The organism is Actinosynnema sp. NPDC059797 (assembly GCF_042732085.1).
Lineage (GTDB): Bacteria > Actinomycetota > Actinomycetes > Mycobacteriales > Pseudonocardiaceae > Actinosynnema.
The window spans coordinates 1-50,157 of the sequence record NZ_JBHWIE010000031.1; the positions used below are offsets into that span (position 1 = coordinate 1).

Sequence of the window (50,157 nt, forward strand, 5' to 3'; positions counted from 1 at the left end):
CTGCCAGGTGGCGAGCGTACCCGGCCTGGTAGATGACGTCGACCAGGGCCGGGGGGGCGCGGCGGCCGCCGCGACCCAGCCGCCCGCCACCGCGCCGGACGACGTCCGGCCGACCGGCCCGGTCACCGGCGCGTGCGGCCGCTTCCAGGCCGACGTGTGCGCCGCCTACACCGAGGTCGCGACCACCGGCCAGGCCGGACCGCAGACCCTGGAGGTGCTGCGCCGCGCGTCGCCGTCGGCCGTCACCGACAAGATCACCCAGCCGACGCTGATCGTGCAGGGCGAGCAGGACACCCTGTTCGGCCTCGACCAGGCCGACGCCAACGCCCGCCAGATCGCCGCCAACGGCGCGAAGGTCAAGGTCGTCTGGTACGCGGGCGGCCACGACGGCGGCTCGCCGGGTCCGGAGCTGCGCGGGCAGATCGCCGACTGGCTGGCGTTCCACCTCGGCGGCGAGGGCGAGGACCCCGGCACCGGCTTCGAGTACACCGTGGTCGGCGCGTTCCGCAGCAGCGGCGCGCCGTCCCTGCGCAACGTCGTCGCGCCCGCCTACCCCGGCCTGGCGGGCTCCGAGCCGGTCCGGCGCGTGGACGTGCCCCTGTCCGGGGGCGAGCAGGTCGTGGTGAACCCGGCGGGCGGCAACCCGGCCGCCGTGTCCAGCCTGCCCGGCCTCGGGTCGGTGGTGTCGCGGTCCAGCTCGCTGTCCTCGCGCCTCTCGCTCGACCTGCCCGGCCAGACCGCCGTGTTCCAGAGCGAGCCGCAGACCGGGCAGACCCTGCTCACCGGCTCGTCCACGGTGCGGCTGCGCGTCGCCGCGGTGCCCGGCCAGCCGGTGCCGCCCGAGGGCGCGGTGCTGTTCGTGAAGCTCTACGACGCCGACGCCAACGGGGTCCGGGTGCTGCCCGGCTCGGCGGTCGCGCCGGTGCGGGTGTCGAACCTGCCCGCCGACGGCACGCCGGTCGAGGTGACCGTGACGCTGCCCGGCGCCGTGCGGCCGGTGGAGACCGACCACCGGTTCCAGCTCGTGGTGTCCACCACCGACCAGGCCTACGCCAACGCCTCCCAGCCGGCCGCGTACCGGGTGTCGCTGGCCTCGCCCGCGCTGTCGGTGCCGGTGGTGCCGGGCGTGAACGCGACCAGCGACGTGCCGACCGGCGCGCTGTGGGGCATCGGGATCGTGCTGATCGCGAGCGGGATCGCGGCCGTGGTGGCGTGGTTCCGGCGGCGGCTGGCCGCGGACGTCGACCCGGAGCTGGCGGGCGTGCCGCTGGTGATCGAGAACCTGACCAAGTCCTATCCCGGCGGGCTGACCGCGGTGCGCGACCTGTCGTTCCGCGTGGAGCACGGCCAGGTGCTGGGCCTGCTCGGCCCGAACGGCGCGGGCAAGACGACCACGCTGCGCATGCTGATGGGCCTGATCCGGCCCACCGAGGGCGGCATCCGGGTGTTCGGGCACAAGGTGCACCCCGGCGCGCCGGTGCTGTCCCGGGTCGGGTCGTTCGTCGAGGGGTCCGGCTTCCTGCCGCACCTGTCCGGCGCGGCCAACCTGAAGCTGTACTGGGCGGCCACCGGCCGGCCGGAGGAGCAGGCGCACGTCGAGGAGGCCCTGGAGATCGCGGGCCTGGGCAACGCGGTGCACCGGCGCGTCCGGACCTACAGCCAGGGCATGAGGCAGCGGCTGGCGATCGCGCAGGCCATGCTCGGCCTGCCGGACCTGCTGGTGCTCGACGAGCCGACCAACGGGCTCGACCCGCCCCAGATCCACCAGATGCGCGAGGTGCTGCGCCGCTACGCGGCGGCGGGGCGCACGGTGCTGGTGTCCTCCCACCTGCTCGCCGAGGTCGAGCAGACGTGCACGCACGTCGTGGTGATGCACAAGGGGACGCTGGTCGCGGCCGGTCCGGTCGAGGAGATCGCGACGGGCGGCGGCGAGGCGAGCTTCCGGGTCGACCGGCCCGAGGAGGCGGCCTCCGTGCTGCGCGGCCTGTCCGGCGTGCACGACGTGCACGTGGACGGCGAGCAGGTCCACGCGAGCCTCAACGGCACGCCGCGGGCGTCCGCGCTGGAAGCCCTGGTGGCAGCGGGCGTGGCGGTGGACCAGGCCGGTCCGCGCCGGCGGCTGGAAGACGCGTTCCTGGAGTTGGTGGGCGAATGAGTACCAATGGAGTGCACACCGACCCGGGCGCCGTCGCGGACCTGACGTCCGCGGCGCGGGTCGAGCAGGCGGAGGTCGCGCCGGACGGCTCCAGGGCCGGTTACCGGGCCGGCCGGACGCTGCGCATCCGGGTCGAGCTGGCGCGGCAGCTGCGGCGCAGGCGGACGCAGATGGTGCTGGGCTTCCTGGTGCTGCTGCCGTTCATCCTGGTGGTCGCGTTCGAGATCGGGCAGTCGCAGCCGAACCGGCGGTCGGGCGGCTTCGTCGACCTGGCCACGGCCAGCGGCGTGAACTTCGTGATCCTGACGCTGTTCGTGTCGGGCAGCTTCCTGCTGCCGATGATCGTGGCCCTGTTCTTCGGCGACACGATCGCGTCCGAGGCGTCGTGGTCGTCGTTGAAGTACCTGCTGGCGGCCCCCGTGCCCCGGCACCGGCTGCTGCGGCAGAAGGCGCTGGCGTCGGGGCTGCTGTCGGTGCTCGCGATGGTGCTGCTGCCCGCGGTGGCGCTGGGCGTGGGCGTGCTCTGGTACGGGGCCGGGGAGACGGTGTCGCCCACGGGCGAGGCCGCGTCGTTCGGGACCGGGGTCTACGGCCTGGCGCTGGCGGTCGTCTACATCTCGATCCACCTGTTCTGGGTGGCCGGGATGGCGCTGTACCTGTCGGTGTCCACGGACGCGCCGCTGGGCGCGGTCGGCGGGGCCGTGCTGGTGTCGATCCTGTCGCAGATCCTGGACCAGATCACGGCGCTGGAGGACCTGCGGGACTACCTGCCGACGCACTACGCGCTGGCGTGGGTGGACCTGCTGTCGACGGACGTGGACTGGTCGCAGCTCGCGCGGGGCACGTTCTCGGCGCTGGCGTTCGGCGCGTTCTTCACGCTGCTGGCGGCGCGGAAGTTCGCGCGCAAGGACATCACCAGCTGAGGTCCGGATCTTGACGGGGGCGTCGGGTTCTCACCCGGCGCCCCCGTCCTTCGTCTCAGGGGCGCGGCCCGCCCCGTGTCCACCGCCCGCTCCCGGGCGCGACCCGCCCCGGACCTCAAGGCCGCTTGCTCTTGGGCAATTTGGCGACCACGGCGTCGTAGGAGGCGTCGAGCAGCTCGCGGACCTCGTCACCCGGGACGGAGCCCTTGAGGTTGACCGAGTTCCACCCGTAGCGGCCGACGTAGGCGCTGGTCGTGATGTCGCCCGGGTGGCGCTCCCGCCACTCGGCGGCCGCCTCGGCGTTCGCGCCGCACTTCACGCCCACGGTGTGGCCGGCGAGCCCGATGAAGGCGAACGCCTTGCCGCCGACCTTGCAGACCAGTTCCTCGTCACCCCAGGGGTAGCTCTCCTCGGCGCCGGGCTTGGCCAGGCAGTGGGCGATCACCTCGTCGAGCGTCATCCGGCCAAGCTAGCGCGAGGGGAGCCGATCGCGGCAGGTCCCTTGTCGCGGGTCGGGCGGTCATCTCTGGGCTTGTGCGGCCAACGCGTCCTGCACCGCGAACAGCGCCTCGGGCCCCACCGGCAGGTCGTGGGCGGCCTTCGCGCGGACGCCGTCGAGGAAGAAGGCGATGTTGCGGCGCCACGCGTCCGGCGCCGCGCCCCTCGTGACACGAACGAGTTGACCATTGCACCACAGGGCGATGGCCAGGTCACCGATGGTGAAGTCGGCGCGCAGCGAGCCGTGGCGCTTGGCGTCCTCGACCAGGCGGGCGCCCTCGGCGAGGGCCTCGTCGCAGACGCGGGTCAGCTCGGTGGCGCTCGGGAAACGGCGGGAGAGGAGGTCGTTGAGCGCGGGTTCCTCCGCCTGGAGGGCGGCCATGCCCTCGACGTAGGCGGCGAACCGCCGCCACGGGTCGGTGTGCTCGCGGACCCGGTCGAGCAGGTGGGTCAGGCGGACGGAGGCCAGTTCCGGCATCACGGCGTCGATCAACGCCTCGCGGCTGCCGAACCGGTTGTAGAGGGTGCCGGTGCTGACGCCGGCACGCGTGGCGATGTCCTCCAGCGGGGTCGACAAGCCGCGCTCGCGGAACACCTCGATCGCGGCCGCCTTCAGCCGCTCGATGTTGCGCTGCGCGTCCCGCCGCAGGCGAGGGGTTCCGCCGGTGGTGCTCATGCGCCCATTCTCCCAGCAAGAACTTGACGCCGCTCTCAACTTCATTGCTACGCTGCCCCAGAACTTGACGAAACCGTCAAGTTAAAGGGGCGCACATGACGTCGAAGACGATCGCGGTGCTGGAGGCGGGCACCGGCCTGGGCGCGTCGGTGGCCGAGCGGTTCGGCCTCGAGGGCTACCGGGTGGCGCTGGTCGCCCGCCGCCGCGAGCCCCTGACGGCGTTGCGCGCGGAACTGCGGGCCGCCGGCGTCGAAGCGGAAGCCTTCCCGGCCGACCTGTCCGACCCGACCGGCGCACCCGGGTTGATCACCACCATCAGGGACCACTTCGGCCGCATCGACGTGCTGCACTACGCACCAGCCCCGTCCCGTGGTTTCACCCCCGCGGCCGAGTTGGGTGCCGACACGCTGCGCGACCTGCTGGCCCTGTTCCTCCTCACACCGGTCGAACTGGTGCGCGCCGCACTGCCGGAAATGCTGGAACGGGGCGACGGCGCCATCCTCGTGGGCCAAGGCACCTCGGCCTCGCAAGGACACCCGGGCATGAGCGGCATCGGCCCGGCGATGGCCGCCATGCGCAACTACGTGCAGTCGCTGCACGCCGAGGTGGCCGACCGAGGGGTCTACGCGGGCATGCTCACCGTCGCCGCGATGGTCGACCGGAGCGCCGCGTACCGCCGCCTGCTCAGCGGCGAGTTCACCTTGCCGAACGGGCTGAAGCTGCCGGAAGGGCCAAAGCCGCCGGAAGGGCTGAAGCTGCCGGAGGGGGCAAGGCAGGGAGGCGCGAGGCCGGAAGGCACCGCCGAAGCCACGCCAGCCGCGGGCGGGACAACGACGGCGGCATCGGTGGGAGCGGTTGGGGCGGCGGGAGCGGCTGGGGCGACTGGTGCTGGGGCGGCTGGCGCTGGGGCCGGGCCAGGGGCTGAGGTCGGGGCCAGTGCTGGGACCGGGGCCGGGACTGGGGCGACTGGCGTTCGGGCCGGGACCGGGGTTGGCGCTGGCGCCAGCGCTGAGGCCGGGGCTGGGACTGGGGCGACTGGCGCTGGGACTGGGGCCGGAACCAGGGTCAGGGCTGAGGGTGGGGCTGGGGCGAGGCTGGGCGTTGTCGATCCCGATGACCTCGCCGAGGTGTGCTGGGCGCTGGTCACCGAGCGGGACCGGGTGGAGGTGGTTTGGCCGGTCCCGCTCGGTGCTTGAGGCTTGCCGGCGGGGATTGCGCTTGCCGGTGGGGTGGGGCGTGTCGGGTTGGTCTCGGGGCTCCGTTCTTCTCAACCGATGAGCGTGACGGCGTTTTCGTACGTGGTGGCCGTCATGATCACTCGATTGAGTTACTTCACCCCCGCCGCGTCCATGCCCCGCAGCTCCTTCTTCAGGTCCTGGATCTCGTCGCGCAGGCGGGCGGCCAGTTCGAACTGCAGCTCCCGTGCCGCGTTCATCATCTGGTCCGTCAGCTGCTGCACCAGGTCCGCCAGCTCGGAACGGGCCATGCCGCTGGTGTTCCGGTCGGCCAGCACGCCCGAGCTGCGGCCCGACGCCCCCGGGTCGCCGGTCGGCTTCTTGCCCCTGCTCGCGTTGCGGCCCGAACCACCCGGCTCGACGGCGTCCTCCGCCTCGGCGTAGACCTGTTCGAGGATGTCGGTGATCTTCTTGCGGAGCGGCTGGGGGTCGATGCCCCGCTCCTCGTTGTACGCGACCTGCTTGGCCCGGCGGCGGTTGGTCTCGTCGATCGCGTGCCGCATCGAGTCGGTGATCCGGTCCGCGTACATGTGGACCTCGCCCGAGACGTTGCGGGCCGCGCGGCCGATGGTCTGGATCAGGCTGGTGCCGGAGCGGAGGAAGCCTTCCTTGTCCGCGTCGAGGATCGCCACCAGGGACACCTCGGGCAGGTCGAGGCCCTCGCGCAGCAGGTTGATGCCGATCAGCACGTCGTACTCGCCGAGGCGCAGTTGGCGCAGCAACTCGACCCGCCGCAGGGTGTCGACCTCCGAGTGCAGGTAGCGGACCCGGATGCCGAGTTCGAGGAGGTAGTCGGTCAGGTCCTCGGCCATCTTCTTGGTCAGCGTGGTGACCAGGACGCGCTCGTCGCGCTCCGTCCGGACGCGGATCTCGTGCACCAGGTCGTCGATCTGGCCCTCGGTCGGCTTGACCACGACCTCCGGGTCGACCAGGCCGGTGGGGCGGATGACCTGCTCGACGAACTCGCCGCCGGCCTGCCCCATCTCGTACGGGCCGGGCGTGGCGGACAGGTAGATGGTCTGGCCGATCCGGTCGGCGAACTCCTCCCACGTCAGCGGGCGGTTGTCCAGCGCGCTGGGCAGGCGGAAGCCGTGCTCGACGAGGTTGCGCTTGCGGGACGCGTCACCTTCGTACATGCCGCCGATCTGCGGCACGGTCACGTGCGACTCGTCGATGACCAGCAGGAAGTCGTCCGGGAAGTAGTCGATGAGGGTGGCGGGCGCGGTGCCGGCGGGCCGGTCGTCGATGTGCCGCGAGTAGTTCTCGATGCCGGAGCAGAAGCCGACCTGGCGCATCATCTCGATGTCGTACGTGGTGCGCATGCGCAACCGCTGCGCCTCCAGCAGCTTGCCCTGGCGCTCCAGCCGGTCCAGCTGCTCGGCCAGCTCCTCCTCGATGTTCCGGATGGCCTTCTCCATCCGCTCGGGCCCGGCCACGTAGTGGGTGGCGGGGAAGATGCGCAGCTCGTCGACCTCCTTGACCACGTCGCCGGTCAGGGGGTGCAGGTAGTACAGCTTGTCGATCTCGTCGCCGAAGAACTCGACCCGGATGGCCAGCTCCTCGTACGCCGGGATGATCTCGACCGTGTCGCCGCGCACGCGGAACGTGCCCCGGTTGAACGCGATGTCGTTGCGCGCGTACTGCACGTCGACCAGGGCGCGGAGCAGCAGGTCGCGCTCGATCTCGCCGCCGACCCGGAGCTGGATCGAGCGGTCGAGGTACGACTGGGGCGTGCCCAGGCCGTAGATGCACGACACCGAGGCCACCACGATCACGTCGCGCCGGGTCAGCAGGCTCATCGTGGCCGAGTGGCGCAGCCGTTCGACGTCCTCGTTGATCGACGAGTCCTTCTCGATGTACGTGTCCGTCTGCGGGATGTACGCCTCGGGCTGGTAGTAGTCGTAGTAGCTGACGAAGTACTCCACCGCGTTGTTGGGGAAGAACTCCTTCAGCTCGTTGGCCAGCTGCGCGGCCAGCGTCTTGTTCGGCGCCATCACCAGCGTGGGCCGCTGGAGCTTCTCCACCAGCCACGCCGTGGTGGCCGACTTGCCGGTGCCGGTGGCGCCGAGCAGGACCACGTCCTTCTCCCCCGCGCGGACGCGCCGTTCGAGCTCCGCGATCGCGGCGGGCTGGTCGCCGGCCGGCTGGTAGTCGCTGACCACGCGGAACTGCCCGTCGGTGCGGGGGATGTCACCGACGGGACGGTGCGACGAGTGCGCCTTGACCGGGATCTCGGTAGGGAATGCCACGCCTAGAAAGGTACGCCCCGGGTCCGACATTTTTCGTCGGCGCAGGTCACGGCCCCGGGAGGGCTGGGTGCGGAGAGCCGGGGGGAAAGCCGGGGGGGCTGGGCGCGGAGAGCGGGGCGGGGAAGCGGAGGGCCGGCAGGTGGGCAGGCCGGGCCGGCGGGCAGGAGCAGACCGGTGGCCGGCCAGGCCGGAGGACAGGAGCAGACCGATAGCCGGCCAGGCCGGGGGGACAGGGCGGCCCTGGGCGGCGGCGGTCAGCAGTCAGCGCGGTCAGCGGTCAGCAGTCGCAGCCGTTGCAGTCGCAGCCCGAGCCGCAGTCGCAGTTGCACCACGCCTCGCGCCACTTGCCGCTCCACGGCCCCGGGTACGGGTCGCGGCAGCAGTACTGGCAGGTGCCGCACTGGTACAGCACCGCCAGGCAGCCCGCGAAGAACCCCCGGCTCACCGGCGGCCGCCGCAGCTTCGGCCAGGACCACAGGCCGCTGCCGGAACCGGCCGGGTCGCCGCCGCCCTTGCGCGGCTTGCGGCCGGTGGGCGGCGTCGGGCCGGTGGGACCGGTGGCCCCGGGCGGCGCGTACCCGGGCGGCGGCACGTGGCCGGGCGGCGGCGAGTAGGTCTCGGGCGGCGCGCCGAACGGCGGCACGTGGTCGCGCCGGTGGTCGCGGGCGTGGGGTTCGCCGAACGCGCGGCGGATCGACTCGCGCACCTCGTGCACCAGCAGCACGTGCACCAGGCGGTCGTCGGTGAACTCGACCTCGCGCAGGGCCAGTTCGACGCCCAGCGCGGCGTCGTCGCACAGCCGGCGCGCCTCGGCGAGGGACGTGCCGGTCGCGAGCAGCGGGTTCCACGCGCCCGACGCCCGGTCCTCCTCCAGGTCCTCGACCGCGTCGAGCAGGTGCGCCAAGCGCCCGAACAGCCGCCCGACCTCGCGCAGCGGCGCCGCGTTCCCGGGCCGCCCGGCCAGCAGCGCCGCCTGCGCGGCGGCCTCGCCGGAGGCGGTCTCGGTCGGTTCGGTGACCGCGAGCAGCGGTGTACCGGGGCCGGCCGCCGCCTCGACCTCGGGCTGCCGCCGCACGGCGTCCACCAGCACGGCGGTGTCGAAGCCGAGGTCGGCGCCGGTCTCGGCGGCCTGGGTCGCCCAGCGGCGCGCCACCCGCCTGCCCGCGCCCCGCAGCGGCGCGCGGGCGAACGCGCCGTCGCCGTCGGACACGTGGTCCTCGACCTTCGCCGACGCCAGCACCAGGGACACCGACGCGGCCAGGCGCGCGCTCGCGCCCACGGCGACGTCGGCCGACTGCATGCCGCGCAGCGCGCACGGCCCGGCCGACCTCCGCGAACGCCCGGTCTGCGCCTCCACCAGCGCGGAGATGACCAGGCCGTCGTAGTTGGTGACCACGCGGGCGAGGTGACCGTGGTCGTCGCGCAACGCCAGGCACAGGCCGCACAGGTGGGCCAGCCACGACTCGCGCAGCTCGGGGCCCAGGCGGTTCCGGCAGGGGCGGATGATGCCGAACATGCGCGAAGACTAAGCGATCATCCTACTTTTGGGTGATAAAGGTGAGTGTTCTACGGGTAAGGCTGCTTAAAGTCGGCCCTGTGACGCCGAGCTCCGCCGGGACCCGCATGCACATCCACCCGCCGAAGATCGAGTACTTCGACATCGACGCCAAGAGCAACACCGACCCGAAGGGGTACCTGCGGGGCGTCGACGAGTACCGGCTGACGCCGCACGGCCTCTACATGGCCCGCCCCATGCCCGGCCACCCGGACATGGCGCACACCGAGTCGTGGCTGCTGCCCGCGCACGGCCTGCGCGTCAGCCGGTGGACGTGGCACCCGGGCCACGAGCGCGACTACGACCTGTACGTGGACGTGGCCGAGATCAGCTCCAGCGGGTCGGTGTGGAAGACCGTCGACCTGTACCTGGACCTGGTGGTGCGCACCGGGCGCAGCGTGACCGTGCTGGACACCGACGAGCTGCTGGCCGCCCTGGACCGGGGCCTGGTCCGGCCCGACCGGGCCCAGTGGGCGCTGGAGACGACCTACCGCGCGGTGGCCGGGATCGCCGCGCACGGTCACGACGTGTGCCGCTGGCTGGCCGCGCAGGGCACGATCACGACCTGGCGTCGCCGGTAATACAGACAGTGACACCCGCAGGTCAATCGCGCCGAAACTCCGTCACCGGATAGAGACCGCATACACCACAGACCGTGATGTAACAAATCGACCCGGACAGTTACCCGGAGCACACCTGCGGCTACCCTCGGATCGCGTGGGAGCGGTCATCACACCTCAGCTCGTCGACGTGGTCGACACCGTCAGCGCAGTTCGCAGCTACTCCAGCGGCACGTCGCGACACCTGACCACGTGCCGGGTCGAGGACTGGGGGCTGAGGCTGGAGTGCCCCACGCCCGAGGACCCGTTCTCCGATTCCGAGGTCACCTGGTTGATGCCGGAGCTGGGCCTGCGGCTGACCCACCAGCGCCCCCGCTCCCGGCACGCCCGCAGCGGCCCGAGCGTGCTCACCGCGGTCCGGGTGCGGCGCGACGGCCGCTCGTGGCGCACCACGGACCTGCTGCTGGGCCTGGCCGTGCCGGGCGGCACGACCGCCCGGATCGTGCGCTCCGAGGAGTTCGCGGCCGCCGTCGCCGGGCGCGTGCTGGGTCCCGACGACGCCGACCAGGCGCTGCGCACCGTGCACCGCACCCTGGAGGAGGTCAGCCTGCACCGCCACGACCTGCAGGTCTGGCTGACCCACCGCGGCATCTACGACACCTGGCCGTCCCTGTAGAACGCCTCGGCGCGGGCCGCGGCGCGCTCCCCCCACAGCTCTTCGGCCTCGGCGCGGTCGAGCCCGTCACGCCGGCACCGCTCGACCAGCGCCTCGTACTCGGCGCGGGCCGCCGCGTCGGCCCTCAGCCAGTCCCGGGAGCGCAGCGCCCACTCCCACGCCGGGCCGCCCTCGACCCGCACGTGCAGGGCGACCCGCCGCCCCGGGTCCGCGCCCAGGTGCAGCCGCTCGCCCCGCGGCTCCGGCGCGTCACCGGGTCGCCCGACCGGGTCCTGGGCGACGCCGAGGCCCGGGAAACCGCCGTCGGACAGCACGTCCTCCAGCTCGGCCGCCTCCTCCGGCGACCGCACGCCGAGCTGGAGATCGAGCACGTCCTCGGCCGCCAGGCCGGGCACGGCGGTGGGGCCGACGTGCTCGACCGGCCGCCCGCCGGCCAGCACCCCGAGGCGGGCCGCGACGCGCGCGGCCTGCGCAGGCCACGTCCCGTCGTGAGGCACCACGACCGGCGAGCCGCCCGCGGGGCGCCGCAGCCGGACGTTCGCCTCGTAGGGCACCAGCCGGTCCGCCCACAGCTCGTCGACCCGCGCGAGCACCACGTCCGGGGTGCCGGAGTTGTCCAGCCACACGTCCGCGACCCGGCGGCGCTCCCCCTCGTCCGCCTGGGCGGCGATGCGCCGGCGGGCGTCGTCCTCGGCCAGGCCGCGGCCGACCAGCCGCCGCACGCGCTCCTCCGCCTCCGCGTGCACGATCACCACCAGGTGGTACAGCGGCGCCAGGCCGTTCTCGACCAGCAGCGGCACGTCGTGCACGACGATCGCCTCGGGCGGCGCGGCGGCGATCAGCTCGGCGGTGCGGGCGGCGATCCTCGGGTGGGTGATGCCGTTGAGGGTGGCGCGGGCCGACTCGTCGCTGAACACCTTCGCGGCCAGGGCCGGGCGGTTGAGCGCGCCGGAGGCCTCCAGGACGTCCGCGCCGAACGCCTCGACGATCTCCGCCAGGCCCTCGGTGCCGGGCTCGACCACCTCCCGGGCGAGCCGGTCGGCGTCGATCACGACCGCCCCGTGCTCGGCGAACCTGCCCGCCACCGTCGACTTGCCCGACCCGATTCCCCCGGAGAGACCCACGCGCAACATGGCGCACAGCCTGCCGGCTGCCGGCGCCTCAGTGCTCTTCGAGAGGGGTCATGGCCTGCTGCGCCACGGCGGCGAGGAAGGCGCCGACCCTGTCGTCCGGGACGACGCCCGCCTTCGCGCGCGCCACGAACGTGGTCTTGCCCAGCGAGCCGATGAGCAGCCGCTCGTCCCGCGCCGTCACCAGGGACGCCTCGTGCCTGCCCACGTCGACCCGGGCCGACGTCGCGCCCTCCCGGCGTTCGGCGTCCACGCTCTCGGTGACGCGGCCGGCGGCGGTGGGCTCGTCCACGTAGGTGGCCAGGCCGACGACCACCGGCGCGGTCGCGATGCCCCGGCCCTCGCCGACGCCGTAGTAGCAGTCGATCTTGGCGGTGCGGCCGATGGACGGCTCGCGGATGCCGATGATCTGCTGGAGCGCGCCGGGCAGTTCGTGGCCGAGGTGGGTGTTGAGGACCTCGGTGGGCACGATCAGCTCGCAGTCGGTGGGCAGCTCGCGGTCCACCATCTGCGGGACCCGAGTGATCGTGGTGGGCGGCAGGATCGTCGGGATCTGCGGCGGCGCCGCGGCCGGCGGCGGTTCGGACGAGCACGCCGAGCACAGCACCGCCAGCACCGCGAGCACCACCATCCGCGCACCCATAGGGCGATCAATTTAGCGCAATGGAGGGGTTTCGCGGCGAAGAGCCAGGTCCCGGTGACTCTGCGTGGAGGTGGAGAGTCCGGAAAAAGGAGGTCGCCCCCCGCCCGTGGTGGGCGAGGGGCGACCGGGGTGGTTCAGCGAACCGGGAGCGATCAGGCGCCGCCCGACAGCTTCTCCCGCAGCGCGGCGAGCTGCTCGTCGCTGGCCAGGGTGCCGCCGGCCTGGGCCGGGGCGCCCGTCGAGGACGCGGCGGCCGGGGCGTCGCCACCGGACGAGTAGTTCGTCTCGCCGGCGGCCTCCTCCTCGGCGGCAGCGGCCTTGGCGACCTGCTTCATGTGGGCCTCGTAGCGCTGGTGGGCCTCGGCGTACTGCCGCTCCCACTCCTCGCGCTGCTTGTCGAAGCCTTCCTGCCACTCCTGGGTCTCCGGGTCGAAGCCCTCGGGGTAGATGTAGTTGCCCTGGTCGTCGTACTCGGCGGCCATGCCGTACTGGGTCGGGTCGAACTCCGAGTCCGGCGTGAAGCCCTCGTTCGCCTGCTTCAGCGAGAGCGAGATGCGGCGGCGGTCCAGGTCGATGTCGATGACCTTGACCATGACGTCGTCGCCGACCTGCACGACCTGCTCCGGGATCTCCACGTGGCGCTCGGCCAGCTCGGAGATGTGGACCAGGCCCTCGATGCCCTCGTCCACGCGGACGAACGCGCCGAACGGAACCAGCTTGGTGACCTTGCCCGGCACGATCTGGCCGATCGCGTGGGTGCGGGCGAACTGGCGCCACGGGTCTTCCTGCGTCGCCTTGAGCGACAGCGACACGCGCTCGCGCTCCATGTCGACGTCGAGGACCTCGACGGTGACCTCCTGGCCGACCTCGACGACCTCGGACGGGTGGTCGATGTGCTTCCAGGACAGCTCGGAGACGTGCACCAGGCCGTCCACGCCACCCAGGTCCACGAAGGCGCCGAAGTTGACGATGGAGGACACGACGCCCTTGCGGACCTGGCCCTTCTGCAGCTGGTTGAGGAACTCGCTGCGGACCTCGGACTGGGTCTGCTCGAGCCACGCGCGGCGGGACAGGACCACGTTGTTGCGGTTCTTGTCCAGCTCGATGATCTTGGCTTCGAGCTCCCGGCCGACGTACGGCTGGAGGTCGCGCACGCGCCGCATCTCCACGAGGGAGGCGGGGAGGAAGCCGCGCAGGCCGATGTCCAGGATCAGGCCGCCCTTGACGACCTCGATGACCGTGCCGCGAACCGGCTCGTCCTTCTCCTTGAGGGCCTCGATGGTGCCCCAGGCGCGCTCGTACTGCGCGCGCTTCTTGGAGAGGATCAGCCGACCTTCCTTGTCCTCCTTCTGGAGGACCAGGGCCTCGACCTCGTCACCGACCTTCACAACCTCGTTGGGGTCGACGTCGTGCTTGATCGACAACTCGCGCGAGGGGATGACGCCCTCGGTCTTGTAGCCGATGTCGAGCAGGACCTCGTCCCGGTCGACCTTGACGATGGTGCCCTCGACGATATCGCCATCGTTGAAGTACTTGATGGTCTTGTCGATGGCGGCGAGGAAGTCCTCCTCCGTCCCGATATCGTTGATAGCGATCTGCTGCTTCGGCGCGGTGGCAGCCGGGACAGTGGTGGTGTCGGTGGACATCAGGTAGGTGGCTCCGGTACGGATTGGTTAGTTGGCCTGCGGGTTTGACGCTGTGCGGCGGGCACGCCCCGACCGCGAAGACCGACTCACCAGGTGATCACCGATCATGAGCAGCGCGAACCCACTACGCAGGCGATATCGTACGCGGCTCGGCGCAGGCCGGGCAAACCGGTCCCCTTGAATGGAGCAGTGTGTCCGACCAGCACGCGAGCGCCGAACTGGCGCTCGGCACCACCGGCATCGCCAAGCGGGGCGCGGACGCGGAGGAGTCGCGGGCGGCCAATCGGCGCTGGTGGGACGCCGACGCCGACGACTACCACGCCGAGCACGGCGGCTTCCTGGGCGCCGCCGACTTCGTGTGGTGCCCGGAGGGGATCCGCGAGGCCGACGCCCGGTTCCTCGGCGACGTGCGCGGGCGGCGGGTGCTGGAGGTCGGCTGCGGCTCGGCGCCGTGCGCGCGCTGGCTGGCCGGTCGGGGCGCGGACGCGGTGGCGCTCGACCTGTCGGCCGGGATGCTGCGGCACGCCCGCGCGGCCAACGCGGAGACCGGGCTCGACGTGCCGCTGGTCCAGGCGAGCGCCGACCAGCTGCCGTTCCGGGCCGGGTCGTTCGACGCGGCGTGCTCGGCGTTCGGCGGGGTGCCGTTCGTGGCGGACGTGGGCGAGGTGTTCCGCGAGGTGGCCCGCGTGCTGCGGCCGGGCGCGCCGTGGGTGTTCTCGGTCACTCACCCGATGAGGTGGATTTTTCCGGACGACCCGGGACCAGGTGGGCTGACCGTGACCCAGTCGTACTTCGACCGGACGCCGTACGTCGAGGTGGACGAGGCGGGCCGGGCCACGTACGTGGAGCACCACCGGACCACCGGGGACTACGTGCGGGCCCTCGTCGGGGCGGGGCTGGAGCTGCTGGACCTGGTGGAACCGGAGTGGCCGGAGGGGCACACCCGCAAGTGGGGCCAGTGGAGCCCGCTGCGCGGCCGGCTGTTCCCGGGCACCGCGATCTTCCGCACGAGGAAGCCGTAGCCTGCCTGGCATGACCGTCGGGAGGGTGCTGGTGGACGCGCAGAGCGCGCGGTTCGCGAGCATCGACCCGCTGCTGCCCGCGGCGGCGGCCCCGGCGGACGGCGACGTGGTCACCGCGGCCCTGCCGGACGGCACGCGGGTCGCGGGCGTGCTGCACCACCAGGTGCACGAGCGCCGCTCCCCCGCCCGGCTGTGGTCGGCGACCGAGGTGTGGGAGCTGGTGCCGCTGCTGGGCGGCACCGGCGGGGCGGGCATGGACGCGCTGCTGCGCGCCTGGCGCAAGCGGCTGGACCTGGTGCGACCGGCCGAGCGCGACTCGGCGTGCGTGCTGACCTGGCCGAGCCGGGACGCGGAGTCGACCAGGGCCCTGCTGGACCACGGGCTGGTGCCGCTGACCGTGATCGCGGTGCGGCAGGCGCCGAGCCCGCCGGTGGCGGGCGCCGCGACGATCCGCCGGGCCACGCCCGCGGACCTGGAGGCCGTGCTCACCCTGGCGCTGGCCGAGCTGCACTACTCGTCGATGGTCGGCTCCACGGTGCGGCGGCCGGACGCGGTGGCGCTCAAGCGGCGGGCGCTGGCCGACCGGCTGGCCGCGGGCGGCCTGGCGTGGCTGGCCGAGCGCGACGGGGTGGCGGTGGGCCTGGCCGAATGCGCGGTGGTGACCGCGGAGCCGGGCAACTGGACCGGTGGCCGCCTGCCGCCGGGCCGCTGGGGCTACGTGAACTGCGTGTCGGTGCTGCCGGGCGCCCGCGGCACCGGCGTGGGCCGGCAGCTGATGGCGTTCGCGCACCGCGAGCTGGCGCGGCTGGGCACGGTCGGCACCTACCTCTACTACAACCCGCCGAACCCGCTGTCCTCGGTGTTCTGGCCCCGGCAGGGTTATCGTCCACTGTGGACGATGTGGGAGGTGCGCCCGGCGGGCGCGTTGCGCTAGCTCACACCCCCGGGAGTTGCGGGCCGCCCCCTCACGGACCACTATTTGAACTGACCGGTCAGTTCAAAAGGAGGGCGAGCAGTGGAGGTCCACGCCAGGCGCGTCGGGGTCGACGGACCGCACGGTCCGCTCCTCGAACCAACGTCCCTGCTGGTCAGGCCCGGTGAGCTGGTCGTGGTGGCGGGTGACCCGAACCGGGGTCACACCGCGCTGGCGCTGGTGCTGTCCGGCCGGATGCGCCCGAGCACCGGCCGGGTCTCCCCCGAGGCGGCCGAGCTGCGCCGGCGGGTCGTGCCGGTGGACTCGCCCGGGGTCAGCGAGCCCGAGGGCGCGCTGCCGCTGGGCGGCGCGGTCGGCGAGGAGCTGGCCCTCAACGGCGCGCGCAGCGGGCGCGCGGCCGTGGCCGACTGGCTGGCCGAGCGGGACGCCGACCGGTACCTCGACACCCGCGTCGAACGGGTCCCGCCGCAGGTCAGGTGCGCGCTGCTGCTGGAGCTGGCCGCCGGCCGGCCGAACGCGGGGGTGCTGGTGCTCGACTCGCCGGACCGCTACCACCCCGACCCGCCCGGCTGGCTGGACCTGGCCCGCGCGCGCGTCGCCGAGGACCGCTCGGTGGTCGTGCTGTGCACCACCGCCTCCGCCGCCCTGCTGGACACCCCCGCCGCGCGGATCGGCGCGGACAACACCCCCGAGGAGGCGCGGTGAGCGCGCTGCGGATGGCGTTCAACGAGCTGCGCCGGGTCACCTCCGGCAAGCTGCCCAAGCTCGCCGTGGTGGCGTTGACGCTGGTCCCGCTGCTGTACGCGGCGCTGTACCTGTACGCCAACAAGGACCCGTACGCCCACCTCGACCAGGTGCCCGCGGCGCTGGTCGTCGAGGACGAGGGCGCCACCGCGAGCGACGGCACGCGCCTGGACGCCGGCGCGGAGGTGGCCCAGGAGCTGGTCGACGGCCACCGGTTCGACTGGCGCCGGGTGGACGCCGAGCAGGCCGAGGCCGGGGTGCGCGACGGGACGTTCACCTTCGGGCTGACCCTGCCCGCGGACTTCTCGAAGGCCCTGCTGTCGTCCGGCGAGTTCACCCCTCGCCAGGGGGTCATCGTGCTGACCACCAACGACGCGAACAACTACCTCGGCTCGACCATCGCCAACCAGGTGGTCGCCGAGGTGCGCCGGTCGGTGTCGGTGAAGGTCGGCGCGGAGGCGGCGGACCGGCTGCTGCTCGGCTTCTCCACGATCCGGCAGCGGACCGCCGAGGCCGCGGAGGGCGCGACCACGCTCGCGAGCGGCCAGCAGGAGGCCCGCGACGGCGCCCAGCGCCTCGCCGACAACACCCCCGCGCTGGCCGACGGCGCGGCGCGGGTCGCGGGCGGGCTCACCCAGCTCCGCGACTCCACCGGCGGCCTGCCCGCCAAGGCGCAGCAGCTCGCCGACGGCGCGAAGCGGGTCGCCGACGGCAACGAGACCGTCGCCGAGACCGCCGAGGACTACGCGGTCAAGGCGCAGGACCTGGTCAACCGGCTGGACACGGCCGGCGGCGACGTGGCCGCGCGGCTGCGCGCGCTCGGGTTCACCGAGGAGCAGGTGCAGCGCGTGCTCGGCGTCCTGGGCGAGGTCCGCCGGCCCGTGGACGACGCCAACGCGAAGGTCCAGGGCACGGCCGGGCAGCTGCGCGCGCTCGCCGACGGGGCCGCGCAGGTCTCGGACGGCGCGGCGCAGCTCGCCGCGAGCACCCCCGCCCTCGCCGACGCGGTCACCCGGCTCACCGACGGCGCGAACCAGGTCGCCTCCGGCACGGCGCAGGTGCGCGACGGCGCGTCCGCTTTGCTCGACGGCGAGCGGCAGCTCGTCGACGGCGCGAACCGGCTGCGCGACGGGCTGAACGCGGGCGTGTCCGAGATCCCCGCGCCCGACGACCCGACCCGCGAGTCCACCGCCAACACCATCGGCGACCCGGTGACCGTGCGCGGGGTGAGCCAGACCTCGGCCGGCACCTACGGCGCGGGCCTGGCCCCCTTCTTCCTCGGCCTGGCCACCTGGATCGGCGCGTACGTGCTGTTCCTGCTGCTCAGGCCCCTGTCGCGGCGGGGCCTGGCGGCGGGCCGGAACCCGCTGCGGGTGGCGGTGGGCGGGTGGCTGCCCGGCGTGCTGCTGGGCGCGGCGCAGGTCGTGGTGATGTTCGCGGCGGTCACCCTGGTGGTGGGCATCCGGCCCGCGCACCCGGTCGCCGCCCTGGCGTTCCTGCTGCTGGTGTCGGCGACGTTCGTGGCGGTGCTGCACGCGCTGAACGCCCTGTTCGGCGCGGTCGGCAAGTTCATCGGCCTGGTGCTGCTGATCCTCCAGCTCGTCAGCGCGGGCGGCACGTTCCCGTGGCAGACGATCCCGGTGCCGCTGTACCCGCTGCACCACGGCCTGCCCATGGGCTACGCCGTGGACGGGCTGCGGCACCTCATGTACGGCGGACCCTCGGGTCGCGCGGGCCAGGACGCCCTGGTCCTGGTCGCCTACCTGCTCGGGGGCCTTGCCTTGGCGACGTTCGCCGCCTATAAGCAGCGGGTGTGGACCCCGTCTCGCCTCCAACCCGAGCTGGCGCTGTGACCGGCGCCCGCACCGGCCGCACCGCGGCGACCAAGCAGAAGCTGTTCGACGCCGCGCTGAGGCTGGTCGGCGAGCGGGGCGCGGCGAGCGTGACCGTGGAGGAGATCGCGGCCGAGGCCGGGGTCGCCAAGGGCACCGTCTACTACAACTTCGCCAGCAAGGACGCGCTGGTCGACGCCCTGCTCCGGCACGGCGTCGAGTTGCTCGCGAGCCGGCTGCGGGTGGCCGAGGGCGAGGCCGGGACCGAGGCGGCGATGTCGTCGCTGGTGGACGGGATGCTCGGGTTCTTCGCCGAGTACCCGGCGTTCGGGCAGCTGCTGGTCTCCGAGCTGTGGCGCACGCCCGGCCAGTGGCACGGCACGCTGAGCCTGCTGCGCGACGACATCGTGTCGATCATCCGCGGCCAGGTGCAGCGGCTGTCCGACGCCGACCTGCTGCCCGAGGGCGTCGAGGTCGGCACGGCCGCCGCGGCGCTGTTCGGGACCCTGCTGGTGATCGCCCTGGACTGGCAGGTGTTCCAGCCCGAGCGCAGCCGCGCGGAGGTGCGCGAATCGGTGTTGCTGCTGGTCCGAGGGCTGCGCCCGGGCTGACGGCTAGTGCCGCACCACCCAGGTGTCGACCTCGCCGACCTGGTGCACCGAGGGCGCCCTGCCCTCCAGCGCGCGGCGCACGGCCTCCAGCACGCCGGCCGAGGTCTCCTCGTGGGTGAGCCACCGGTGGGCGTCGCCCTGCCGGACGATGCCCAGCACCACCTGCTGCGCCGGGTGGCCCTCCAACACCGGGTCCGGCACGCCGAGCACCGGCTGGATCGCGCCGCTGTCGTGCACCTCCACCACGGGCGCGCGGGGCGCGAGCAGCGGCGCGACGGCCCGCAGCACGGGGTCCCGGTAGCTCTCGTGCACCCACGCCACCAGCAGGTCCGCGGGCCGTTCCAGGACCGCCCGCACCCGGTCGGCCAGCTCCTCCGGCCGCGCCCAGTCCGCCACCACCGGGCGCGCCCGCCCGGCCCGCTGCGGCACGTGGCCCCGGGAGCCGAGCGACGCCCGCGCCGCCCGCCCGAGACCCGTGTCCGCCCGGCGGCTGGGCAGCACCACCTGCCAGCCCTGCTCCAGCAGCTCGTCCGCGCAGCCCTTCAGCATCCCCGTGCCGCCGAGCACCAACGCCGTCCGCTCGCTCATCGCACCGACTCCTCGCCCCGCTCCGCGGCCCGGCGCAACGGGCCGGACCGCCATTGGTCGACCTGACGCTGTCCCCTCAAGCGCACCACCACGAGTCTGTGCCCGTACCCGCCCGCCAGCACCTCGCGGACCCGCTCCCCGGTGCGGCGGTGCGACCGCCACGCCCACCGCAACAGGTGCTCGGGGTCGGTGAACACGGTGCGCAGCGGTGGTTCCACGTTGCCGTTCCACAGCTCCTGGCGGCGGAACCGGCGCACCGCCGTGCGCACCGCCACCCGGCGCATCACCACGTGCCGCGGGTGGTCCAACCAGACCAGCGTGTCGGCGCGCTCCAGCAGCAGCGGGCGCGCCGCGGTGTACTGCCACTCGGTGACCCAGGCGTCGCCCCCGGCGAACCGGCGGACGTCGTCGAGGAACTCCGGGCGCGGCGTCCACTGTGGACCGTGAAAGAGGGAGTCCAGTTCCACGCGGGACAGGCCGAGCGCGGCCGCCACGGAACGCGCCAGGGTCGTTTTCCCGGACCCCGAGGTCCCGGTCACGAGAACGCGGCGCGGATTATGCGGCAACTCGTCGGCTGGTCCCAGGAACGGCACCCGATCAGGCTACCTTCGCAATCCTCCCATTGAGGAAGATCCACCCGAACGGGCTCCGCCACGGGGTTGACCGGACCGCCCCGCGCGCGGGGCTCCCGTCAGTCCACAGTGGACGGTTCCGGGCGCGTCAGCAGGCGGGGAACAGGCGGCGCGTCGAGCCCGGCGCGTCGTAGGCGCCCGGATCGGTGAAGCGGCACCCGTAGCGCGGGTCGGCCACCGCGGCCGGGTCGCCGACCACGTCCCCGGCCGGCCTGCGCCCCTCGTCCACCCACGCCACCAGGTCGTCCCAGGCCGCGCCGACCTCGGCGGGGCTGAACCCGCAGTGGTCGGCCGTGCGGATCGCCCGCTGCGCGAGCAGGTGCGAACGGCCGTTGCGCCGGACGTCCCGCTCGTAGAGCTGCTCCATGGAGAACGGCACGAACAGGTCGCCGAGGTCGTGCAGCGACAGCACCGGCGCGGTCGGCCTGCCCGCGATGCGCGGCACCTCGGTGAGCGCGGGCGTGAGGCGCGCCCGGGGGTTCTCCGGCAGCACCCGCCGCACCTCGCGGTCGAGGTCGACCGGGGAGTCGGGCGCGTAGCGGGTCAGCACGTTGGTGGCGAGCTGGAGCGGGTCGGCCGCCAGTCCCTCGCCGCTCGCGGGGGTGGCCAGGCCGAACAGGAAGCCCTCCCACCGGGCGAACGCCCCCTCCACGCCGGGGCGGGGGCCGCCGGTGCGGTTGGCGACCACGGCGGCGAACTGCCTGCCGCGCTCGTTGGGCGTGCCGGTCAGGCCCAGCCCGGCCCGGATGCGCGGGACGACCGCGGCCTGGTAGTCGTCCGGCACGGGCCACGCGCGGATGCCCGTGAGCGCCTGCGCGACGAGGGTGAAGTCCAGGAAGTAGTCGAACAGCTCCTGGTCGCCGAGCACCCCGCACAGCGGCAGCGCGCCCCGGTAGAAGCCGGGGTACTGCTCCAGGGAGCGGCCGACGACGTGGCCGCCCATGGAGACGCCGGCGATGAAGGTGTCCCGGGGCCGGCCGACCAGCGCGGCGAAGTGGCCGGCCAGGTCGCGCGTGCCGCGGACGCCCGCCTCCACGTCGTAGTCGTTGGCGTAGTAGCTGGAGGCGGCCCAGGCGAAGCCCTGGTCGAGCAGCCTCTGGCGCAGGCCGAACGCCGGCGGGTCGACGGTGAGCACGGTGCTCGCGCCGCGGAAGCCGTGGGCCCACATGACGAGCCGGCCGTTCCAGCGCGGCGGCACCTCGATCGTGTAGGCGGCGTGCCGGTGCACGCCCTGGAGCACCCGCGACGGCTCGCCGCCCACCTGCGCGGGCGGCAGCGGCGGGTTGTCCACGGTGTAGCCGGGCAGCGGCCGGTCGGGCGGTGTCGACGCCCCGGCGGGCGGCGCGACCAGCAGCAGGACGAGGACCAACGCGAGGACCCGGCGCACGGGTCCGATTGTGCTCACCACCGCAAGCCGGCCACCAGGTCCTCATGGGTGAGGTCGAACGTCAGGGGGCAGGACACCCGGACCACGTCGTCCTCCTCCCGGGTCAGCCGGGCGCCGGGGAAGACGCGGCGGACCACGCGCAGCATCGCCGCGTTCTCGCCGAGGACGTCGCCGTGCAGCTCGGTGTAGCGCAGGTCGCCGGCCAGCTCGCCGAGGGCGGTGACGAGCCGGGTGCCGACGCCGCGGCGCTGCCACGGGTCGACCACGGCGACCGACACCTCGGCGGTGCCCTCGCCGGTGGCGACCAGGCGGGCGATGCCGACCGGCGTGCGGCGGGACTCCGCGACGACCGCGGCCCGGCGGCGGCCGTCGAGGTCGGTGAGCCGCGCGCGCATGGAGGTGGTGAGGCGGGGCACCGGGGCGTGGAAGCGCAGGTAGCGGCTGTGCGGGGACAGGCCGCGGAACACGGTGTCGACCACCTCGCCCGCCTCGGCTCGGTGCAGTTCGCGGACCTTCATCGACGACCCCCTGAGTTCGGAAATCGAACCCTAGCTGGATCTGTTTTCCGAACGCAAGCGGTATCGTCGGGGGTGTGGCCCACGTGAGAGTCGTCGACGAGCTGTGCACCGTGTCCCTACCCGCCGCGCTGCTGGGTGAGCGGTGGACGCTGCAACTGCTGCGGCAGGCGTTCCTGGGCACGCGGCGGTTCGAGGACTTCCAGTCGGCGCTGGACATCTCCCGCAGCGTGCTCACCGACCGGCTGGGCACGCTGGTGGAGGCGGGCGTGCTGCGGCGCGAGGCGTACAAGGACGTGCGGACGCGGTACGAGTACCGGCTGACCGAGAAGGGGCTGGACCTCTACCCCGTGCTGATGGCGCTGCGCCGGTGGGGCGACCGGTGGATGTCGCCCGAGGAGGGGCCGTCGTTCGACCTGCACCACCGGTCGTGCGGTGGCGGGGTGGGGGTGCACGTGACGTGCGAGGGGTGCGGGGCCGAGCTGACCGCCCGGGACGTCCGGGTCACGCCGCTGCGCTGACCGCCCGGCACACCCGGGCCGCACGGCCCCGACCCCGTCCCGGGCACGCCGCTGCGCCGACCCCCGGCCGCGTCCCGGGTCCAGGGGTCAGCCGGGGTCGCCCCGCCTCGTCGGCCCCGGTGCCCCGCCTCGTCAGTGCGCCGCGTCGTCCCAGGAGCGGCCCACGCCCACCGAGACCTCCAGCGGCACGGACAGCTCGTACGCGCTGCCCATGTGCGAGCGGACCAGCGCCTCCACCTGCTCGCGCTCCCCCTCGGCCACCTCCAGCACCAGCTCGTCGTGCACCTGGAGCAGCATCCGCGACCGCAGCCCGGAGTCCGCCAGCGCCCGGAACACGCCCAGCATCGCCACCTTGATGATGTCCGCCGCGCTGCCCTGGATCGGGGCGTTCAACGCCATCCGCTCCGCCATCTCGCGCCGCTGCCGGTTGTCGCTGTTCAGGTCCGGCAGGTAGCGGCGGCGGCCGAGGATGGTCTCGGTGTAGCCCTTCTTCCGGGCCTCCTCCACCACCGCGTTCAGGTAGTCCCGCACCCCGCCGAACCGGGCGAAGTACGCCTCCTTCTGCTCCCGCGCCTCCGCCGCCGAGATGCGCAGCTGCTGCGCCAGCCCGAACTCGGACAGCCCGTACGCCAGCCCGTAGGACATGGCCTTGACGCGGCGGCGGTGCTCGGGCGTCACCTCGGAGGTCGGCACCGAGAACGCGCGGGACGCCACGAACGTGTGCAGGTCCTCGCCGCTGCGGAACGCCTCGATCAGCCCCTCGTCCTCCGACAGGTGGGCCATGATCCGCATCTCGATCTGGCTGTAGTCCGCCGTCATCAGCTCGGCGTACCCGGGCCCGACCACGAACGCCTGGCGGATGCGCCTGCCCTCGTCCGTCCGGATCGGGATGTTCTGCAGGTTGGGGTCGGTGGACGACAGCCGCCCGGTCGCCGCGATCGTCTGGTGGAACGTGGTGTGGATGCGACCGTCGTCGGCCACCGCCTTGAGCAGGCCGTCGACCGTGGTCTTGAGCCTGGTCACGTCCCGGTGCGCGAGCAGGTGCTGGAGGAACGGGTGCTCGGTGGCCTCGAACAGGTTCTGCAACGCGTCCGCGTCGGTGGTGTAGCCGGTCTTGGTCTTCTTCGTCTTCGGCATGTTCAGCTCGTCGAACAGCACCACCTGGAGCTGCTTGGGCGAGCCGAGGTTGATCTCCCGGCCGATCACCGAGTACGCGTCCTGGGCCGCCTGCTTCACGCCCGCCGCGAAGTGCGCCTCCAGCGCCGCCAGGTGCTCGGCGTCGATCGCGATGCCGACCGCCTCGACTTCGTCGAGCACGTGCTCCAGCGGCAGCTCCAGCTCGGCCAGCAGCGACGCCTGGCCGGTGCGCTCCAGCTCGACGTCCAGCGCGTCGGCCAGCTCCGCCACCGCGAAGGCCCGCACGATCACACCCTGGGCGACCTTCTGCCGCTCCTCCTCCTCGTCGGCCAGCAGCGAGAGCTGGTTGTCGCCCGACTCCTCGGCGCGCAGCTCCCGCTTGAGGTAGCGCAGCGCGAGGTCGTCCAGGTTGAACGACCGCTGGCCCGGCCGCACCAGGTACGCCGCCAGCGCGGTGTCGCTGGTCACGCCGCGCAGCGACCAGCCGCGGGCGCGCAGCGCGCGCAGCGGCAGCTTCAGGTCGTGCGCGGCCTTGGGCGCCGACTCGTCGGCCAGCCACGCGGCCAGCGCGTTCTCGTCCTCCTCGGTCAGCGAGGCGACCTCGACGTACCCGCCCTCGCCGTCGGCCGCGGCCAGGGCCAGGCCCTCCAGCTCACCGCCCGGGGACCGGAACGCGACGCCGACCCGGCCGCCGCGCGCGTGCTCGGCCAGCCAGGACCCCAGCGCGCCGGCCGGCACCGCGCCGCCGCGCACCTCGAAGCCCTCCTCGGCCTCCGGCTCGGCGGTGGACAGCGTGGCGAACAGGCGGTCCCGCAGCACCCGGAACTCCAGCTCGTCGAACAGCCGGTGCACCGCGTCGCGGTCCCACGGCCGGACCTCCAGGTCGGCCGGGCCCGCGGGCAGCTCCACGTCCCGCACCAGCTCGGTGAGCTGCCGGTTCAGCACGATGTTGGACAGGTTGGCCCGCAGCGCGTCGCCCACCTTGCCGGGCACCTCGTCGACGTGGTCGATCAGCCCGTCGAGCGACCCGAACTGGTTGAGCAGCTTCACGATCGTCTTCGGGCCGACGCCGGGGGTGTTGGGCAGGTTGTCCGAGGAGTCGCCGCGCACCGCCGCGTAGTCGGCGTACAGCTGGGGCGGCACGCCCTGCTTCTCCAGCACCAGCTCCGGTGTGTAGCGGGCCAGCTCCGACACGCCCTTGACGGGGTACAGCACCGTCACCTGGTCGTTGACCAGTTGCAGCGCGTCGCGGTCGCCGGTGCTGATGAGGACGTGCCAGCCGAGCGCGGTCGACTGGGTGGTGAGCGTCGCGATGACGTCGTCGGCCTCGAAGCCCTCCTTGGTGAGCACCGGGATCCGGAGCGCGCCCAGCACGTCCTTGATCAGGTCGACCTGGCCGCGGAACTCGTCCGGGGTCTCGCTGCGGCCGGCCTTGTACTCCGCGTACGCCTCGGTGCGGAAGGTCTTGCGCGAGACGTCGAAGGCCACCGCGATGTGGGTGGGCCGCTCGTCGCGCAGCAGGTTGATCAGCATCGAGGTGAAGCCGTACACCGCGTTGGTGGTCTGACCGGTCGCGGTCTGGAAGTTCTCCTTGGGCAGCGCGAAGAACGCCCGGTAGGCCATCGAGTGGCCGTCGACCAGCAGCAGGCGGGAGGCTTCTGGAGTGCTCACGAGGCGAGTCTAGGGTGAGGGTACGACAGTCCCGCACCCCGTGGAGCAGACGCGTGAACACCTGTGGAGACCGCCCGTGACGACATCACCCGAGGACATCCCCGGCGCCGACCAGGCAGCCGCTCACGAGCAGCTGACCGACAAGCTCGGCATCGAGATCACCCGATGGGATGCCGATCGGCTGGTCGGGACGATGCCGGTGAAGGGCAACCGGCAGCCGTACGGGCTGCTGCACGGCGGCGCGAGCGCGGCGCTGGCCGAGACGCTGGGCTCGGTCGCGGCCGCCATGCACGCGGCGCCCGAGCGGATCGCCGTGGGCCTGGAGCTGTCCTGCACGCACCACCGCGGCGTCAAGGAGGGCGTCGTCACCGGTGTGTGCACGCCCGTGCACCGGGGTCGCAGCACCGCCACGTACGAGATCGTCATCACCGACGAGCAGGACCGCCGGGTGTGCACGGCGCGCCTGACGTGCTTCCTGAAGGAAGCCCCGAAGCGCTGAGACCCCCGGGAGGGTGACGTCCGGGGGTCGCGAGTGGTGAACTCGGGGGTCCTGGACGTACGACTCGCCGGTCCTGGACGTACGACTCGCGATGCCTGAGCGGAGGACACGCGATGCCCGGGTGGAGGACACGCGCGGTGGTGGTCGTGGTGGTGGGGGTGGTCGCCGGGTGTGGAGGTGGGGGGACCGAGGAGAACAGGGGGACGGAGCCGGGTGGGGGCGGCGCGGTGGTGACGTACCCGGTGCCGGCGGGGGCGGTGCGGCCCGACGAGGTGGTGCTGCGGGTGCCGACCACCTCGGACGGTGACACGGCGTTCACGCTGCTCGGGTTGACCACCGGGGTGCCCACGCTGATCGGCAGCCACGCCGAGTTCCACGCCGAGGGGCAGTTCGCGCGGGTCCGGATGAGCGTGGTCAACAACGGGCGCAGCAGCGTGTCCTTCGCCGCCCGCAGGCACGTGCTGCTCGACGACGCCGGCGGCGAGCACGCGGTGGACCAGCAGGCCATGCTGGTCAAGCGGCAGCCGGACGTGGTCGACCTGGGCGCGAACGTGCGCCTGGAGTACGACGTGTACTACGACATCCCCGCCGGCGCGGAGCCGCGGGCCCTGCGCGTGTACGGCGGGCCCACGCTGACCGACCTCAAGGACGCGACGGGCACCGAGATCCCGCTGGGCGGGTCGTAGCCGGGCGCCCGCCGGCCCGACCTGGTGGCCGGGCCGGCGGGGCGGCGGTGTTTCAGTGACCGCCGAGGTACGCCGCGCGCACCTGGGGGTCGTCCAGCAGCTCCGGACCGGGGGCGCTCTTGACCACCCGGCCGGTCTCCAGCACGTACGCGCGGTGGGAGAGCTTCAGCGCCTGCTGCGCGTTCTGCTCCACCAGCAGCACGGTCGTGCCGCGGGTGTTGATCTCCTTGATGATCTCGAAGATCTGCGCGATGAGCATGGGCGCGAGGCCCATCGACGGCTCGTCGAGCAGGAGCACCTTCGGCTTGGTCATCAGCGCCCGGCCGATGGCGATCATCTGCTGCTCGCCGCCGGACATGGTGCCGCCGAACTGGTTCTTGCGCTCCGCGAGCCGCGGGAACAGCTCGTACACCTCGGCCAGGTCGGCGCTCAGGTCGTCCGTGCGGGTGTAGGCGCCCATGAGCAGGTTCTCCTGCACCGTCATGCCGGGGAACACGCCCCGGCCCTCCGGCGACTGCCCGATGCCGATCCGCACCCGCTTGTGGCCGGGCATCCGGGAGATGTCCTCGCCGTTGAACAGGACCTTCCCGCTGCTCAGCGGGCGCAACCCGGAGATCGTCTTGAGCGTCGTCGTCTTGCCCGCGCCGTTGGCGCCGATGAGCGAGACGATCTCACCCTCGCTGACCTCCAGGCTGATGCCCTTGATCGCGGCGATCTTGCCGTAGTGGACGTGGATGTCCTTGATCTCAAGAAGCATCTTCGGACACCCCCAGGTACGCCTCGATGACCTTCGGGTCGTTCTGCACCTCGTGCGGCAGCCCTTCTGCGATCAGCTGGCCGAAGTCGAGCACCGCCACGCGGTCGCTGACGCCCATGACCAGGCTCATGTCGTGCTCGATCAGCAGCACGGTGCGGCCGCTGTCGCGGATCTTGCGGATCAGCGCCTGCAGCGACTCCTTCTCCGCCGGGTTCATGCCCGCGGCCGGCTCGTCGAGCAGCAGGAGCTTCGGGTCCGTGGCGAGGGCCCGAGCGATCTCCAGCCTGCGCTGGTCGCCGTAAGGCAGGTTCTTCGCGGTCTCGTGCATCCGCCCGGGGATGCCGACGAAGTCGAGCAGCTCCCGCGCCAGCTCGCGTCCGCGCTTCTCCTCCTTGCGGTGCCACGGCAGGTTCAGCGTCGCGCCGATCGCACCGGTCTTGTGGTGCGCGTCCGCGCCCACCATCACGTTCTCCAGGGCCGACATGTTGTGGAACAGCCGGATGTTCTGGAACGTGCGGGCGACGCCCATCTTGGTGATCTTGAACCGCTTGCTGCCGCTGATCTTGTCGCCCTTGAACAGGACCTGGCCCTCGGTCGGCGAGTACACGCCGGTGACCACGTTGAACACGGTGGTCTTGCCCGCGCCGTTCGGGCCGATCAGGGCGAAGATCTCGCCCTCGTTCACGGTGATCCTCGCCTCGCGCAGCGCGACCACGCCGCCGAAGCGCATCGTCACGTTGTCGAGCTGAAGGACGGGAGTGCTCACTTGGCCGCCTCCGTCGTCGAGACCTCGGTGTCCGGGCCCGGGACCTCGGCGCCCATGGTGCCCATGCCGCCGGTGCCCTCGTGCAGTTCGGCCTTGCGCCGCCGGGAGGGCAGCAGGCCCTCCGGCCGCAGGGCCATCATCAGCACCAGCACCGCGCCGAAGAGCAGGATGCGGTACTCGGCCGGGCTCTCGCCCAGCTTCTCCTCCAGCCACGCGGACTCGCGGAACCGCTCGGGCAGCCAGGCGATGATGAACGCGCCCAGCATCACGCCGGGCAGGTTGCCCGAACCGCCGAGCACGACCGCGGCGAGGATGGTCGCGGAGAGGATGAACGGGAAGGTGTTCGGCTCGATGAACACCGCCTTGCCCGCGTAGAGGCCACCCGCCAGGCCGCCGATCATGGCGCCGATGGCGAAGGCGAGCAGCTTGAACTTGAACGTGGGCACGCCCATCAGCTCGGCCGCGTCCTCGTCCTCGCGGATCGCGGCCCAGGCGCGGCCGACGCGGGACTTCTGCAACCGCACCGAGAAGATGATGACCAGCACGATCGCGATCACCATCAGGTAGTAGTACGGCGCGGGCAGGAGCTTGAACTCCACGACGCCCGGGATGTCGGTCGGGTGCGGGATGTTGGTGATGCCGCGCGCGCCGCCGATCTCGTCGGTGTTGTTCGCGGTGATGCGGACGATCTCACCGAACCCGAGCGTCACGATCGCCAGGTAGTCGCCCCGCAGGCGCAGCGTCGGCGCGCCGAGGATGACGCCGGACACCGCCGCCAGCAGGATGCCGAACACCACCGTGACCCAGTAGTTCCAGCCGTACTGGGTGCCGAAGTAGGCGACCGAGTACCCGCCGATGGCGAAGAACGCCACGAACCCGAGGTCGAGCAGGCCGGCCTGGCCGACCACGACGTTCAGGCCGACGGCCAGCAGGATGTAGGTGCCGATCGGGTAGATCAGCACCGTGGTCCAGTCCGCGCCCGGCGACATGAAGGAGCCGATCCAGGGGGCGGGCAGGACCAGCGCGAACGCGATCGCGCCGAGGTACACCAGGTACCGCTGCCAGGTCTTGGCGTGCTCCCACCAGTCGCGGGCGCCGTCGAACAGGGCGCCAACGCGCCTCAACGGATTCGAGTTGCCGGTCACTCCGTTGCCTTTCATGCGCGCGCTTTCTGAAGGGATTCGCCCAGGATGCCGGTCGGGCGGAACATCAGCACGACCACCAGGATGGTGAAGGCGATGACGTCCTTCCACTCCGAGCCCAGGAAGATCGCGCCCCAGTTCTCGATGAGGCCCAGCGCGATGCCGCCGAGCAGCGCGCCGCGCAGGTTGCCGATGCCGCCGAGGACCGCGGCGGTGAACGCCTTGATGCCGAGCACGAAGCCGATCCGGTAATCGGTGTTCTCGAACTCCATCAGGTACAGCGCGCCGGCCACGCCGGCCATCGCGCCGCCGAGGAGGAACGTGACCCGGACGATGTTGTCGATGCTGACACCCATCAGCACGGCGGACTCGGGGTCCTGCGCCGTGGCGCGGATGCCGCGGCCGATCTTGGTCCGGTTCACCAGGCGGTCCAGCGCGATCATCATGATGACCGCCGCGACGACCACGATGATGTGGTCCATGCGCACCGCCGCGTTGCCGATGCTGAACACCGTGTCGCGGTCCACGATGCGCGGCGCGGACTGCTGGTTGCGGCCGGGCTTGCCGGTCAACCAGGGGATGATGACCAGCGCGAACAGTTCCTGGAGGAACAGCGACGCGCCGATCGCCGAGATCAGGGCGGTGAGCCGGGTCGCGCCCTTCTTGCGCAGCGGCCGGTAGGCCACCAGCTCCAGCAGCATCGCGGCGCCACCGGATACGGCGGCCGAGATCACGATGATCAACAACATCATGCCGAACAGCGCGAACCCGGTCAGCGGCGCCGAGGGGGCGATGGCCGTGATCGTCACGAGCGACGCGAACGTGCCGATCATGAAGATCTCGGAGTGCGCGAAGTTGATCAGACGCAGCACGCCGTAGACCATGGTGTAGCCGAGGGCGATCAGCGCGTAGATGGAGCCGAACACCAGTCCGCCCACCGTACTGGGTAGGAACTGGTTGAAGAAATCATCCATGACAGCTTTGCCTCACGAGACGGGCGGGGGGAGAAACTTCGCCATAGTGGTGGGGAGCGGGAGCCGTCGTTCCCACGACGCTCCCGCTCCCCAGCTCAGCTTGCTTGCCTGATTCCGTCTCGGGGATCAGCCTTCGAGCTTGGCCGACTCGGCCGGGCCGAGCAGCTTGAGGACCCCGTCCTTGACCTGGTAGACGAAGATGGAGTTGTTCTCCGGCTCGCCGTTGGCCTTGAACTTGATGGGCTTGGAGACGCCCTCGAAGCTGACCGTCTTCAGGAACTCGTTGATCTTCTCGGAGGTGGTGTTGCCCGCCTCGACGGCCTTGATGAAGGCGGTCGCGGCGTCGTAGCCCTCGGTCGAGTAGATCGCCGGGTCGGCGTTGGCGGCCTTCTTGTAGTTGTCGAAGAACGTCTTCAGCGGACCGGTCACGTCCGGCGACGGGATGTTGCACGGGCAGGCGAGGACGGCGCCCTCGGCGGCCTGGGTGCCCGCGCCGCTGACCAGCTGCTGGTCGAGCGAGCCGTCACCGGAGGCGAACGTGGCGGTCACGCCGCCGTCGCGCAGCTGCTTGAGCAGGCGGCCGGCCTGGGCGTAGTAGCCGCCGAAGACGATCACGTCGGGGTTCGACGCCGCGACCTTGGTGACGGTCGAGGAGTAGTCGGACGCGTCCTTGGCGAACTTGTCGCGCTCGACGGTCACGCCCTTGCCCTCGAAGGACTTGGCGACCGCGTCCGCCAGGCCGACCGAGTACTCCTGGTCGTCGGACAGGACGAACGCCTTCTTCGGGCTCTTGGCCGTGACCAGGAACTCCGCGATGCCGGGGCCCTGGTCGTCGTCGTTGGCCACGACGCGGTGCCAGTAGGTCCAGCCGTTGGTGGCCAGGCCCGGGTTGGTGGCGGAGGGCGACACGCTGGGGATCTTGTTCTCCTCCAGCTGCGCACCGATGGCCTTCGACTCACCGGAGAACGCGGGGCCGATGAGGCCCACGATCTTGTCCTGGCCGATGGCCTGCGTGATCAGCGAGGTCGCCTGGTCGGGCTTGCCCTGGCTGTCGTACTCCTCCAACTCGATCTTGACCGCGGGGTTCTTGGCGTTGTACTCCGCGATGGCCATCTTCGCCCCGTTGAAGGGCGGGATCACGATCGCGGAGTTCTCACCGGTGAGGTCACCCATGAACCCGATCTTGACCGTCGAGGCGTCACCGCCCGCATCGCCGCCGCCTCCGCCGCCGGCGCAAGCCGCGAGCACCAGCGACGAAGCCGCCGCCAGCGCCAGAACTCGGCCGAGTCGTGCTCCTGACACCGGAATACCTCCCATGACACCAACCAGCCCGCCGGTAGGCGGAGCCCTCACACGAGGGCGTGGGTTAGGGCAGGAACGTAGCTTCAGATGAGTTCCCTGAACAGGTGGTCTTCCTGCTCTGTGTCCACATCGTGACGGTAGTCACCGGAATTGCCACACAGTTAACAATCTTAAATCCAGCTCAAATCGCCGCAGGTCACGGTGCCAATGCGGGCAGTGACCAATCAATCAACCCCGCCACCCGTCCGATATGCGAACGGGTAACGGGGTGCGTAAGAGGTGCGGTGCGGAACTCAGCCGAAGTTTTCGATGACGGCTTCCGCGACGGCCTTCATGGTGGTGCGGCGGTCCATGGCGGTGCGCTGCACCCAGCGGAAGGCCTCGGGCTCGCTCAGGCCCTGCTTGGTCATCAGCAGGCCCTTGGCGCGCTCGACGACCTTGCGGGTCTCCAGCCGCTCGGTGAGCCCGGCGACCTCGTTCTCCAGGGCGGTGAGCTCGGCGAACCGGCTCATGGCCAGCTCGATCGCGGGCACCAGGTCGCGCTTGGCGAACGGCTTGACCAGGTAGGCCATCGCACCGGCGTCACGGGCGCGCTCCACCAGCTCGCGCTGGCTGAAGGCGGTGAGGATGACCACGGGCGCGATGCGCTGGCCGGCGATCGCGGAGGCGGCCTCGATGCCGTCGACCTTCGGCATCTTCACGTCCATGATGACCAGGTCGGGGCGCAGCTCGGTGGCGAGCGTCACGGCCTCGTCGCCGTCCGCGGCCTGACCAGCGACCTCGTAACCCTCCTCGCGCAGCATCTCGACCAGGTCGAGGCGGATGAGGGCTTCGTCCTCGGCCACGAGCACGCGCCGGGGCGTGACCTCGGGCTGGGCCTCGGCAGCCTGCTGGGTCACCGGGGTCCTCCTGACACTCTGGCGGCGGGCCGGCGCGAACGCGCCGGGTGAAAGCGCAGTCTACCGGCGGCCGGTCCCGCGCCGACGACCTCCGGCCGTGATCACGGCCACCGAGCGCGACTGCGTCGGATCGGACGCGCGCCGATCGGCTGAACGCGCCCGGTGGTCGCCCTTCGGGACCCATTCGAGGACGACCACCGGCAACGGTTTACCGCTATCGGCGGACCACCGGTCGGGAAACTCAGCCGACCACGTGGGGCGGTTCCCACCAGCCCGTCACGCCCCGCGGCCACTCCATCGCGGCCAGCGCGGGCTCGTTCGCCGGGTTCGGCGGCTCGACCTCGCGCAGGAACACGTCGTACCACCCGGTGGAGACGCCCAGCTCACCCGGGCCGCCGGGGGTCTCGACCGCCTCGGGCAGGCCGAACACCGGGTGCAGCAGCCGGTCGGCGACCCGCGTCACGCCCAGGCCCTCGGGCCACTCCACCCACCACTGGCCGCCCCGGCCCGCGACCCGGACCCACGGCGCGTCCGCGAACAGGTGGTAGCGGCGGAGCACCAGGCTGCCCGCGCCGGTCGGGTGCGGCGTCTCGTCCAGGTGGTCGCGCTCGGCGGCGGTGAGCGGGCCGTCGACGAAGTCGCCGCGCAGCTCGCGGCCCTCCATCAGGTTGCGCACGTACCGCAGGCCCGCGGCCCACGCCCGGTCGTCCACGCCAGCGAGGCGCGCGACCGCGTCGAGGCCGATCAGCCGCAGCTCCACCGAGCGCGGGTGGCGCGTGACGCGCAGGCCGGGCACGCCCGCCACCCAGTCGCCGTCCCGGCGGGGCAGCAGCTCGTAGAGCAGCGGGCCCAGGGCGTGCTCGGTGAGGTGCAGGCGCGGCTGCGGGAGCGGTTCCACGGTGCGGAACGCGTGCGCCGGGCGCAACATGCTCGCGGGCGGCCGGAGCTGGAGGTGGGAGGCCGCGTCCAGGCCGGCGCGCAGCAGCACGCACTCCAGGGTGCGCTGGTCGTGCCCCTCGGCGTCGGGCAGGAACGGGCCGCGCGCGTCGGCCCGGCCGCGCAGGGCCTCCACCACGCGCTCGCGCCCGTCGCGGGACAGGCCGCGCAGGACGGCCTTGACGGCCGGGGTGGCCTGGGAGGGGTTCTCGCCGGTGTAGGACCGGCGGAGGTCGACGAGCTGTTCGGTCAACGACGTCCGTGCCACGGCAGTCCTCGCTCCCGCCGCCCGGCCCGGCGTGACAAGGACGCGATCGCGCGTCGGTCGACGGTGTGCTGAGGTGTTGCCCCGGGCAGGGGTGCCCGCACCCCGCGGCGGATTCGCGCCACCCTGTTGCCGGGGGGTGGCTCCAGCCTCACGTCTGCCCGTACACGCCGTCGCCGACGATAGCAGGGGGCGGACGGCCGGGGGGACGACCGGAGTGGACGACCGGCGGGTGGACGACCGGCGGGCGCGCCCGCGGGGACCCGCCCCGGCGGGTCGCGCGGCGTGTTCCGCCGAATCCGCCGTGCGGCGTTGCCCGGCCGGCCCGTCGTCCCTAGCGTCTGCCGGGTGGCGAGCGGGGCGGAGCGGTTGCTGGAGGTGTTGGCCGCGCACGGGGTCGAGGTCGTGTTCGGGCTGCCCGGCGCGCACAACCTGGACCTGTGGGAGGCGCTGCGCGGGTCGGGCATCCGGCTGGTCGGCGTGCGCCACGAGCAGACCGCCGTCTACGCCGCCGACGGCTACGCCCGCGCCACCGGCCGGCTCGGCGTCGCCCTGGTCACCACCGGTCCGGGCGCGGCGAACTGCCTGGGCGCGACCGGCGAGGCGTTCGCGTCCGGCACGCCGCTGCTGGTCGTGGCCACCGACATCCCCTCCACCCTGCGCCGCCCCGGCGAGTACCGCGGCGTGCTGCACGAGACGCGCGACCAGCGGGCCATGTTCCTGCCGGTGGTCAAGGGCGGGTGGACGCTGCGCGCGGCCGACTCGATCGGCACGTACGCCGACAGCGCCGCGCTGCTCGCCACCTCCGCCCCGCGCGGACCGGTCTACCTGGGCGTGCCCACCGACTTCCTCTCCGCCGACGCGGGCGGGTGGAGCCGCATCCCGGCCCGCGTGCCCGCGGCGCCCGACGTCACCGCCGGGGTCGACCTGGTCGCCGCCGCCCGGCGCCCGCTGATCTGGGCGGGCGGCGGCGCGGCGCGGGCGGGCGCGGGCGAGGCCGTCGCGGCGCTCTCCGAGCGGATCGGCGCGCCGGTCGTGACCACCTACGGCGCGCGCGGCCTGGTCGACCACCCGCACGTCGTGCACGGCCCCGTGCACCTGCCGGAGGTGGGCGCGCTGTGGGACGAGGCCGACCTGGTCATCGGCGTCGGCAGCGACTTCGACGGCATGATGACCCAGAACTGGCTCCAGCCCGCTCCCCCGGCGCTGGTGAGCGTCAACGTCGAGACCGTCCGCAACTACACCCCCGACGTCACGCTGCGGGGTGACGCCCGCGCGGTGGTGGCCGCGCTGGTGGACGCCGTGCCCGCGCGACCGGACAGCGGCCTGGCCCAGCGCGTCGCCGAGCTGAACGGCCTGGTGCGCAAGGCCGTGGAGGCCGACGAGCCGGGCGCCGTGCCGCTGCTGGACGCCCTGGAGGGCCACCGGGTCGTGGTGGACATGTGCGTGGCGGGCTACTGGGTCGGCGGGTTCGGCCGGTTCACCCGGCCCCGCGAGCTGGCCTACCCGGTCGGCTGGGGCACGCTCGGGTTCGGCTTCCCCGCCTCCCTCGGCGCGGCGCTGGCCGGGCGCGTGGTGGCGGTGTGCGGCGACGGCGGGTTCCTGTTCGCGTGCGGCGACCTGGCCACCGCCGCGCAGGAGCGCCTGCCCGTGACCGTGGTGCTGGTGGACGACGGCGGCTACGGGATGCTGCGCCACGACCAGGTGTCGTGCGGGCGGGAGCCGTTCGGGGTGGACCTCGCCAACCCGGACTTCGTGGCGCTGGCGCGCAGCTTCGGCGTGGAGGCGTCCGCCGTGGACGGTTTCGGCGCGGCGTTCCGCGACCGGCTCGCCGACTACACCCGGCGCGACGGGCCGAACGTGCTCGTGGTCCGTGCGCGGCTCAAGCCGCCCCCGACCACCTCGCCCCGCTGGTACCGTAAGGTTCGAACATGAGTTCGAGCGAACGCACCTGGCCCGCTCCCGACGCGCACGACGAGCTGCGGCTGCTCACCGAGTTCCTCACCTTCCTGCGGCTGACCGCGGTGTCCAAGGTCGAGGGCCTGGGCCTCGAGGACGCCTCCCGCGCGCCGATCCCCACCTCCCCGGTGGTGACGCCGCTGGGCGTGCTGCGCCACCTGACCGCCGTGGAGCGCTGGTGGCTGTCCATCGAGGCGGGCGGCTCCGACGCGCCGTCGCTGTGGGGCGAGGACGCGGACGCGTCCTGGCTGCTGCGCGAGGACGACACGGTCGAGTCCGTGATCGCCGAGTACCGCGCCGAGTGGGAGCGCTCCGCCGAGTCGCTGCGCGGCCTGGGCCCGGACGACCGCACGCGCGCCGACTTCCGGGGCAACGGGCGCACGGTCCGCTGGGTCCTCGCGCACCTCGTGCAGGAGACCGGCAGGCACGTCGGCCACCTCGACCTGCTGCGCGAGCTGGCGGACGGGCGGAAGGGCGAGTAACCCCCCGTCCGGGTGAGACACGGGCGGGTGAAGCTGCCTGCGCCGCCCGCCCGTCGCTGTTTTGATCAAGCCATGCGCCACCTGGTCGCGGTGCTCGCCGCCGCACTCGTGCTGCCCCTGTCCACCGCACCGGCCACCGCCGCGCCCGAGGTCGACTTCACCGGCGTCGTGTCGCTGCGCGGCTGCTCGGGTTCCGTCGTCCGGCCGCCGGCGCACCGGCCGGAGGACCCGGCGCTGGTGCTCACCAACGGGCACTGCGTGCGGCTGCTGGGCTCGGACGAGGTGGTGGTCGAGGAGCCCGCCGACCGCGCGTTCACCCTGCTGGGCAAGGACGGCCAGGGCGAGCTGGGCAGGCTGCGGGCGGCGAGCCTGGCGTACGCGACCATGTCCGGCACCGACGTCGCGCTGTACCGGCTGACCTCGACCTACGCCGAGGTCGAGGCGATGGGCACGAGCGCGCTGGAGCTGTCGCCGGAGCGGGCCGCGCCCGGCGCCGCGATCAGCGTGGTCTCCGGCTACTGGCGCGAGGTCTTCTCGTGCGAGGTGGACGGGTACGTGCACGAGCTGCGCGAGGGCCGGTGGACCTGGACCGGCTCCCTGCGCTACGGGGTGGGCTGCGACACCGGCGGCGGCACGTCCGGCTCCCCGGTGGTCGACGCCGCGACCGGCCGGGTGGTGGCGGTGAACAACACCGGCAACGAGGACGGCGAGCGCTGCACCGTGAACAACCCGTGCGAGGTGGACGAGGACGGCGAGGTGACCGCCCGCCGGGGCGCCAAGTACGCGCAGCGGACCCACTCGCTGGTGCCGTGCCTGACCGGGGGCGGCAAGGTGGACCTGACCGCCCCCGGCTGCGAGCTGCCGCGCCCCCGCGCCTAGAAGCGCGCCGCGGACAGGGCCTGGACCGCCGCCATCGGGTTGCCCAGGTGGTAGTGGTCCACGGCCAGGTAGGTCGGGGTCTTGCGGGCGGCGGGCTCGCAGAACCGCCGGGCGCGGTCGGCGAGCTTGCCGTTGTCGGTGGTCGCGGTGCCGGTGAACGGCACGTCTCGGAAGTGGTTCATCACGAACAGCGGCCGGAAGCCGGGTTCGGTGCGGTTGAGCGGCGTGCCCCAGCGGCTGTAGCAGGACCAGTCCGAGCCGCCCAGCCCCGGGCCCATGGACCAGTAGTTCTCCACGGTCCACTCCTGCTGGTACATCACGCCGAAGCCGTCGCGCGGCAGGGAGTCGCCGGCGCGGGTGCGGTCGGTGAAGATCAGCAGCCGGTCGTTCGCCGCGCGCAGGGCGTTCAGGGTGGGCCAGCCGGTGGCGCGCACGCCCGCCCGGTCGGGCCGGAACAGCACGTCCGCGAGGCCGTCGACCCGGCTCAGCTCGGCGCGCAGCACGTCGGCCGGGACGTAGTCCTCCAGGAAGATCGTGACGAACTCGGTCGGGTTGGCGCGCAGGAAGTCCACCACCCGCTGCACGTCCACCCACAGCGCCACCGGGCGGCTGACCAGCGTGCAGCTGTTGTGGCACAGGATCGCGCCGTCGGGCGTGTGGTGGATGTCCAGCTGGAAGCCGCGCACGCCGTCGGCGAGCTGCTGCGCGATGCCCCGGGCCTGGTTGGGCGCGAGGTTGACGAAGGGCGGTGCGAAGCCGCCGTCCACGCCGTTGGCGTAGGCGTTGTGCGAGGTGAGGAAGGTGACCTGGTCCAGCCGCCGCTCGCCCTCCGGCGGCGCGGGGGTGCGGGCGGGCGAGGTCGGGGTGAGGTACCAGAGGTCGGCGCCGGAGCCGACCCGCACCTGGTCGGAGCCGCTCGCGACGAGGTAGCGGTCGGCGCCGGGGACCTTGAGCCGGTGCCGGTCGCCGTCGGGCAGCACGTCCCACTGGGCGTCGGCGCTGTCGCAGGGCAGCGTGACCGCCTGGTCGCCGCTGCGGCCGAGGCAGCGGTCGCCCTCGCGCAGGGTGCGGCCGGACCACGTCCACTGCTGGTGGTCCTCGTCGCCCTTGGGCCGGCGCTGGAGCACCGAGGTGCCCGAGACGCCGGCGTTGAGGCCGGTCGTCGCGCTCTGCAGGTAGACGGTGGTCTCGGCGGGCTGGGCGGCGGCCTGGCCGGCGGGCGTGACCAGGAGGGCGAGCAGCGTGGCGGCGAGTGCTGTTCGGGTGGCGCGCATCAAGACGTCCTCTCGCAGGGTGCGCGGCGGCTGCGCCGAGAGTAACGCGAATTAAGTTCACGTCGGTCGGACTAGGCTGGAAGGATGAGTGAACCGTGGGGTGACCCCGAGAAGATCCGCCGCGTCCTGGCCTCCGGCGACACCTGGGCCGTCGTCGGCCTGTCCGACGCGCCCGGCCGCGCCGCGCACGGCGTCGCCAGGTTCCTCCAGCAGCGCGGCAAGCGCATCGTGCCCGTGCACCCCTCCGCCGAGACGGTGCACGGCGAGCCCGGCTACGCGTCGCTGGCCGACATCCCGTTCCCGGTGGACGTGGTGGACGTGTTCCGCCGGTCGGAGGCGGCGGGCGAGTTCGCCGACCAGGCCGTGGAGATCGGCGCGAAGGCGGTGTGGTTCCAGCTCGACGTGATCGACGAGGCGGCCTACGAGCGCGCCACCGCGGCGGGCCTCGACGTGGTGATGGACCGCTGCCCCGCGATCGAGTGGGCCGAGCACGGCCCGCGCTGACGCTCAGCCGCCGAGGCGGGCGGTCACCTCGACCTCGATCCGCATCCGCGGGTCGGCCAGGCCGCACTCCAGCATCGTCGCCGCCGGCCGGACCTCGCCGAACACCCGGCGCAGGACCGGCCAGCACGGCTCGAAGTCCTTCGCGTCCGGCAGGTAGTAGGTCACCCGGACCACGTCGGCGAAGGAGGCGCCCGCCTCGGCCAGCGCCCGCCCGATGTTGACCAGGCACTGCTCCGCCTGCGCCACCACGTCGTCGGGGATGGTCATGGTGGCGTAGTCGAAGCCGGTGGTGCCCGAGACGTGCACCCAGTCGCCGTCCACCACGGCCCGCGCGTAGCCGATCTGCTCCTCGAACGTGGAACCCGACAGGATCGCTCGTCTCATGGGCGCCACCCTAACCACGCGGCGGGGCGGCGATCCCTGGCGGCGGGCCGGAGGTGATCAGTAACCTGCGGGCCATGCCGGTCGTCGCGCTCAACGGGATCAACCTCAGCTACCAGGTGGAGGGCGACGGCGACCTCGTCGTCATGGTGATGGGCACCGGCAGCCCGGGCCGCGTGTGGCACGCGCACCAGGCGCCCGCCCTGCGCGCGGCGGGGTTCCGGGTGGCCACCTTCGACAACCGGGGCATCCCGCCGACGGACGAGTGCGCGTCCGGGATGGTGCTCGACGACCTGGTCGGCGACACCGCCGCGCTGATCGGGTCGCTGGGAGGGCGGGCGCACGTGGTCGGCACGTCCATGGGCGCGCGGGTGGTGCAGGAGCTGGCGCTGGCGCGCCCGGAGCTGGTGTCCAAGGCGGTCATGCTGGCGACCTCGGGGCGCAACGACCCGATGCAGCTGGCGCTGTCGCGGGGCGAACGCGCCCTGCACGACAAGGGCATCACGCTGCCCGGCCGGTACTACGCGGCGGTGAACGCGGTGCTGAACCTGTCACCCGCGACCCTGCGCGGCGAGGGCGTGCGCGACTGGCTGGACATCTTCGAGTTCGGCGGCTCGGCCGTGTCCGCGGGCGTCCGCGCGCAGATGGAGCTGGACGAGCACGAGGACCGGCTGGAGGCCTACCGGGACATCGCGGTGCCGTGCCTGGTGGTGGGCTTCGCCGACGACCGCGTGCTGCCGCCGCACCTGGCGCGCGAGGTGGCCGACGCCATCCCGGGCGCGCGGTACGAGGAGGTCGCCGACGCCGGGCACTACGGCTACCTCGAACAGCCCGACGCCGTGAACCGCCTGTTGGTGGACTTCCTGACCTCCTGACGTGCACTCCGCGTGACCCCCTGACCACGGGAACTCGCCTACCACCGCGCCCGGAACGCCGTTACCGTCGTGCCCGACCTGGTGGGAGGACGGCATGGACACCCGACGGCTCGCCCGCGCGTCCCGCCTGACCGCCCTGATCACCGCGGGCGGCGTGACGGGTCTGGTGCTGGTGCCGATCGCGGTCAACACGGTCACCGGCGGTTCGGCGCCCCACGTGCTCGGCCCGTACGCGAGGTGGCTGTGGCCCGCGCTCGCGGTGCTGTCCGCGGTCACCGCGGCCCTCGCGGCGTGGGAACCGCTGCGGGCGCTGCTGCTGCGGCGGCGACCCGCGCACCCGGCGCACCGGAGCGCCGCGCTGGACCGCGTGGAGGCCCACGTCCGGGACCGCCTCGACGGGTCGTTGGCCGCGGAGGTGCGGCTCAAGCTGGGCGTCGCGCCCGCGGTCGGGCCCCGCCTGCCGGGACGCGTCCGGTCCGCGCTGGTGGTGCTGGGCGAGCCCGGGTCGGGTCGGACGACGCTGCTGCTGGAGCTGGCCGGGCGGCTGGTGGCGGCGGCGCGGGAGGACCCGCTGCGGCCGGTGCCGGTCGTGGTGGACCTGGGCGGGTGGCGGCGGGACCGGGACTTCGGCGAGTGGCTGCTCGGCGTGGTCGCCGAGCGCTACCGGATCGCGCCGCGGGTCGCCCGGCGGTGGCTGCGCGACCGCGACCTGCTGTGGCTGTTCGACGACCTGGACGAGCTGCCCGAGGCCGACCGCGCCGAGTGCCTCGACCGGATCATCGCGCTGAAGCCGGCGCCGGTCGTGCTGTGCGCCTCCGACCGCGGCGACGGGTGGCGGCGGCTGCCGCGCCACGAGGTGGTGCGGGTGGAGCCGCTGCGGCGCGAGGACGTGCTGGACCTGGTCGACGCGTGCGCGCCCCGGTTGGACGGGCTGCACGAGGCGCTGCGGAAGGACCCCGACCTGTGGGACGAGGTGCGCACGCCGCTGGCGTTCGCGCTGCTGGCGCTGGGGTACCGGGCCGGTCGGGCGGAGTACCGCGGTGTCGTCGAGACCTACCTGGTCGAGTCGGCCGCGCGCGGTCCCGGCGGGCCGGAGCGGGTGGTGCGGGCGCTGCGGTTCCTGGCGCTGGTCGCGCGGCGGCGGCGCGACCTGGTGGTGCGCGCCCGGCTGCCCCGGCGCGAGGTGTGGCTGGACTTCGTCGGCGAGGCGGCGGTGTGGCGGGTGTTCCGGCGGGCCGTGCCGGGCGCGCTGGCGGGCGGTGCGGCGGCGCTGTGCTTCGTGGTGGGCGTGCGCCTGGGCCTGGTGCCGGCCGCGTTCGCCGCCGTGGCCACGATCCTGGTGCCGCGCAGCGGTTTCGCGGCGAGCGGTTCGGGTCGGGGTGCGGCGTGGGCGGCGGCGGGGTTCGCGGCCGGCGCGGTGGTGGTCGGCGGGGTGGCCGCGGCGGGCGCGTGGCTGGGCGGGCAGGTGGCCCGCTGGCCGGCGGCGGTCGTGTTCGTCCTGGTCGTGGCGGTGGCGCTGGCCGTCGCGTACGCCGGGACCCGGGACCGGTACTGGGCGGTGGCGTGCGCGCTGGCGCCGGCCGGGGTGATGGTGCTGACCGGTCCGTCGCCGGGGCTGGTGGCCGGGCTGGGCGCGGGCCTCGCGGTCGGCGCGGTGACCGGCGCGTTCCTCGGCGGGGTGACCGCGGTGTGGTCGGACCTGGGCAGACCGGCCGCCGCGGGCCTGCGCTGGTTGCCCCTGGCGGGCCTGGTGGGCGTCGGGCTGGCCGTGCCGGCGGGCGCCGACGTGCGCCTGGCGGCCCTGGGCCCGGCGACCGGCCTGCTGGTGGGGCTGGCCGTGACGCCGATCGCGAACCGCCCGTTCGACGCGCTGGCCGAACCGCTCTCCCGCCCCCTCGCCCTGGACGAGTTCCCGTTGCGGCGCAAGGCGCTCCTGCGCTCCGCCCGCGACCGCGTGCTGCTGGTCGAGGGGTACCGGTTCCCGCACGCCCTGGTGCGCGACCACCTGGCCGGGTGCGACCCGGTGGAGCTGGCGGCGTGCGTGGCGCGCAGGCGGGCCGACCTCAAGCCCACCGCGTCCGCCCCCAGGGCTTGAAGACCGAGACGACCGTGCTGAAGACGTAGATGGACAGCGACACGCACGACGCGGCGAGCACGCCCCGCCCCGCCCCGTCCACCCCGTTCGCCGCCGCGTGCAGCTCGGGCCGCAGGGAGAACGTCGTGGCCGCGACGGCGACGACGGTCAGGGCGAACTTCGTGAGCACCCACCGGTGCTTCACCAGTCCCCACTTGGTGCCCAGCGACAGCACGACGCCCGTGGCGAGGGCGGTCAGCGCCAGCGGCAGGACCACGAAGTCGCCCAGCAGCGCCATGGCCCGGTAGAGCTGGGTCGCGCCGAAGGCGGCCGAGGCGAGCGCCAGGTTCGCCAGGGTGGCGCCCAACCAGCCGACGGAGGAGATGACGTGCAGCGACAGCCAGGTCTTGCGGGCTCGGGGTCTCATGCCCCCGGAGGTTGCCGCACCACACCCCGTCACGGCGTCGGCCGGGGAGCGGCTGTCCGGCCTGCGCTCACCGACGTAGCGCGTCCCGCCGCCTGCGGCCTTCGGCGTCCGGCCTGGGCGCCTCGACCGCCAGGTCGACCCGGCCCGGTCGGTCAGCAGGATGCGGGGTGACCGTGCAGTACGGACAGCACCCGGTCCGGCTGGCACCCGAGGTGGTCGCGGTTCCCCCGTGTGACCCGCCCTACGCGGGTGAAGGGCCGATCACGCAGAGTTCCCGGTGGTAGGCGAGGTGGGCTTCGTCGACGTGGTGCTCGGGGTGCCGGAGCAACGGCCCGACCTCCGACCGGTCGCGGACGCGGCGCACCACGCCGCCCTCGTCCACGTAGAGGGCGAAGTTGTCGAACTCGACGTGGCAGTTCGCGCACAGGCACAGCATGTTGGCCGGCACGTCCTCGCCGTCGTGCAGGCCGAGGCCCCGGATGTGGGCCGCCTCGCTGTAGTGGCCGAACGCGGTGCTCAGGCGGGTGCCGCAGAACTGGCACCGGTCGTCGTGCCAGCGCTTCACCCGCTTGGCGTGGGCCGGGTCGCGCACGACCGCCGAGACGGTGCGCTCGCGCCGCGCCGCGGGCGAGGCCGCGCCGACCACCCCGCTCACCGTCGCGTGCCCGGCCAACCCGACGTCGGCCAGCAGCTCCCCGTGGTCCACCGAGTCGTCCAGCAGCCGGGAGCGCACCGCGTTGACCACCCAGGTCCGGAACCGCGCCTCGCGCCGGAGCTTCCCGTGCACGGGCGCGACGAAGCCCGCCCTCGCCCGCCCGGCCACCCACAGCCCGGGGTGCGCCAGCCCGCGCACGACCCGGTCCGGGTCGACCGCCTGGCCGTGGTCGGCCAGCAGCCGGCCCACCTCGTCGCGGAGCACGTCCCGGGGGTGAAGCGGCGGCGCGCCCCGGTCCGCCGCGCGCCCGACGGCCCACAGCAGCGCGATCGCCTTGGCCACCCGTTCCCGGTGGGCCGCCAGCAGCCCGGCCAGGAACGCCTCGGCGGAGAAGTCCGGCACACCCCGCACCTCGAAGCCGAGGGCGGCCAGGTGCCCGGCCGCGTGGCTCGCCCCGCCGCTGAACTCCCTCGGGAGCAGGGGCCGCCGACCCTCGATGAACCCGTGCGCGACACCGACGATCGCTTTGGAGTCGTATTCGCGACCGTCGTGCACCAGCACGTATTCGCGGGCTTTTTCGTAGTGGTGGTCGGCGAGGAACTTCTCCCGGCCGTCCCGGTCGAACAGCGCGATCGCCCGGAGCACGTGTTCCACGCCAACGTCGGTGTAGGCCACCGGTGCAGCGTAGGCGCAACGCGCGAGGTGGGACCCTGGCGGGCGTGGTGGACGTCGAGTGGCCCCGGGTCGAGCCCGGGGAGTGGGGTGCGGAAGACCTGTTCCGCGACCTGGAACGGCTGGTCAGGCACAGGCAGGGCGGTGTGGTGTCGCGCCACAAGCCGCTCGCGCTGGTGTGGGCCGTCGGGCAGCTCGCCCGCGGGCACGACCGGCTGTTCGGGTGGGCCGAGTTCCGGGGTCCCGTCGGCGAGCTGCTGCGCGAGTTCGGGCACCCCGCGTCGCGGGTCACGCCCCAGTACCCGTTCTGGCACCTGGGGTCCGCGCCGGGGTTGTGGGAGACGCACGGCCTGACCAAGGAGCCGACCGCCGCGGACCGGGGCGCGCTGGCCGGGTTCACCGAGCGGGCCGCCGAGCTGCTGGGCGACGTCGCGGTCCGGGAGCGCGCCCTGCGCGTGCTGCGGGAGGAGCACCTGGCGGGGGTCGACCACGAGGCGCTGTGGCGGTGGGTCGGGTTGGCGCCGGTGGCGCCGTCCGACCTGGACGGGATCACGCTCGCCACTTACCGGAGGGAACAGGCCGAGCTGCGGGACCTGCTGCTCGGCGGCGCGACCGGGGCGCCGTGCGCGTTGTGCGGTCGGGCGCTGCCCGCCGAACTCCTGGTCGCCGCCCACATCAAGCCCCGGTCGGAGTGCGGCCCGGAGGAGCGCCTCGACCTGCTCGCCGTGGCGGTGCTCGCCTGCGCGCTGGGTTGCGACCGGCTGTTCGAGCTGGGCCACCTGGCGGTCGGCGGAGGGGGCGCGGTGCTCGTGTCCGACGAGCTGCCCACCTCGCACCTGCCCTTCGTCGAAGGCCGGGTGGTGAGGGGCCACGAGCGCTCGGCCGGCTACTTCGCGTGGCACCGCGAACACGTCTTCCGGGGTCGCCGGGACAGGCCTGTCGGTGGGCCTGGTTAGGATCGGCCAATGGCTTCGCAAGAGGTTCTGCGAAGGATCTTCGGTTACGAGTCCTTCCGCGGGGACCAGCAGGAGATCGTCGACCACGTCGCCTCGGGCGGCGACGCACTGGTGCTCATGCCCACCGGCGGCGGCAAGTCGCTGTGCTACCAGATCCCCTCGCTGGTGCGCGAGGGCACTGGTGTGGTGATCTCGCCGCTGATCGCGCTCATGCAGGACCAGGTGGACGCGTTGCGCGACCTCGGCGTGCGCGCCGGCTTCCTCAACTCCACCCAGTTCCCGGACGAGCGGGCCATGGTGGAGGCCGAGTTCCTGGCCGGCGAGCTGGACCTGCTCTACCTCGCGCCGGAACGGCTGCGCACCGAGCAGACCGCCCGGTTGCTGGACCGCGGCAGGATCGCGTTGTTCGCCATCGACGAGGCGCACTGCGTCTCCCAGTGGGGCCACGACTTCCGGCCCGAGTACCTCGCCCTGTCGCACCTGCACGAACGGTGGCCGGACGTGCCGCGGATCGCGCTCACCGCGACCGCCACCGAGGCCACCCGCCAGGAGATCGCCGAGCGGCTGAAGCTGACCGACGCCAAGCACTTCGTGGCGAGCTTCGACCGCCCGAACATCCAGTACCGCATCGTGCCGAAGAACGAGCCGAAGAAGCAGTTGCTGGAGCTGCTGCGCTCCGAGCACGCCGGCGACGCGGGCATCGTCTACTGCCTGTCCCGCAACTCGGTCGAGAAGACCGCCGAGTTCCTCACCCAGAACGGCATCCGGGCCCTGCCCTACCACGCGGGCCTGGACGCGGGCACGCGCTCGGCCAACCAGTCCCGCTTCCTGCGCGAGGACGGCCTGGTAATGGTCGCCACCATCGCGTTCGGCATGGGCATCGACAAGCCGGACGTGCGCTTCGTCGCCCACCTCGACCTGCCGAAGTCCGTGGAGGGCTACTACCAGGAGACCGGCCGCGCGGGCCGTGACGGGCTGCCGTCCACGGCGTGGCTCGCCTACGGCCTCCAGGACGTCGTGCAGCAGCGCAAGATGATCGACGACTCCGAGGGCGACCAGGCGCACCGCCGCCGGCTGATGGCGCACCTGGACGCGATGCTCGCGCTGTGCGAGACGGTCGAGTGCCGGCGCGTGCAACTGCTGAACTACTTCGGCCAGCCCGGTGAGCCGTGCGGCAACTGCGACACGTGCCTCACGCCGCCGGAGACGTGGGACGGCACGGTCGCCGCGCAGAAGGTCCTGTCCACGGTGGTGCGGCTGCGCAACGAGCGGCGGCAGAAGTTCGGCGCCGGGCAGACCATCGACATCCTGCTCGGCCGCAAGACCGCGAAGGTCATCCAGCACGACCACGACCAGCTCAAGGTGTTCGGCATCGGCACCGAGCTGAACGAGAGCGGCTGGCGCGGCGTCGTCCGGCAACTGCTCGCGCAGGGCCTGCTGGAGGTGGAGGGCGAGTACTCGACGCTCGTCACCACGCCGGCCAGCGACGAGGTGCTGTTCCAGGGCCGCAAGGTCATGATGCGCCGCGAGCCCGAGCGCGCCGCGAAGGTCAAGGCCGCCAAGACCGCCAAGGCCGCCGCGCCGCAGGTGGAGCTGCCCGCCGAGGCCGTGCCGGTGTTCGAGCGGCTGCGCGCGTGGCGGGCGGCGACCGCGAAGGAGCAGGGCGTCCCGGCCTACGTGATCTTCCACGACGCCACGCTGCGGCAGATCGCCTCGTCCGGGCCCACCACGCTGTCCGAGCTGGGCACCGTCAACGGGGTCGGCGAGAACAAGCTGGCCAAGTACGGGCAGCAGATCCTGGACGAGCTGAGCGCATGACCGAGCTGCGCGCGGACTGCTCGCGCTGCGTCGGCCTGTGCTGCGTGGTGCCCGCGTTCGCCAAGTCGGTGGACTTCGCGATCGACAAGCCCGCCCGCACGCCGTGCCCGAACCTGGGCGCGGACTCCCGCTGCGGCATCCACGAGAAGCTGCGGAGCAGCGGTTTCACCGGCTGCACGGTCTACGACTGCTTCGGCGCGGGCCAGCGGGTCGTGCAGGTGACGTTCGGCGGCGCGGACCGGCGCGACGAGCGCATGTTCGACGTGTTCCCCGTGATGCGCCGGCTGCACGAGCTGCTGTGGTACCTGACCGCGACCCTGGAGCTGGCGCCCGCCCGTCCCCTCCACGCCGAGGTCGGGGCGCTGCGCGCGGAGATCGAGGCGGGGACCGGCGGCACCCCGGACGAGCTGCTGGCCCTCGACGTCGACGCCTACTGGGGCCGGGCGAACGCGCTGCTGCTGCGGGCGAGCGAGCTGGTGCGCGGCAAGGGCCGCAACCGCCGGGGCGCGGACCTGATCGGCAAGGACCTGCGCGGCGCGCGGATGCGTGCCAACAGCCTGCGCGGCGCGTACCTGATCGGCGCGAACCTGCGCGACGCCGACCTGAGGCTGGTGGACTTCATCGGCGCGGACCTGCGCGGGGCCGACCTGTCGGGCGCCGACCTGACCGGGAGCTTCTACCTCACCCAGGCCCAGGTGGACGCCGCCGGTGGCGACCGGAGGACCCGCCTGCCCGCCGGCCTGACCCGCCCCGCGCACTGGGACACCGTCACCGCCCGCGCGGCGCGAGGCCGCTGAGCAACTCGTCGACCAAGGGAGCCCGCACCCCGGCGAAGACGGGCCCTCCGCTACGGGCGGCGCGGCAGGCGGATCACGGTGCCCCCGCCCGCGCCGACCCCGCGTGAAGGCGCCCAGCCCGGGTCCTCCAGCTGCTGCCGGGACACCGCCTCCAGCACGGCCGCGTGCGCGTGCGCCAGCACGACACCGGTGCGGCTGCGCACCACCCGGCCCAGCAACCGCAGCGGCGACACCGGTTCCAGGTCCAGGGCGTCGTCGAACCGGACCACCGGCCCGTCCGCCCACTCCCAGTCCCCGCCGCCGACGAGCAGCAGCGCCTCGCCCACGTAGGCCACCGCGGACTCGGCGAGGTCCTCGCCGCCGAACCTGGCGCCGGCGGGGAACCGCTCCAGCAGGACCGCCTCCAGCGCGGACAGCGACGCCGGGGAGAAGTCGAGCGGGAACCCGGCCGGCAGCTCGGCGTCGCGCAGCCGTGCCAGGACCGGGTCGATGCCCGATCGCCACTCCGCCAACGGGTCGGTCACCCCGATCACGGTACCGGCGGGCGCGCCGGACCGCGCGCCATAACGCGCACCCCATAACACCAGCTCAGCACCGCCCGCGACGCCAACCGGTCGGCGCGTTCCGCTCGGCCGCCCGCCGTGCCAAGGTGGGTTCACCGTAATTGGTCTGGACCTTCACCCGAGAGGACCGTCGACGATGCGCGGCACCACCGTGTTACCGGGTACGACCTGCCAGGCACCGCGCGAGGGCGCGCTGCCGATGCACCGGCTGGAGGTGCCGGTGCCCGACGCGCTGCCGTTCGCCGTGGGCACCTTCGACACGATCGGCCCGATGTCACGGGCGTCGTTCCCGCACCGGCACACCTTCCACGAGATCGTCTACGTCACCGGCGGCACCGGCACGCACGTGGTGGACCTGGCCCGCTGGGAGCTGGCGCCGCCGCACCTGTGCGTGATCGCGCCCGGCCAGGTGCACCACTGGGTGGACGCCCGGGACCTGGAGGGGTACGTGGTGCTGTTCACCGACGACTTCCTGCTCGACCACCCCGCGGACCGCGACCTGCTGCGGCGGTTGAGCGAGCGGCCGTGGCTGACGCTGGACGAGCCGACCCACGACCGGATGCTGCGGCTGGTCACCGAGCTGGACGACGAGTACCGGCGCGGCGCCGAGGGCGCGGGGTCGGTGCTGCGGGCCCTGCTGCACGTGCTGGTGGTGCGCGCCGCGCGGCTGCCCGCCACCCCCGCCGCAGCACCCGCGCGGGCCGGCGGGGTGGCCGAGGAGTTCGCCCGGCTGGCCGGTCGCACCGAGCACGCGCTGTGGTCGGTGCGCGCTTACGCGGAGCGCATCGGCGTGACACCCGGCTACCTGACCGAGGCGGTGAAGGCGGCGACCGGCCGCACCCCGTCCGAGCTGGTCCGGGAGGCGCGCACGCGCGAGGCGAAGCGGCTGCTGGCCAAGACGGACCTGGCGGTGCGGCAGGTCGCGGCCCGGGTCGGGTTCGCCGACCCCGCCTACTTCTGCCGGTTCTTCCGGCGGGAGACCGGGGTGAGCCCCGGCGGGTTCCGGCGCGGCGCGGAGCGCCGTTAACAGTGACAACAGCGCCCGTGAGGATCACCACGACCGGCCGGTTCCGTCCATCGTCCGGTGGTGAAACGCCCTCGTAGTTTCGTCGTGAACCCCGAACCACGCCCCCACGAGGAGCAATCATGGATGCATCGGCGGACGGCGGACGCACTGCGCCCGAGGAACCACTCGGCGCGGAGGCGGACGACCGCAGGTTCAGCCGCAAGACGGTGCTGCGCGCCGCGCTCGCGGCGGGAGTCACGCTGCCCGTCGCGATGATGGGCGTGCCGGCCCTGGCGCGGGACCTCGGCGGGAACGGCGCCCTGCTGGAGCCCACCCCCATGTGCGACGACGGCGACGACCCGACGCCGCCGCAGACCGAGGGCCCGTACTTCAAGCCGAACTCGCCGCGCCGCACGTCGCTGGTCGACGCCGGCACGCCCGGCACCCGGCTGACGGTGACCGGCTACGTGTTCGGCCTGGCGTGCCAGCCGATCGCCAACGCGCTGCTGGACTTCTGGCAGGCCGACGTCAACGGCGTGTACGACAACACGGGCTTCCGCTTCCGCGGTCACCAGTTCACCAACGCCAACGGCGCCTTCACCCTGTCCACGATCGTGCCGGGCCTGTACCCGGGGCGCACGCGGCACATCCACGTGAAGGTGCAGGCGCCCGGCCGCCCGGTGCTGACCACGCAGTTGTACTTCCCGGGCGAACCGCGCAACAACACCGACACCATCTTCGACCCGCGCCTGCTGATGACCGTGCGCAGCGTCGGCGGTGCGAGGGAGGCGGCGTTCGACTTCGTGCTGAACGTCCCGCAGCAGCCGGGCACCACCACCACGACCACCACCACCACGTCGGGCCAGCAGCCGGGCGGCACGTGGACCTCGGGCACCAACTACACGCCCGGCACGAAGGTCACCTACGGCAACGTCGAGTACGTCTGCCTCCAGGCGCACCTGGCCCAGCCGGGCTGGGAGCCGCCGAACGTCCCCGCCCTGTGGCGGACCGCCTGACCCGAGGAACGGCGGCCTGACCCGAGGAACGACGGCGGCCCGCGCCCGGAGGC

The 50,157-nt window shown here is 73.2% G+C and carries 48 protein-coding genes; 24 read left to right on the forward strand and 24 right to left on the reverse strand.

From position 1 onward, the window contains the following. Positions 1-2,155: ATP-binding cassette domain-containing protein (locus ACFV4N_RS11575; protein WP_499672427.1), on the forward strand; the 2,155-nt coding region annotated here is incomplete at its 5' end. After that, the gene (locus tag ACFV4N_RS11580) at positions 2,152-3,078 is read left to right on the forward strand and encodes an ABC transporter permease (RefSeq protein ID WP_499672428.1); all 927 of its coding nucleotides are present in this window, start codon (positions 2,152-2,154) and stop codon (positions 3,076-3,078) included. The genes ACFV4N_RS11575 and ACFV4N_RS11580, both read left to right, overlap by 4 nt. A 115-nt stretch (positions 3,079-3,193) precedes the next feature. Here ACFV4N_RS11580 and ACFV4N_RS11585 read toward each other — a convergent pair whose 3' ends face one another. Both ACFV4N_RS11585 and ACFV4N_RS11590 read right to left on the reverse strand, forming a co-directional pair. Beyond that, on the reverse strand, positions 3,194-3,538 hold the full coding sequence (locus ACFV4N_RS11585; RefSeq protein ID WP_499672429.1) for an MmcQ/YjbR family DNA-binding protein: 345 nt from the start codon (positions 3,536-3,538) through the stop codon (positions 3,194-3,196). A 60-nt stretch (positions 3,539-3,598) separates the two neighbouring features. Next, positions 3,599-4,252 carry a TetR/AcrR family transcriptional regulator gene (locus tag ACFV4N_RS11590; protein ID WP_499672430.1) on the reverse strand — a complete coding sequence of 218 codons (654 nt, stop codon included), beginning with the start codon at positions 4,250-4,252 and terminating at the stop codon, positions 3,599-3,601. 95 nt (positions 4,253-4,347) lie between these two features. Here ACFV4N_RS11590 and ACFV4N_RS11595 point away from each other — a divergent pair, with 95 nt between their 5' ends. After that, positions 4,348-5,448 (forward strand): SDR family NAD(P)-dependent oxidoreductase, encoded by a 1,101-nt coding sequence (locus ACFV4N_RS11595; protein ID WP_499672431.1) that lies wholly within the window; start codon positions 4,348-4,350, stop codon positions 5,446-5,448. 131 nt (positions 5,449-5,579) lie between these two features. On the opposite strand, the gene uvrB is transcribed toward ACFV4N_RS11595, so the two are convergent. Both uvrB and ACFV4N_RS11605 read right to left on the reverse strand, forming a co-directional pair. After that, complete coding sequence (gene uvrB, locus ACFV4N_RS11600) at positions 5,580-7,766, reverse strand: excinuclease ABC subunit UvrB (protein WP_499672432.1); 2,187 nt, start codon at positions 7,764-7,766, stop codon at positions 5,580-5,582. Positions 7,767-8,013: 247 nt separating this feature from the next. Then, a complete protein-coding gene (locus ACFV4N_RS11605) occupies positions 8,014-9,252 on the reverse strand; it encodes a DUF5685 family protein (protein ID WP_499672433.1) in 1,239 nt (412 codons plus the stop codon). A gap of 107 nt (positions 9,253-9,359) precedes the next feature. Between ACFV4N_RS11605 and ACFV4N_RS11610 the strand changes: the two genes are divergently transcribed. Together ACFV4N_RS11610 and ACFV4N_RS11615 are read left to right on the forward strand one after the other, a co-directional pair. Then, the gene (locus ACFV4N_RS11610; RefSeq protein ID WP_499672472.1) at positions 9,360-9,872 is read left to right on the forward strand and encodes a ribonuclease FAU-1 family protein; all 513 of its coding nucleotides are present in this window, start codon (positions 9,360-9,362) and stop codon (positions 9,870-9,872) included. 136 nt (positions 9,873-10,008) lie between these two features. Further along, a complete protein-coding gene (locus tag ACFV4N_RS11615; RefSeq protein WP_499672434.1) occupies positions 10,009-10,527 on the forward strand; it encodes a ribonuclease FAU-1 family protein in 519 nt (172 codons plus the stop codon). Here the strand turns inward: ACFV4N_RS11615 and coaE are convergent. The 3 genes from coaE to rpsA form a co-directional block, all read right to left on the reverse strand. Then, positions 10,503-11,660, reverse strand: a complete 1,158-nt coding sequence (coaE, locus tag ACFV4N_RS11620; protein WP_499672435.1) for a dephospho-CoA kinase — start codon at positions 11,658-11,660, stop codon at positions 10,503-10,505. The two genes, ACFV4N_RS11615 and coaE, sit on opposite strands and share 25 nt — an antisense overlap. Positions 11,661-11,688: 28 nt before the next feature. Beyond that, on the reverse strand, positions 11,689-12,288 hold the full coding sequence (locus tag ACFV4N_RS11625; RefSeq protein WP_499672436.1) for a hypothetical protein: 600 nt from the start codon (positions 12,286-12,288) through the stop codon (positions 11,689-11,691). Positions 12,289-12,452: 164 nt separating this feature from the next. Beyond that, positions 12,453-13,946 (reverse strand): 30S ribosomal protein S1, encoded by a 1,494-nt coding sequence (rpsA, locus tag ACFV4N_RS11630; protein ID WP_499672437.1) that lies wholly within the window; start codon positions 13,944-13,946, stop codon positions 12,453-12,455. A gap of 191 nt (positions 13,947-14,137) precedes the next feature. On the opposite strand from rpsA, the gene ACFV4N_RS11635 reads away from it, so the two are divergent. The 5 genes from ACFV4N_RS11635 (at position 14,138) to ACFV4N_RS11655 (ending at position 19,089) form a co-directional block, all read left to right on the forward strand. Continuing rightward, positions 14,138-14,968 carry a class I SAM-dependent methyltransferase gene (locus ACFV4N_RS11635; protein WP_499672438.1) on the forward strand — a complete coding sequence of 277 codons (831 nt, stop codon included), beginning with the start codon at positions 14,138-14,140 and terminating at the stop codon, positions 14,966-14,968. Positions 14,969-14,978: 10 nt separating this feature from the next. Next, positions 14,979-15,902 (forward strand): GNAT family N-acetyltransferase, encoded by a 924-nt coding sequence (locus ACFV4N_RS11640; RefSeq protein WP_499672439.1) that lies wholly within the window; start codon positions 14,979-14,981, stop codon positions 15,900-15,902. An 81-nt stretch (positions 15,903-15,983) separates the two neighbouring features. Then, entirely contained in the window at positions 15,984-16,607 is a 624-nt protein-coding gene (locus ACFV4N_RS11645; RefSeq protein ID WP_499672440.1) for a hypothetical protein, read from the forward strand. Beyond that, a complete protein-coding gene (locus tag ACFV4N_RS11650; RefSeq protein WP_499672441.1) occupies positions 16,604-18,499 on the forward strand; it encodes a YhgE/Pip family protein in 1,896 nt (631 codons plus the stop codon). Before ACFV4N_RS11645 ends, ACFV4N_RS11650 begins: the two co-directional genes overlap by 4 nt. Next, positions 18,496-19,089, forward strand: a complete 594-nt coding sequence (locus ACFV4N_RS11655; protein WP_499672442.1) for a TetR/AcrR family transcriptional regulator — start codon at positions 18,496-18,498, stop codon at positions 19,087-19,089. Before ACFV4N_RS11650 ends, ACFV4N_RS11655 begins: the two co-directional genes overlap by 4 nt. Positions 19,090-19,092: 3 nt before the next feature. Here ACFV4N_RS11655 and ACFV4N_RS11660 read toward each other — a convergent pair whose 3' ends face one another. The 4 genes from ACFV4N_RS11660 to ACFV4N_RS11675 all read right to left on the reverse strand — a co-directional run bounded on the left by ACFV4N_RS11660 (position 19,093) and on the right by ACFV4N_RS11675 (position 22,214). Next, positions 19,093-19,677 (reverse strand): Rossmann-fold NAD(P)-binding domain-containing protein, encoded by a 585-nt coding sequence (locus ACFV4N_RS11660; protein WP_499672443.1) that lies wholly within the window; start codon positions 19,675-19,677, stop codon positions 19,093-19,095. Next, positions 19,674-20,171 (reverse strand): P-loop NTPase family protein, encoded by a 498-nt coding sequence (locus ACFV4N_RS11665; protein WP_499672444.1) that lies wholly within the window; start codon positions 20,169-20,171, stop codon positions 19,674-19,676. The genes ACFV4N_RS11660 and ACFV4N_RS11665 overlap by 4 nt, the downstream gene beginning before the upstream one ends. A gap of 226 nt (positions 20,172-20,397) precedes the next feature. After that, positions 20,398-21,696, reverse strand: coding sequence for an alpha/beta hydrolase (locus ACFV4N_RS11670; RefSeq protein WP_499672445.1), 1,299 nt, complete (start codon positions 21,694-21,696; stop codon positions 20,398-20,400). Between the two features lie 14 nt (positions 21,697-21,710). Beyond that, positions 21,711-22,214 carry a GNAT family N-acetyltransferase gene (locus ACFV4N_RS11675; protein WP_499672446.1) on the reverse strand — a complete coding sequence of 168 codons (504 nt, stop codon included), beginning with the start codon at positions 22,212-22,214 and terminating at the stop codon, positions 21,711-21,713. A 74-nt stretch (positions 22,215-22,288) separates the two neighbouring features. On the opposite strand from ACFV4N_RS11675, the gene ACFV4N_RS11680 reads away from it, so the two are divergent. Continuing rightward, positions 22,289-22,732: a winged helix-turn-helix transcriptional regulator gene (locus ACFV4N_RS11680; RefSeq protein WP_499672447.1), complete on the forward strand. Its 444-nt coding sequence runs from the start codon at positions 22,289-22,291 to the stop codon at positions 22,730-22,732. A gap of 132 nt (positions 22,733-22,864) precedes the next feature. On the opposite strand, the gene polA is transcribed toward ACFV4N_RS11680, so the two are convergent. Further along, complete coding sequence (polA, locus tag ACFV4N_RS11685; protein WP_499672448.1) at positions 22,865-25,540, reverse strand: DNA polymerase I; 2,676 nt, start codon at positions 25,538-25,540, stop codon at positions 22,865-22,867. 76 nt (positions 25,541-25,616) lie between these two features. Between polA and ACFV4N_RS11690 the strand changes: the two genes are divergently transcribed. Together ACFV4N_RS11690 and ACFV4N_RS11695 are read left to right on the forward strand one after the other, a co-directional pair. Next, a complete protein-coding gene (locus ACFV4N_RS11690; protein ID WP_499672449.1) occupies positions 25,617-26,039 on the forward strand; it encodes a hotdog fold thioesterase in 423 nt (140 codons plus the stop codon). A gap of 113 nt (positions 26,040-26,152) precedes the next feature. Beyond that, a complete protein-coding gene (locus ACFV4N_RS11695; protein ID WP_499672450.1) occupies positions 26,153-26,725 on the forward strand; it encodes a DUF4352 domain-containing protein in 573 nt (190 codons plus the stop codon). Between the two features lie 52 nt (positions 26,726-26,777). Here ACFV4N_RS11695 and ACFV4N_RS11700 read toward each other — a convergent pair whose 3' ends face one another. The 7 genes from ACFV4N_RS11700 to ACFV4N_RS11730 form a co-directional block, all read right to left on the reverse strand. Continuing rightward, positions 26,778-27,482 (reverse strand): ABC transporter ATP-binding protein, encoded by a 705-nt coding sequence (locus ACFV4N_RS11700; RefSeq protein ID WP_499672451.1) that lies wholly within the window; start codon positions 27,480-27,482, stop codon positions 26,778-26,780. Next, entirely contained in the window at positions 27,472-28,212 is a 741-nt protein-coding gene (locus ACFV4N_RS11705) for an ABC transporter ATP-binding protein (RefSeq protein ID WP_499672473.1), read from the reverse strand. The genes ACFV4N_RS11700 and ACFV4N_RS11705 overlap by 11 nt, the downstream gene beginning before the upstream one ends. 32 nt (positions 28,213-28,244) lie before the next feature. Further along, positions 28,245-29,408 carry a branched-chain amino acid ABC transporter permease gene (locus ACFV4N_RS11710; RefSeq protein WP_499672452.1) on the reverse strand — a complete coding sequence of 388 codons (1,164 nt, stop codon included), beginning with the start codon at positions 29,406-29,408 and terminating at the stop codon, positions 28,245-28,247. Then, entirely contained in the window at positions 29,405-30,364 is a 960-nt protein-coding gene (locus tag ACFV4N_RS11715) for a branched-chain amino acid ABC transporter permease (RefSeq protein WP_499672453.1), read from the reverse strand. Before ACFV4N_RS11715 ends, ACFV4N_RS11710 begins: the two co-directional genes overlap by 4 nt. 126 nt (positions 30,365-30,490) lie before the next feature. Further along, complete coding sequence (locus ACFV4N_RS11720; RefSeq protein WP_499672454.1) at positions 30,491-31,666, reverse strand: branched-chain amino acid ABC transporter substrate-binding protein; 1,176 nt, start codon at positions 31,664-31,666, stop codon at positions 30,491-30,493. 293 nt (positions 31,667-31,959) lie between these two features. Continuing rightward, entirely contained in the window at positions 31,960-32,565 is a 606-nt protein-coding gene (locus ACFV4N_RS11725) for an ANTAR domain-containing response regulator (protein ID WP_380634048.1), read from the reverse strand. Positions 32,566-32,806: 241 nt separating this feature from the next. Continuing rightward, on the reverse strand, positions 32,807-33,769 hold the full coding sequence (locus ACFV4N_RS11730) for a hypothetical protein (protein ID WP_499672455.1): 963 nt from the start codon (positions 33,767-33,769) through the stop codon (positions 32,807-32,809). Between the two features lie 345 nt (positions 33,770-34,114). Here ACFV4N_RS11730 and ACFV4N_RS11735 point away from each other — a divergent pair, with 345 nt between their 5' ends. From ACFV4N_RS11735 to ACFV4N_RS11745, 3 genes are all read left to right on the forward strand, one after another. Next, positions 34,115-35,701, forward strand: a complete 1,587-nt coding sequence (locus ACFV4N_RS11735; protein WP_499672456.1) for a thiamine pyrophosphate-binding protein — start codon at positions 34,115-34,117, stop codon at positions 35,699-35,701. Next, positions 35,698-36,207: a DinB family protein gene (locus ACFV4N_RS11740; protein ID WP_499672457.1), complete on the forward strand. Its 510-nt coding sequence runs from the start codon at positions 35,698-35,700 to the stop codon at positions 36,205-36,207. The genes ACFV4N_RS11735 and ACFV4N_RS11740 overlap by 4 nt, the downstream gene beginning before the upstream one ends. A gap of 72 nt (positions 36,208-36,279) precedes the next feature. Then, entirely contained in the window at positions 36,280-37,086 is an 807-nt protein-coding gene (locus ACFV4N_RS11745) for a S1 family peptidase (protein WP_499672458.1), read from the forward strand. Here ACFV4N_RS11745 and ACFV4N_RS11750 read toward each other — a convergent pair. Then, positions 37,083-38,360, reverse strand: coding sequence for a phosphoinositide-specific phospholipase C-related protein (locus tag ACFV4N_RS11750; protein WP_499672459.1), 1,278 nt, complete (start codon positions 38,358-38,360; stop codon positions 37,083-37,085). The genes ACFV4N_RS11745 and ACFV4N_RS11750 overlap by 4 nt on opposite strands. 84 nt (positions 38,361-38,444) lie before the next feature. On the opposite strand from ACFV4N_RS11750, the gene ACFV4N_RS11755 reads away from it, so the two are divergent. Continuing rightward, complete coding sequence (locus ACFV4N_RS11755) at positions 38,445-38,864, forward strand: CoA-binding protein (RefSeq protein ID WP_499672460.1); 420 nt, start codon at positions 38,445-38,447, stop codon at positions 38,862-38,864. A gap of 3 nt (positions 38,865-38,867) precedes the next feature. On the opposite strand, the gene ACFV4N_RS11760 is transcribed toward ACFV4N_RS11755, so the two are convergent. Continuing rightward, entirely contained in the window at positions 38,868-39,248 is a 381-nt protein-coding gene (locus ACFV4N_RS11760) for a RidA family protein (RefSeq protein ID WP_499672461.1), read from the reverse strand. 74 nt (positions 39,249-39,322) lie between these two features. On the opposite strand from ACFV4N_RS11760, the gene ACFV4N_RS11765 reads away from it, so the two are divergent. Together ACFV4N_RS11765 and ACFV4N_RS11770 are read left to right on the forward strand one after the other, a co-directional pair. Continuing rightward, positions 39,323-40,120: an alpha/beta fold hydrolase gene (locus ACFV4N_RS11765; protein ID WP_499672462.1), complete on the forward strand. Its 798-nt coding sequence runs from the start codon at positions 39,323-39,325 to the stop codon at positions 40,118-40,120. 94 nt (positions 40,121-40,214) lie between these two features. Next, the gene (locus tag ACFV4N_RS11770; protein ID WP_499672463.1) at positions 40,215-42,215 is read left to right on the forward strand and encodes a hypothetical protein; all 2,001 of its coding nucleotides are present in this window, start codon (positions 40,215-40,217) and stop codon (positions 42,213-42,215) included. Here the strand turns inward: ACFV4N_RS11770 and ACFV4N_RS11775 are convergent. Then, positions 42,184-42,621 (reverse strand): hypothetical protein, encoded by a 438-nt coding sequence (locus ACFV4N_RS11775; RefSeq protein ID WP_499672464.1) that lies wholly within the window; start codon positions 42,619-42,621, stop codon positions 42,184-42,186. The genes ACFV4N_RS11770 and ACFV4N_RS11775 overlap by 32 nt on opposite strands. A gap of 241 nt (positions 42,622-42,862) precedes the next feature. Then, positions 42,863-43,951 (reverse strand): HNH endonuclease, encoded by a 1,089-nt coding sequence (locus ACFV4N_RS11780; RefSeq protein ID WP_499672465.1) that lies wholly within the window; start codon positions 43,949-43,951, stop codon positions 42,863-42,865. A gap of 44 nt (positions 43,952-43,995) precedes the next feature. Here ACFV4N_RS11780 and ACFV4N_RS11785 point away from each other — a divergent pair, with 44 nt between their 5' ends. From ACFV4N_RS11785 to ACFV4N_RS11795, 3 genes are read left to right on the forward strand one after another with little or no spacing between them, the layout of a single operon-like run. Next, positions 43,996-44,904, forward strand: a complete 909-nt coding sequence (locus ACFV4N_RS11785) for a phosphorothioated DNA-binding restriction endonuclease family protein (RefSeq protein WP_499672466.1) — start codon at positions 43,996-43,998, stop codon at positions 44,902-44,904. Between the two features lie 9 nt (positions 44,905-44,913). Further along, on the forward strand, positions 44,914-46,722 hold the full coding sequence (gene recQ / locus ACFV4N_RS11790; protein WP_499672467.1) for a DNA helicase RecQ: 1,809 nt from the start codon (positions 44,914-44,916) through the stop codon (positions 46,720-46,722). Then, on the forward strand, positions 46,719-47,519 hold the full coding sequence (locus ACFV4N_RS11795) for a pentapeptide repeat-containing protein (RefSeq protein WP_499672468.1): 801 nt from the start codon (positions 46,719-46,721) through the stop codon (positions 47,517-47,519). The genes recQ and ACFV4N_RS11795 overlap by 4 nt, the downstream gene beginning before the upstream one ends. A 50-nt stretch (positions 47,520-47,569) precedes the next feature. On the opposite strand, the gene ACFV4N_RS11800 is transcribed toward ACFV4N_RS11795, so the two are convergent. Continuing rightward, entirely contained in the window at positions 47,570-48,043 is a 474-nt protein-coding gene (locus tag ACFV4N_RS11800; RefSeq protein ID WP_499672469.1) for a hypothetical protein, read from the reverse strand. Positions 48,044-48,218: 175 nt separating this feature from the next. On the opposite strand from ACFV4N_RS11800, the gene ACFV4N_RS11805 reads away from it, so the two are divergent. Together ACFV4N_RS11805 and ACFV4N_RS11810 are read left to right on the forward strand one after the other, a co-directional pair. Further along, a complete protein-coding gene (locus ACFV4N_RS11805; protein WP_499672470.1) occupies positions 48,219-49,109 on the forward strand; it encodes a helix-turn-helix transcriptional regulator in 891 nt (296 codons plus the stop codon). 119 nt (positions 49,110-49,228) lie between these two features. Beyond that, entirely contained in the window at positions 49,229-50,104 is an 876-nt protein-coding gene (locus ACFV4N_RS11810) for a dioxygenase family protein (protein ID WP_499672471.1), read from the forward strand. Positions 50,105-50,157 lie beyond the last annotated feature (53 nt).

What these genes read in the sequence shown, in the direction of transcription:
- ACFV4N_RS11580 (WP_499672428.1), top strand. Translation starts at nt 2,152, where the DNA reads ATGAGTACCAATGGAGTGCACACCGACCCGGGCGCCGTCGCGGACCTG.
- ACFV4N_RS11585 (WP_499672429.1), bottom strand. Translation starts at nt 3,538, where the DNA reads ATGACGCTCGACGAGGTGATCGCCCACTGCCTGGCCAAGCCCGGCGCC.
- ACFV4N_RS11590 (WP_499672430.1), bottom strand. Translation starts at nt 4,252, where the DNA reads ATGAGCACCACCGGCGGAACCCCTCGCCTGCGGCGGGACGCGCAGCGC.
- ACFV4N_RS11595 (WP_499672431.1), top strand. Translation starts at nt 4,348, where the DNA reads ATGACGTCGAAGACGATCGCGGTGCTGGAGGCGGGCACCGGCCTGGGC.
- uvrB (WP_499672432.1), bottom strand. Translation starts at nt 7,766, where the DNA reads ATGTCGGACCCGGGGCGTACCTTTCTAGGCGTGGCATTCCCTACCGAG.
- ACFV4N_RS11605 (WP_499672433.1), bottom strand. Translation starts at nt 9,252, where the DNA reads ATGTTCGGCATCATCCGCCCCTGCCGGAACCGCCTGGGCCCCGAGCTG.
- ACFV4N_RS11610 (WP_499672472.1), top strand. Translation starts at nt 9,360, where the DNA reads ATGCACATCCACCCGCCGAAGATCGAGTACTTCGACATCGACGCCAAG.
- coaE (WP_499672435.1), bottom strand. Translation starts at nt 11,660, where the DNA reads ATGTTGCGCGTGGGTCTCTCCGGGGGAATCGGGTCGGGCAAGTCGACG.
- ACFV4N_RS11625 (WP_499672436.1), bottom strand. Translation starts at nt 12,288, where the DNA reads ATGGTGGTGCTCGCGGTGCTGGCGGTGCTGTGCTCGGCGTGCTCGTCC.
- rpsA (WP_499672437.1), bottom strand. Translation starts at nt 13,946, where the DNA reads ATGTCCACCGACACCACCACTGTCCCGGCTGCCACCGCGCCGAAGCAG.
- ACFV4N_RS11640 (WP_499672439.1), top strand. Translation starts at nt 14,979, where the DNA reads ATGACCGTCGGGAGGGTGCTGGTGGACGCGCAGAGCGCGCGGTTCGCG.
- ACFV4N_RS11660 (WP_499672443.1), bottom strand. Translation starts at nt 19,677, where the DNA reads ATGAGCGAGCGGACGGCGTTGGTGCTCGGCGGCACGGGGATGCTGAAG.
- ACFV4N_RS11675 (WP_499672446.1), bottom strand. Translation starts at nt 22,214, where the DNA reads ATGAAGGTCCGCGAACTGCACCGAGCCGAGGCGGGCGAGGTGGTCGAC.
- ACFV4N_RS11695 (WP_499672450.1), top strand. Translation starts at nt 26,153, where the DNA reads ATGCCCGGGTGGAGGACACGCGCGGTGGTGGTCGTGGTGGTGGGGGTG.
- ACFV4N_RS11700 (WP_499672451.1), bottom strand. Translation starts at nt 27,482, where the DNA reads ATGCTTCTTGAGATCAAGGACATCCACGTCCACTACGGCAAGATCGCC.
- ACFV4N_RS11705 (WP_499672473.1), bottom strand. Translation starts at nt 28,212, where the DNA reads ATGCGCTTCGGCGGCGTGGTCGCGCTGCGCGAGGCGAGGATCACCGTG.
- ACFV4N_RS11710 (WP_499672452.1), bottom strand. Translation starts at nt 29,408, where the DNA reads ATGAAAGGCAACGGAGTGACCGGCAACTCGAATCCGTTGAGGCGCGTT.
- ACFV4N_RS11715 (WP_499672453.1), bottom strand. Translation starts at nt 30,364, where the DNA reads ATGGATGATTTCTTCAACCAGTTCCTACCCAGTACGGTGGGCGGACTG.
- ACFV4N_RS11740 (WP_499672457.1), top strand. Translation starts at nt 35,698, where the DNA reads ATGAGTTCGAGCGAACGCACCTGGCCCGCTCCCGACGCGCACGACGAG.
- ACFV4N_RS11745 (WP_499672458.1), top strand. Translation starts at nt 36,280, where the DNA reads ATGCGCCACCTGGTCGCGGTGCTCGCCGCCGCACTCGTGCTGCCCCTG.
- ACFV4N_RS11750 (WP_499672459.1), bottom strand. Translation starts at nt 38,360, where the DNA reads ATGCGCGCCACCCGAACAGCACTCGCCGCCACGCTGCTCGCCCTCCTG.
- ACFV4N_RS11755 (WP_499672460.1), top strand. Translation starts at nt 38,445, where the DNA reads ATGAGTGAACCGTGGGGTGACCCCGAGAAGATCCGCCGCGTCCTGGCC.
- ACFV4N_RS11760 (WP_499672461.1), bottom strand. Translation starts at nt 39,248, where the DNA reads ATGAGACGAGCGATCCTGTCGGGTTCCACGTTCGAGGAGCAGATCGGC.
- ACFV4N_RS11765 (WP_499672462.1), top strand. Translation starts at nt 39,323, where the DNA reads ATGCCGGTCGTCGCGCTCAACGGGATCAACCTCAGCTACCAGGTGGAG.
- ACFV4N_RS11770 (WP_499672463.1), top strand. Translation starts at nt 40,215, where the DNA reads ATGGACACCCGACGGCTCGCCCGCGCGTCCCGCCTGACCGCCCTGATC.
- ACFV4N_RS11775 (WP_499672464.1), bottom strand. Translation starts at nt 42,621, where the DNA reads ATGAGACCCCGAGCCCGCAAGACCTGGCTGTCGCTGCACGTCATCTCC.
- recQ (WP_499672467.1), top strand. Translation starts at nt 44,914, where the DNA reads ATGGCTTCGCAAGAGGTTCTGCGAAGGATCTTCGGTTACGAGTCCTTC.
- ACFV4N_RS11795 (WP_499672468.1), top strand. Translation starts at nt 46,719, where the DNA reads ATGACCGAGCTGCGCGCGGACTGCTCGCGCTGCGTCGGCCTGTGCTGC.
- ACFV4N_RS11805 (WP_499672470.1), top strand. Translation starts at nt 48,219, where the DNA reads ATGCGCGGCACCACCGTGTTACCGGGTACGACCTGCCAGGCACCGCGC.
- ACFV4N_RS11810 (WP_499672471.1), top strand. Translation starts at nt 49,229, where the DNA reads ATGGATGCATCGGCGGACGGCGGACGCACTGCGCCCGAGGAACCACTC.